Origin of the sequence: Agrococcus lahaulensis DSM 17612 (assembly GCF_000425105.1) — a bacterium.
Taxonomy (GTDB): domain Bacteria; phylum Actinomycetota; class Actinomycetes; order Actinomycetales; family Microbacteriaceae; genus Agrococcus; species Agrococcus lahaulensis.
In genome coordinates, this window is the sequence record NZ_AULD01000006.1 from 1 (window position 1) to 55,792 (window position 55,792).

The following is a 55,792-nucleotide window of genomic DNA, read 5'->3' on the forward strand; positions in this document are numbered from 1 at the left end:
CCGCGACCTTCCTCGAAGCACGCTACCGCGAACTCGCGCTGCTCCTCCGTCAGCGAACTTCGCTGATCCATATGACTGACCCCCGGGAGTCGGAACTGAATTTCTCAGTCCAACTCCCGGGGGTCAGTTCACTTCCGGGACGGCCCTCCGCTCACGCGTCGATCACTCGAGGTAGTCGCGCAGCTGCTGCGAGCGCGACGGGTGCCGCAGCTTCGCCATCGTCTTCGACTCGATCTGGCGGATGCGCTCGCGCGTCACGCCGAAGGTGTCGCCGATCTGGTCGAGCGTCTTCGGCATGCCGTCGCCGAGGCCGAAGCGCATGCGGATGACCCCCGCCTCGCGCTCCGAGAGGGAGTCGAGGAGCGACTCGAGCTGGCGCTGGAGCATCGTGAAGCCCACCGCGTCGGCCGGCACGACCGCCTCGGTGTCCTCGATGAGGTCGCCGAACTCGCTGTCGCCGTCCTCGCCCAGCGGCGTGTGCAGCGAGATGGGCTCGCGGCCGTACTTCTGCACCTCGATGACCTTCTCGGGGGTCATGTCGAGCTCGCGCGCGAGCTCCTCGGGGCTCGGCTCGCGACCGAGGTCCTGCAGCATCTGCCGCTGCACGCGGGCGAGCTTGTTGATGACCTCGACCATGTGCACGGGGATGCGGATCGTGCGGGCCTGGTCTGCCATCGCGCGCGTGATCGCCTGGCGGATCCACCACGTCGCGTAGGTCGAGAACTTGAAGCCCTTCGTGTAGTCGAACTTCTCGACCGCACGGATGAGGCCCAGGTTGCCCTCCTGGATGAGGTCGAGGAACTGCATGCCTCGGCCCGTGTAGCGCTTCGCGAGCGAGACCACGAGGCGCAGGTTCGCGCCCAGCAGGTGGCTCTTCGCGCGCTGCCCGTCGCGGGCGATGCGCGTGAGGTCGCGCTTGAGCTGCCAGTCGAGGTCGTCGCCCTCGAGCGAGAGCTTCTCCTCGGCGAACAGGCCCGCCTCGATGCGCATCGCGAGGTCGACCTCCTGCTCGGCGTTGAGCAGCGCGACCTTGCCGATCTGCTTGAGGTAGTCCTTGACCGGGTCGGCCGTCGCGCCCGTGATCTGGGTGGCGGCAGGCTCGTCGTCGTCGCCCGAGAGGCGCAGGGCGCCGGTCGGGAGCTTCTCGACGTGGACCTCCTCCTCGTCCTCCTCGGGCGCCTCGGTCGCGGTCTCCTCGGCCTCCATCACCTCGGCGACGGGGTCGGCGGCCTTGCGGCGGCCGCCGCGCGCGGCGGGCTTCGCCGGGCCGGTCGACGGCGAGGCGGCCTTCTTCGCGGCAGCGGTCTTCGCGGCAGCGGTCTTGGCGGCGGCGGTCTTGGCGGCGGTCGCCTTGGCGGGCGCCTTCGCGGCGGTCGACTTGGCAGCCGTGGTCTTCGCGGTCGACTTGGCGGCAGGCGCCTTCGCCGCCGTCGTCTTCGCGGTCGCCGACTTCGCGGCAGTGGTCTTCGCGGCGGTGGCCTTTGGCGCTGCGGCCGTCGTGGCGCTCTGCTCAGCGTCGGCGGCCGCCTTCATCGTTCGGCTCCGCGGGCTCGTGGTCTTGTCAGCTGGCATGCGTCCTCCGGTCGGTCAAGCGTCCAGACTCGGTCCAGTCGCGCTGAGGGCAGTCGAATGACCCATGTCAAGTCCGCGCGCTGGCACGATCTCGACTGGGTCGGTCTTGACAGTATAGCGCCGGATGTGGCATGGGCATTCCCAGGTCGCGGAATCCGCCGCTCAGTCGGGGCGGCGGCGCATCCGCCGGGCGATCGCCGCCCACAGCGGCCCCACCTCGATGCCCTCCTCCTCGCGCAGCCGCGAGCGGGTGATGCGACGCATCCGCACGACCATGAGGAACCCGAGCGCGAGCAGCACGAACTGGAACGAGAGGGCGGCGCGGAAGCCCTCCCAGTCGTAGAGGCCGACCGCCTCGCCGCCCGCGACGCGCGCCGAGTGGACGAGGTCGAGGATGATGCCGACCGCGGGCATGGCGGCGAACGTCGCGATGAAGCCGCCGACGTTGACGATGCCGTTCGCCGAGCCGAGCACGCGCAGCGGGTTCGACGTGCGGGCGAAGTCGAAGCCGACCGTCGAGCCCGGGCCTGCCGCGCCGAGCACGATGAGCAGCAGCACGACGAGCCAGGTCGGCGGATGCGTCGGCCACGCGAGCACGACGGCCCACGCGGCGACGACGAGCGTGACGAGCGCGAGCACGAGGGTCGAGCGCCGGAGCGGGAAGCGCGCGGTCGTGATGCCGACGATCGGGCCCACGATCATGCCGGTCACCACGACGACGCTCATGAGCGCCGCGGCCTCGGGCTGCGAGTAGCCGAGCCCGTCGACGAGCATCGGGAAGCCCCACAGCAGCAGGAAGAGGTTCGTCGAGCCGAGCAGCGAGAAGTGCGTCCAGAAGCCGAGCCGCGTGCCGGGCGTGCGGAAGGCGCTGCGGAGCCGCGGCAGCCAGCCCTCGGGCACGTCGATCGAGCCGGTCGGCGGGGCACCGCCCGGGGGCGCGTCGAAGACGATGAGGAGGACGAGCACGAAGGCGACGGCGCCGACGGCAGCGAGCGTGCCGAACGAGAGGGTCCAGCCGGCCGCCGAGAGCAGCCAGACGAACGGCACGGCCGAGAGCAGCTGCCCGACCTGGCCGCTGATGGCGGTGTACTGCGACATCTGCGCGAGGATCGGCCCGCGGAACCAGCCCGACTGGAGCCGGATGACCGAGATGAAGGTCGCCGCATCGCCGATGCCGACGAGCACGCGGCCGAGGATCGCGAGCGGCATGTCCTCGGCGATCGCGACGAGCAGCTGACCGCCCGCCATGACCGCCGCGCCCGAGGCGATGAGCACGCGCGGGCCGAGCCGGTCGAGCAGCACGCCGACGGGGATCTGCATCGCCGCGTAGACGCCGACCTGGACGGCGCCGAGCGTCGAGAGCTCGGTCGCGGCGACCTCGAAGCGCTCGGCGGCCGCGGGTCCGGCGACGCCGAGCGACGAGCGGTGGAGCACCGCCGCGATGTAGGCCAGTGCCGCCACGCCCCAGACGAGCCAGGAGCGGGCGCTGTTCATCCGAGCGGGTCCGAGCCCGGCTTCCGCCGCTCCTGCAGGTAGCGCTCGAGCTCCTCCGCGATCTCGTCGGCGCTCGGCAGCGAGCCGTCCTCATCGGTGAGCGGCGACTTGACGGACGACTGCGCCATGAAGGCGTCGTAGCGGGCCTCGAGCGTGCGCACGACGCGCTGCAGCTCCTCGTTCGACTCCATCTGCTGCGCGACGAGCTGCTGGAACTCGCGGTCGGCCTGGCGCAGCTCCTCGGTGCGGAACGCGAGCGACGTCGCGCTCGTGACGCCCTCGAGGGCGGCGAGCGCGGGGCCCGCGGAGCCCGACTCGCCGACGTAGTGCGGCACGAGCACGGTGAAGGATGCGACGGGCGACGTCGGGTGCAGGCGGTGCTCGATGCGGTGGATGACGGAGGCCGGCACCGAGGAGACGGGCCGCCAGGCCGAGTACTGCTCGATGAGCTCGGCGCGGTTGCCGGAGACGGTCGAGACGAGCGGCCGCGTGTGCGGCACGGGCATGCCGATCGAGCTGATGATCGTGGTCGAGGCGACCTCGAGCTCCTCGTGCAGCTCGAGCAGGGCATCCGTGAACCGCTCCCACATCCAGTCGGGCTCCGGCCCGGTGAGCAGCAGGAACGGCGCTCCCGCGTCGTCCTCCACCTGCAGGAGCGTGAGCGAGTGCGGCAGGTACTCCTCGACGTGGTCCTCGTTGAACAGCATGCGCGGCCGCCGCGAGCGGTGGTCGATGAGCACGTCGGTGTCGAACGCGACGACCGGGCGGTGCGGGAGCGTGTCGAGGATCGCGGCCGCGGCGGCCTCGGCTGCGGCGCCGGCGTCGACGAAGCCGTGGATCGCGATGACGAGGTCGAGCCCGCGCGGCACCGTCTCGAGGTCCTCGAGGTGCAGGGTCAGCGAGCGCGGATCGAACACGCTCCCAGCCTAGTGACCGCCGGCCCGCAGGTATCCTCGTGACCCATGCCCATCCCCGCACTCTCCATCATCGCCCGCCCCGAGGACGCCACAGCCGAGCTCATCGTGCACGGCGTGCACCCCGGCGAGCAGCCCTCCGCCGAGGGCTTCGACCCCGAGCTCCTCCGCGGCATCGGCGCGACGGGCGAGCGAGAGCAGGTCGTGCGGGCGGTCGTCGACGGTCGCCGCGTCGCCTTCGTCGGCCTCGGCGACGACACGGGCTCGGTGCGGCTGCGGGAGATCGCGGGTGCGGCGGTGCGCGCGCTGCGCGACGTCCCGACGCTCGCGCTCGCGCTGCCCGTGCGGACGACCGATGACGTGCTCGCGGTGCTCGAAGGCGCGGCGCTCGGCGCCTACCGCTTCGACGGGCTCAAGCGCGAGCCGAAGCCCGGCGTCGTCGAGATCGCGGTCGTCGCGGGCGAGGCGGAGGTGACCGAGACGGTCGTCGCGATGGCCAAGGCCGCCTCGACCGCCGTGTGGCTCACGCGCGACCTCGCGAACACGCCGCCGAACCTGCTGAGCCCCGTGCACTTCGCCGACCGCGTCGCCGCCGAGGCGCCGCACGCGGGGCTCAGCGTCGTCGTGCGCGACGAGGAGCGCCTGCGCCGCGAGGGCTTCGGCGGCATCGTCGGCGTCGGCCAGGGCTCGAGCCGTCCGCCGCGGCTCGTGACGGTCGAGCACGCGCCCGACAACGCGACGCGCCACGTCGTGCTCGTGGGCAAGGGCATCACCTTCGACTCGGGCGGCCTCTCGCTCAAGCCCGCCGGCTCGATGCAGCACATGAAGTACGACATGACCGGTGCCGCGACGGTCTACGCCGTGACCGCCGCCGCGGCCGCGCTCCAGCTGCCCATCCGCGTGACCGCCCACCTCGCGCTCGCCGAGAACATGGTCTCGTCGACGTCGACCAGGCCCGACGACGTCATCGTCATCCGTGGGGGCACGAGCGTCGAGGTGACGAACACCGACGCCGAGGGCCGGCTCGTGATGGCCGACGCGCTCGTGCTCGCCTCCGAGGCGCAGCCCGACGCGATCATCGACGTCGCGACCCTCACCGGCGCCCAGCAGGTCGCGCTCGGCGATCGCGTCAGCGGCGTGATGGGCAACGACGAGGCGTTCGTCGACGCGCTCGTGCGCGCCTCGCGGGAAGTCGGTGAGCTCGTCTGGCCCATGCCCATCCCGGAGGAGATGCGCTCGATGCTCGACTCGGAGGTCGCCGACCTCCAGAACGCGAAGGTCGGCAACCGCTCGGGCGGCATGCTGCTGGCCGCGGCGTTCCTCAACGAGTTCGTCGGCGAGCGCGACGGCTCCCCCATCCCGTGGGCGCACATCGACATCGCCGGCCCGTCGACGAACACCGGCAAGCCCTTCGGCCACACGCCGGTCGGCGCGACGGGCGTCGTCGTGCGCGGCGTGCTCCGCTTGATCTCGAAGATGTCGCGCTCAGCCGAGTGACACCGATCCGTCAGGGGTGAGCGACTAGGCTGGCTCGGGCAGGAACTGCCGTGCACCGCTGCGCCCACCGGCGCGGCACAAGAGACTCATGAGGAGCAAGTGCGTGTCCGATCAGAGCTTTGACATCGTCGTCCTGGGTGGAGGCAGTGCCGGCTACGCCGTCGCGCTGCGCGCCGTGCAGCTCGGCAAGACCGTCGCGATCGTCGAGAAGGACAAGCTCGGCGGCACGTGCCTCCACCGCGGCTGCGTGCCCACGAAGGCGATGCTGCACTCGGCCGAGGTCGCCGACGAGGTGCGCGACGCCGGCCACGCCGGGGTCGACGCCGAGCTCAAGGGCATCGACATCGAGCGCGTGACCGCCTTCCGCGAGGGCATCGTCTCGAAGAAGTACAAGGGCCTGCAGGGCCTCATCAAGGCCAAGGGCATCGAGGTCGTCGACGGCGAGGGCAAGCTCACCTCCCCCACGACCGTGCAGGTCGGCGACCGCACCCTGACCGGCAAGAACATCGTGCTCGCGACCGGCTCGTACGCGAAGACCCTGCCGGGCCTCGAGATCACCGGCAACGTCATCACGAGCGAGCAGGCGCTCCGCCTCGACTGGATCCCGCAGCGCGTGGCGATCCTCGGCGGCGGCGTCATCGGCGTCGAGTTCGCGAGCGTGTGGCGCGCCTTCGGCGCCGAGGTCACGATCATCGAGGGCCTGCCCCACCTCGTCGCGAACGAGGAGGAGTCGGTCTCGAAGCAGTTCGAGCGCGCGTACAAGAAGCGCGGCATCCAGTTCAAGCTCGGCGCGCGCTTCTCGGGCGTGACGCAGGACGACTCGGGCGTGCACGTCTCGCTCGAGACGGGCGAGACGATCGACGCCGACCTCCTGCTCGTCGCGGTCGGCCGCGGCCCGAACACCGCCGGCCTCGGCTATGAGGAGGTCGGCGTGCAGCTCGACCGCGGCTTCGTGACCGTCGACGAGCGCCTGCAGACCTCCGTCCCCGGCGTCTACGCCGTCGGCGACATCGTCCCCGGCCTCCAGCTCGCGCACCGCGGCTACCAGCAGGGCATCTTCGTCGCTGAGGAGATCGCCGGCCTCGAGCCGCGCATGGTGCAGGACATCAACATCCCGAAGGTCACCTACTCCGATCCCGAGGTCGCGTCGATCGGCTACTCCGAGGCCAAGGCCAAGGAGCAGTTCGGCGAGGACAGGATCGAGTCGTACGAGTACTCGCTCGGCGGCAACGCGAAGAGCGAGATCGTCGGCACGACCGGCTCGGTCAAGGCGGTGCGGGTCAAGGACGGCCCCGTCGTCGGCGTCCACATGATTGGCCGCCGCGTGAGCGAGCTCATCGGCGAGGCCCAGCTCATCGTGAACTGGGAGGCCTACCCCGAGGACGTCTCGCAGCTCGTCCACGCCCACCCGACGCAGCACGAGGCGCTCGGCGAGACCATGATGAAGCTCGCGGGCACCCCGCTCCACGCCATCTGATCGACAGCCACAGGAGATCCCAGAATGACTGACATCAAGCTCCCCGAGCTCGGCGAGAGCGTCACCGAGGGCACGATCACCCGCTGGCTGAAGGCCGTGGGCGACGAGATCGCCGTCGACGAGCCGCTCGTCGAGATCTCGACCGACAAGGTCGACACCGAGGTGCCGTCGCCGATCGCCGGCACGCTCACCGAGATCCTCGCCGACGAGGACGACACCGTCGAGGTCGGCGCCGTCATCGCGCGCGTGGGCGATGCGGGCGACGCGCCCGCAGAGCAGGCGCCCGAGACCGACGCCGAGGCGGCGACCGAGGGCACCGACGCCGAGCCCGAGCAGGAGGCCGACGACGAGTCGGCCGCCGAGGCGCAGGAGTCGCCCTCGAAGGAGGCCGACGAGGCGCAGCAGGAGGCGCCCGAGCCGGCTCCGCAGGCCGAGGCGCAGCCCTCGAGCGGCGGCGGCACCGACATCAAGCTCCCCGAGCTCGGCGAGAGCGTCACCGAGGGCACGATCATCCGCTGGCTCAAGGCCGTCGGCGACGAGATCGAGGTCGACGAGCCCATCGTCGAGATCTCGACCGACAAGGTCGACACCGAGGTGCCCTCCCCCGTGGCCGGCACGATCTCCGAGCTGCTCGTGGACGAGGACGACACCGTCGAGGTCGGCAGCGTCATCGCGCGCGTCGGCGGCTCGGCGAGCGCGCCCTCGGGCGGCGAGCCGACGACCGACGACGCCGAGACCGACGAGCCTGCCCCCTCATCGAGCTCCGCCGAGGAGCAGGACGCGACGCCGGCCGAGCAGCCCGAGCCCGCGAAGCCGTCGACCGAGCAGCCGGAGCCCGCGAAGGCCCCCGAGGCCGAGGAGCAGGAGGCGGCGCCCGCTCCCGAGGCGCCGAAGCAGGAGGCGCCGAAGGCCGAGGCGCCCAAGCAGCCGGCGCCGCCTGCCCCCTCGAAGCCCGCCCCGTCGGATTCCGCAGCGCAGGCAGCCGCGGCCCCCTCTGCGTCGGCGTCGCCCGCGCAGCCCGCCGCGCAGTCCGCGTCGGCCGGTGTCTACGTGACCCCGATCGTCCGCAAGCTCGCGAACGAGCGCGGCGTCGACCTCGGCTCGATCACGGGCACGGGCGTCGGCGGCCGCATCCGCAAGGAGGACGTGCTCGCGGCAGCCGAGGCGAAGCCCGCCGAGTCCGCGCAGGCCGCGCCCGCTGCCGCTGCCGCGCCGGCGCCCGTCGAGGTCTCGCCGCTGCGCGGCACGACCGCGAAGATGTCGCGCCTGCGGAAGGTCGTCGCGAAGCGCGCCGTCGAGTCGATGCAGGAGCTCGCGCAGCTCACGACGGTCGTCGAGGTCGACGTGACGAAGGTCGCGCAGCTCCGCGAGGCGAAGAAGGCCTCGTTCCAGCAGGAGACCGGCAACAAGCTCACCTTCCTGCCGTTCTTCACGCAGGCGGCGGTCGAGGCGCTCAAGGCGCACCCGCTCATCAACGCGACGGACGACGGCGAGACGATCACCTACCCGGAGACCGAGAACCTCGCGATGGCGGTCGACACCGAGCGCGGCCTGCTCACGCCGGTCATCCGCGACGCGTCGTCGAAGAGCATCCGCGAGCTGACCGCGGAGATCGCCGACCTCGCGCAGCGCACGCGCGACAACCAGCTCAAGCCCGACGAGCTGGCCGGGGGCACCTTCACGCTCACCAACACCGGCTCGCGCGGCGCGCTGTTCGACACCCCCGTGGTGTTCCAGCCCCAGCGCGCGATCCTGGGGGTCGGCACGGTCGTGAAGCGCCCGGTCGTCGTCTCGGTCGACGGCCAGGACTCGATCGCGATCCGCTCGATGGTCTACCTCGCCCTGTCGTACGACCACCGGATCATCGACGGCGCCGACGCCGCCCGCTACCTCGCGGCGGTCAAGCAGCGCCTCGAGTCGGGCGCGTTCGAGGTCTAGCCCGGCCACGCGTCCCGAAGGACCCAGCCTGCCTCGGTGCTCATGACGAGCACCGAGGCAGGCTCGTCTCCGGACACGACCCGCAGCAGCCAGGCGTCGCCGAGCTGCTGCACGACCTCGAGCACCCCGTCGTCGGGCATGCGCCACGGCGCGGCGGCGGTGAGCAGGGGGCTGTCGGGATCGTGCAGCCCGACGAGGCACGCCGCGTCGCCCGCGTCGAGGCACGCCTCGCGCTCGGCGAGCAGCGCTGCCGCGCCCGCGACCGGGTCGCCCGTCACGGCGCCCGGCGCTTCCGGCCGGACCGCCGCTGCCGCCGACGGCGTGTCCGCCGGCTCGGCAGCGCCGACGGGAGACGGCATCGTCGCGGGATCCGCGGCGCCTGCGCCGGGAGGCCCGCTCCCGCCGAGGAGCGCCGCCGTCATGACGAGCGCGATCCCGCCCGCGCACCCGAGGGCCCAGTAGCGTGGCCGCACGGCGCGCGCCGCCGCCACGAGTCGAGCGGCGGACGGCGTGCCTCGCGGGAGCCGCTCGAGCAGCCGCGCGACGCGAGCCCACACCGCGTCGAGCCCGCTCGCCCGCTCGCGCGGGCGCATCCGCACCGGTGCCGCCGCGGCCCCCACCACCGGAGGGTCGAGCGCGAGCGGCAGCGCGGGCCAGGCGGCGATGAGCGCCGATGCCGCGGCAGCGAGGTCGCGGCGCTCGAGCGCAGCCTCGACCGCCTCCGGCAGCGGTTGCCCGCATGCGTCCGCGAGCAGCAGGGCGAGCTCGCGCCAGCCGAGCGCGTCGGCCGCGACGCCGTCGCTCGACTCGCGCCACGCCTCAGTGGGCCGCTCGGTCTCGCGGTGCGCGCCCTCGGCGGCGAGCAGCGGCGCGCCATCGACATCGACGCGCACGTCGTGGGCTGTGACGGCGCCGGCGACGGCTCCGATCGCGTGCAGCGCGCCGAGCGCCGCCGCGATCGGTGCGAGCGCGGTGACGATCTCCCCCGGCTCCGGCTCGCCGCGCTCGAGCAGCCAGTCGGCGAGGTCGCGCGCCACGAGCTGCCGCACGATGACCACGCCCTCGTCGGTCGCGACGTCGATGACGGGCAGGAGGTGCTCGTGGTCGGCGAGCAGCAGGGCCTCCGCCTCGCGCGCGAGCGGCGCGTCACCGCCCGCGAGGGCGCGGTGCACCTCGACCCCGTGACCCGACGCATCCGCCACCCAGACCTCGCGGTCGGCCGTCCGCCGCACGGCGCGGACGAGCGGGTAGCCGGCGATCGACGCTGCCTCGACTTCCACGCCGCGACCATGCCACGACGGCCGGCGCGGGCGAGCGGGTCGCGCTCCCCGCTGTGGAGAGCGGAGGCCCCGCGCGCCGGTATCCTGGAGAGCATGGCGCGCGAGACCGAGAAGGAGCCCGGCAGGCTCAAGACGATGTGGTCCATCTTCCAGATGACCCGCAAGAACGACAAGGCGGCGCTGCCGCTGATGCTGCTGGCCTTCCTCGGGCCGATCGTCGTCGTCGTCGTGCTCGCGATCGTGACGCAGCAGGACGTGCTGTGGTTCGTCCTCTGGGTGATCTCGGGCGTGCTCATCGGCCTGATGCTCATGATGATGACGCTCACCTGGCGGGCCGAGAAGATCGCGTTCTCGCAGATCGAGGGCCGCCCCGGCGCCGTGGGCGCCGTGCTGAAGAGCGGCCTCCGCGGCAACTGGTCGACGAGCGAGATGCCCGTCGCCGTCAACCCGCGCACGCAGGACGCCGTCTACCGCGCGGTCGGCAAGCCCGGCGTCGTGCTGATCGCCGAGGGCCCGCGCGAGCGCGTCGCGCGGCTCGTCGGCGAGGAGCAGCGCAAGCTCAAGCGGATCGTGCCGAACGTGCCGGTCAACGTGCTCGAGATCGGCCCCGACTCCTCGCTCGAGCTGCGCAAGATGACGAAGTCGATGCGTCGGCTGAAGAAGGTGCTGAGCCGCGCCGAGGTGATGGCGGTCGCGAACCGGCTCACCTCGCTCGGGCAGTCGAACCTGCCCATCCCGAAGGGCATCGATCCCCGCCGGGTGCGCCCCGGCCGGCCGCGCTGACGTAACACCGCCGAAACATCGGCGTCACGGTCGGGCAACGGCTCCCGCGTAGCGTCGAGGCAAGGCATCCGCTCAACCGAAACGCCAAGTCAGGAGCACCATGTTCAAGGACCCGTCCGAGGCCCTCGCCTTCATCAAGGACGAGGAGGTGAAGTTCCTCGACATCCGGTTCACCGACCTGCCCGGCGTGCAGCAGCACTTCAACATCCCCGCGTCGACGGTGGACGAGGAGTTCTTCTCGGTCGGCCAGCTCTTCGACGGCTCCTCGATCCGCGGCTTCGCGACCATCAACGAGTCCGACATGCAGCTCATCCCTGACGTGTCGACCGCGTACCTCGACCCGTTCCGCGAGCAGAAGACGCTCGTGATGATCTTCGACATCTACAACCCGCGCACGGGCGAGATCTACCACCGCGACCCGCGCCAGGTCGCGCACAAGGCCGAGCAGTACCTCGCCTCGACCGGCATCGCCGACACCGCGTTCTTCGCGCCCGAGGCCGAGTTCTACATCTTCGACGACGTGCGCTACTCGGTCACGCCGAACCAGTCGTTCCACTCGGTCGACTCGGAGGAGGGCGCCTGGAACACCGGGCGCGTCGAGGAGGGCGGCAACCTCGCCTACAAGACGTCCTACAAGGGCGGCTACTTCCCCGTCTCCCCGGTCGACAAGCAGGCCGACCTGCGCGACGACATCTGCCTCAAGCTCGCGGGCATCGGCCTGCAGGTCGAGCGCAGCCACCACGAGGTCGGCACGGGCGGCCAGGCCGAGATCAACTACCGCTTCAACACGATGGTGAAGGCGGCCGACGAGATCCTCGCCTTCAAGTACATCGTCAAGAACACGGCGCTCGAGTGGGGCAAGACGGCGACCTTCATGCCGAAGCCCCTCTTCGGCGACAACGGCTCGGGCATGCACACGCACCAGTCGCTGTGGCTCGACGGCAAGCCGCTCTTCTTCGACGAGAACGGCTACGGCAACCTCTCCGACACGGCCCGCTGGTACATCGGCGGCCTGCTCGCGCACGCGCCGTCGGTGCTCGCGTTCACGAACCCGTCGATCAACTCCTACCGCCGCCTCGTGAAGGGCTTCGAGGCGCCGGTCAACCTCGTCTACTCGGCGGGCAACCGCTCGGCGGCGATCCGCATCCCGATCACGGGCTCGAACCCGAAGGCGAAGCGCATCGAGTTCCGCGCGCCCGACGCGGCGTCGAACCCGTACCTCGCGTTCGCGGCGCAGATGATGGCGGGCCTCGACGGCATCCGCAACCGCATCGAGCCGATGGACCCGATCGACAAGGACCTCTACGAGCTGCCGCCCGAGGAGGCCAAGGGCATCCCGCAGGTGCCGGGCACGCTCGAGGAGGCGCTCGTCGCGCTCGAGAACGACCACGAGTTCCTGCTCGAGGGCAACGTCTTCACGAAGGACCTCATCGACACGTGGATCTCGCTCAAGCGCGAGACCGAGATCCTGCCGATGGCCCTGCGCCCGCACCCGTACGAGTTCGAGCTCTACTACGGCGTCTGACGCACAGTGCTCGCGGCCCGGCTCTCCCGACCCTGGAGGAGCCGGGCCGCTCGCACGTGCAGCGTGCGCTGCCTATGCCTCGATGGCCGTGATCGTTGCTAGGAGCGCCGCGTAGAGCACGAGCGCGGTCACGAACCAGCCGAAGCTCGACCGGCGCGTGCTGGGGATCTCCTCCTTGAACACGTTGAGCAGCACGGAGCCGCCGAGCAGCGCGGTCAGCAGCGCCACGGCGACCGTGCTCACCGGGGCCGCGACGGCCGCAAGCACCCAGCCGACGAGCAGCGAAGCGGCGAGCAGGACGCGGCCGCTCGAGCGGAAGCGACGCGGGTAGTGCTCCGCGAGGCCTCGGTCCGTGAGCAGGAAGTGCAGGCCCATCGCGATCGCGAACAGGATCGCGAAGAGCAGGCCCGTCCGGACGCGCAGGATCATCGTGTAGGTGATCAGCGCGTTGTAGAGCATGAACGAGCCGAGGTGCAGCCAGTACACGCCAGCGGTGTCCCGGCCGTCGTCGCTGTGCCGCTCCGCGAGGCGCTCGAGCCCGTAGAACGCGGTGAACCCGGCGAGCGCGACGAGGAAGATGGCGAGCTCGAGCAGGGGTGTCGGCTCCACGACGTCCGAGAGCGCCTCGCCCACCGCTTCGTTGCCCGAGGCGAGCTCCGGCAGCAGGTGCAGGAAGACGTACGCGACCGCGAGTCCGCCGGCGAAGGACCCCATGGCGCGCTCGGGCACGAGCGGCAACGACCGGATGCGCGGAGCTGCGAGATGCAGGACGGCCAGCAGGACCGTGAGGGCGAACGCGATCCATGTGCTCTCAGCGACGCCGAGATCCATGGCAGCGCTCGCTCAGGCGGGGACGGCGTAGCCGCAGATCGGGCACGCCTCGAACTCGCGCTTGCCCCAGCGCGCGATGGGGATGAAGAAGAGCGTGAAGCGCTTCGACTCGCGGATGCGGCGCCACACCGCGGTGTTGTTGCAGTTGACGCACGTGCGGGTCAGCCCGGGGCCGACCTCCTCCTGCTTGGGGCCGAAGCCGAAGATGAAGAACATCGCGCCAGCGTAGGGACGGAGCCTGCGAGCTTCCCCTGGCCACCGGTCACGTTGGGTGGCACCGAATCGTCGCCTGGCCCCGACACGAGCGACGAATCGGTACCACCCCGCCGAGTGACACGCTCGGGGAGGTACCGGATGGTCGCCTCGGCTCGCGCCAGGCGACCAATCCGCACCACCCGCGAGAGCGCCGGTCAGGCGTCGTAGAAGAGGCGGTCGAAGACGCGGCGCGATCGCCGGGTGACCGCGAGGTAGTGCTCCTCGAGCGCGAGCGCCGACCGGGCCGGCATGCCGATGAGCCGGGCGACCGCCTCGAGCTCGGTGCGGTCGTTCGGCAGCACGTCGATCGTGCGCGCGCGGGCGAGCGCGAGCCCGTTGCGGATGCGGGTCGCGAGCGACCACGCCTCCCGCAGGATCTCCGCATCGCGATCGCTGATGAGGTCGGCGCGGGCAGCGGCAGCCAGGGCCTCGAGCGTCGACGGCGTCCGCAGGCTCGGCTCATGGCCCGCGTGCTGCAGCTGCAGCAGCTGCACGAGCCACTCGACGTCGCTGAGCGCCCCGTCGCCCAGCTTGAGGTGGCGGCGTCGGTCGGCGTTCTTCGGCAGCCGCTCCGACTCGACGCGCGCCTTGATGCGCCGCACCTCGCGGGCGGCCGCGGCGGGCAGCTCCTGCGGGTAGCGGCGCTCGTCGATGATCGCCATGAGCTCCGCCGCGAGCTCGGCGTCGCCCGCGAACGGCCGCGCACGCAGGAGCGCCTGCGCCTCCCACGGCTCCGACCAGCGCTCGTAGTAGGCGCGGTAGCTCTCGAGGGTGCGCACGATCGGGCCCTGGCGTCCTTCGGGCCGGAGCGCCGCATCCAGCTCGAACGGCAGCGTCGGGTCGGCGAGCGTCTCCTGCACCTTGCGGATGACGGTCGTCGCGACCGCGATCGGGTCGCCCTCGCCGACCGCGACGTGCATGACGTCGATGTCGCTGCCGAAGCCGATCTCGCGGCCGCCCGTGCGCCCGAGCGTGATGGTCGCGAGCCGGAGCCCCTCCGGCGTGTGGAGCGTCAGCGCCGCGTCGACGAGCGCCGCCGCGATCGCGGTGAGCGCGACGCCGACGGTCGACTCGTCGATGCGCTGGAGCGCGCTCGCCATCGCGACGCGCAGGTGCTCGCGGCGGCGGAGGGACCGCAGCGCCGTGCGCAGCGCCTCCCGGTCGTCGCGGTGCCGGGCGAGCACGGCGGCCGCCTCCTCGCGGAGCGACTCCTCCGAGCGCGGCCGCAGCTGCTCGTCGCCGTCGAGCCACGACGCGGCCTCGGGGATGCGCTCCATGAGGGAGCCGATGAGCCGCGACGACGAGAGCAGCCGCGTGAGCCGGCGGGCGGCGACCGGCGAGTCGCGCAGCATGCGGAGGAACCACGGGCTCTCGCCGAGCGCCTCGCTCAGCCGCCGGAACGCGAGCAGCCCCATGTCGGGGTCGACGCCCTCGGCGAACCAGCCGAGCAGCACCGGCAGCAGCAGCCGCTGGATCTGCGCGCGGCGCGTCACGCCGCCCGTGAGCTCGGCGATGTGGCCCAGCGCGCCGCGCGCGTCGGCGTAGCCGGAGGCCTCGAGCCGCTTCGCCGCGTGCTCGGGCGTGAGCCGCACGTCGTCGTGGCCGAGCGAGGCGACGGCGCCGAGCAGCGGCCGGTAGAAGAGCCGCTCGTGCAGCGACCGCACCGCCCGGCGCACCGCTTGCCAGCGCTCGGTGAGCGCGTCGGCGTCGGGCAGGCCCGCCGAGCGCGCGAGCCGTCGCAGCTCGTCGGGCTCGACCGGCATGAGGTGCGTGCGACGCATCCGCCAGAACTGGATGCGGTGCTCGAGCACGCGCAGGAACCGGTAGTGCGCGCTGAACTCGTCCCGGTCTGCGCGACCGATGATGCCGAGCTCGGCGAGCGCGTCGAGCGCCTCGAGCGTGCCGCGCTGCCGCACCGACTCGTCGTCGGCGCCGTGCACGAGCTGCAGCAGCTGCACGGTGAACTCGATGTCGCGCAGGCCCCCTGGCCCGAGCTTCAGCTGCCGCGCGACCTCATCGGCCGGGATGTGCTCGCTCACGCGTTCGCGCATCCGCTGCACCGACTCGACGAAGCCCTCGCGGCTCGACGACTCCCACACCTTCGATCGCACGGCGGCCTCGTAGGCGGTGCCGAGCTCCGCGTCGCCCGCGACCGCGCGCGCCTTGAGCAGCGCCTGGAACTCCCACGACTTGGCCCAGCGCTCGTAGTAGGCGACGTGCGAGGCGAGCGTGCGCGTGAGCGCGCCGTCCTTGCCCTCGGGCCGCAGGTTCGCGTCGACCTCCCACAGCGGCGGCGCCTTCTGGAACTGCGCGCACGCGGCGGTCGTCTCGCGTGCGAGCAGCGTCGCGATCTGCGTCGCCCTCGGGTCCTCGACGCCGTCGGCCTCGTGCACCCAGATGACGTCGACGTCGCTGAGGTAGTTGAGCTCGCGCGCGCCGGTCTTCCCCATCGCGACGACCGCGAGCCGCACGCGATCGGCGTCCTCGCCGTACCGCTCGCGCGCGGCGGCGCGGGCGATCGCGAGGCCCGCCTCGAGCGCGGCCGCAGCGAGGTCGGCGAGCGCGGCCGAGACGACATCGACCGAGGCAGCCGGGTCGTCGAGGCCGAGGTCCCACGCGACGAGCTCGGTGAGGTGGCGGCGGTAGCGGCCGCGCATCGCGGCGATCGCCTCATCCCTCGGCTTCCGCGCGATGCCGGCGGATGCGTCGACCGACTCGAGCAGGCTGTCGACGTAGCGCTCGGCGGGCGCGGGCGGCATCGGCCGGGCGGCGACGTCGAGGTCCTCGGCGTGCCGCTCGAGGTGCTCGGCGATCCCGATCGAGCCGCCGAGCACCCGCAGGAGCGACTCGAGCGAGCCCGCGTCGGCGAGCGCCTCGTCGAGCGAGACGCCGGCGCGCTCGAGCCGCACCGCCCACTCGATGGCCGTGTCGGGGTCGGCGGCGCGAGCCGCGGCCTCGACGAGGGCCGTCCTGCCCGTGCCCCGCCACGCATCCGGAAGCTCCTCGAGGCATGCCGCGGCTCGGCTCGGCTCGCGGAACCCGAGCTGCGCCAGTCGAGCGCGCGGCGACGGGATGCGCATGCGTTAGAGCGAGAGGAGGTTCGACTCGAGCTCGACGCGCGTCACCTGGGCGCGGTAGCGCTGCCAGTCCTCGCGCTTGTTGCGCAGGAAGTACTCGAAGACCTGCTCGCCGAGCGTCTCGGCGACGAGCTCCGACTCCTCCATGTGCTGCAGCGCCCGGTCGAGGCTCGCCGGCAGCGGCGTGAAGCCGAGCGCGCGCCGCTCGCGGTCGGAGAGCGCCCACACGTCGTCGGTCGCCTCCTCGGGCAGCTCGTAGCCCTCCTCGATGCCCTTGAGCCCCGCCGCGAGCAGCACCGAGAACGCGAGGTAGGGGTTGGCCGCCGAGTCGAGCCCGCGGTACTCGACGCGCGCCGACTGGGCCTTGTTGGGCTTCGAGAGCGGCACGCGCACGAGCGCGGAGCGGTTGTTGTGGCCCCACGAGACGTAGCTCGGCGCCTCGTCGCCCGACCACATGCGCTTGTAGGAGTTGACGAACTGGTTCGTCACCGCCGTGAACTCCGGCGCGTGGTGCAGGAGGCCCGCGACGAACTGCCGGCCGACCTTCGAGAGCTGGTACTGCCCGGCGGGGTCGTGGAAGGCGTTCCGCTCCCCCTCGAACAGCGACATGTGGGTGTGCATGCCGCTGCCGGGCTGTCCCTCGAAGGGCTTCGGCATGAAGGTCGCGTAGACGCCCTCCTGGATCGCGACCTCCTTGACGACCGTGCGGAAGGTCATGATGTTGTCGGCGGTCGAGAGTGCATCGGCGTAGCGCAGGTCGATCTCGTTCTGGCCGGGGCCCGCCTCGTGGTGGCTGAACTCGACCGAGATGCCGATGTCCTCGAGCATGCGCACGCTCGCGCGGCGGAAGTCGTGGGCGGTGCCGCCGGGCACGTTGTCGAAGTAGCCGGCGCGGTCGACGGGCTCGGGGTGATGCACGTCGGCCGACTTGAGCAGGTAGAACTCGCACTCGGGATGCGTGTAGAAGCTGAACCCGAGGTCGGCGGCCTTCGCGAGCGTGCGCTTGAGCACGTGCCGCGGGTCGGCGGCGGCCGGCTGCCCGTCGGGCGTCGCGATGTCGCAGAACATGCGCGCGGTCGGGTCGATCTCGCCGCGCCACGGCAGCACCTGGAACGTCGACGGGTCGGCCTTCGCGATGACGTCGGCCTCGGAGGAGCGCGAGAGCCCCTCGATCGACGAGCCGTCGATGCCGAGCCCCTCGGTGAAGGCGCCCTCGACCTCGGCAGGCGCGATCGCCACCGACTTCAGCGTGCCCAGCACATCCGTGAACCACAGCCGCACGAACTTGACGCCGCGCTCCTCGATCGTCCGGAGCACGAAGTCCCGCTGCTTGTCCATCCGAGTCCCCTTCTGAAGGCCTGCCCTCAGGCTAGTGGGCGCGCGGCTGTCGATAGGCTCGGCCGCATGGCATTCAGCGAGAGCGCCCAGGAGCCCGCAGCGCCCTACGGCGGCGCGGCCTCGAGCCCCAAGCGCGTCAGGATCCGGCACTTCCAGCAGGCGAAGCGCGACGGGGTGAAGATCGTCGGGCTCACGAGCTACGACTACCTCTCCGCCGGCATCTTCGACCGCGCCGGGATCGACTTCCTGCTCGTGGGCGACTCGGCCGGCAACACCGTCTTCGGCTACGACACGACACTGCCGGTGACGGTCGACGAGCTCATCCCCCTCACCCGCGCCGTCGCGCGCGGCGCGAAGCGGGCGCTCGTCGTCGCCGACCTGCCCTTCGGCTCCTACGAGACGAACCCGCGCGAGGCGGTGCACACCGCGATCCGCTTCATGAAGGAGACCGGCGCGCACGCCGTCAAGCTCGAGGGCGGCGAGCGCTCGGCCGAGCAGATCCGCCACATCGTCGAGGCCGGCATCCCCGTCATGGCGCACGTCGGCTTCACCCCCCAGGCCGAGCACGGCCTCGGCGGCCACGTCATCCAGGGCCGCGGCGAGGAGGGCGCCGAGAAGCTGCTGCGCGACGCGAAGGCCGTCGAGGCGGCGGGCGCGTTCGCGGTCGTGCTCGAGATGGTGCCGTCGGAGTCGGCCCGCGCGGTGACCGAGGCGCTCACGATCCCGACGATCTCGGTCGGCGCCGGCCCGCACTGCGACGGGCAGCTGCTCGTCTGGACCGACTGGGCGGGCTTCACGACCGGGCGCATCCCGCGCTTCGTGAAGCAGTACGCGCAGATCGGCAAGGACCTCGAGGATGCGGCGAACGCGTTCCGCGAGGACGTCTCCTCGGGCGCCTATCCGGCGCCGGAGCACGAGTACGAGTAGCCGAGCGAGCACCGTGCGCATCGCCCTGCTCCTCCGCGGCGTGAACGTCGGCGGTGTGACCGTGCGATCGGCCGACCTCAAGGCGCTGCTCGAGGATGCGGGGCTCGACGACGTCGTGACCGTGCTCGCGAGCGGCAACGCCGTGGTCACGGCGGCGGATGCGTCGGCCGCGGCTCGTGCGGCGGAGGCCGCGCTCGAGGCGCGGTACGGCCGGCGCATCCGCGTGCTGGGCGTCGAGATCGATGACCTCGAGCGCATCATCGCCGACTACCCGCACGAGGAGGACGACGAGCACACGCCCTACGTCGTGTTCGAGCTCGAGCCGGGGATCGCCGCCGAGCTCGCGGCGCTCGAGCCGGGCGAGGGCGAGGCGATCGCCGCGGGCGACGGTGTCGTCCACTGGTCGAACCCGAAGGGCACGACGCTGTCGAGCCCCTTCGGCAAGGCGCTCGAGCGACAGGCGAAGGACCGCGTCACGACCCGCAACCTCCGCACGCTGCGCCGCATCGTCGCGGTCGCCTGATCGAGCCGTTCGTCGAGCAGCGGCCGCAGCACGCCCGTTCGTCGAGTAGCGGCCGCAGGCCGCGTATCGAGACGTGAGCGCTTCGATCTCGATACGCGGTCGGCTGCGCCGACCGCTACTCGATCAACGGAAGGGGCCGCAGCACCCGCTCGTCGAGTAGCGGCCGCCCCACCCGCTCGTCGAGTAGCGGCCGCAGGCCCCGTATCGAGACGTGAGCGCTCTGATCTCGATACGCGGTCGGCTGCGCCGACCGCTGCTCGATCAACGGGAGGGGCCCAGCACCGCCGCTCGTCGAGCAGCGGCCGCAGGCCGCGTCTCGAGACGTGAGCGCTCTGATCTCGATACGCGGTCGGCTGCGCCGACCGCTACTCGATCAACGGGGGGCGCCGACTGCTGCTCGATCAACGGGACGAGGAGGCGCTGCCCCAGTCGTCCTCGGCCGCCTCCTCGGCGGCCCACTTCCGCGAGCGCTCCTTGATGATCTCGGGCGCGCGCGCCGCCTCCTCGCGAGTGGCGAAGGGCCCCGCGCGGTCGTAGCCCGGGGAGACCATGCCCTCCTCGACGACGCCGGTCTCCAGGTTGTACCAGTACTCGGTCATGCGCGCCTCCTCGGGAGCTGCCGCGGGTCGGTCTGCCTCGGCCGTCTGCCTAGGATGGAGCCTATGCCGAAGGACGTGAGAGGTCACCTGATCCCCGGTCGCATCTCTCCCCCGAGGCCCGTGGCCGCATCCATCGCCCGCCCGGAGTACGTCGGCAAGCCGCGCCCCGCGAAGCACGTCGGCGGCGACGTCTACGACGAGGCGACGATCGACCGGATCCGCGCGGCGGGCACGATCGCCGCCGACGCGATCGCCGCGGTCGGCGCCGCCGTGCAGCCCGGCATCACGACCGACGAGCTCGACCGGATCGGCCACGACTTCGTCACGAGGCACGGCGCCTACCCGTCGACGCTCGGCTACCGCGGCTTCCCGAAGTCGGTGTGCTCGAGCGTCAACGAGGTCGTCTGCCACGGCATCCCCGACGACACCGTGCTCGAGGCGGGCGACATCGTCAACATCGACATCACGGCGTTCAAGGACGGCGTGCACGGCGACTCGAACCGCACCTTCATCGTCGGGCAGGCGAGCGACGAGGTGACGCAGCTCGTCGAGCGCACCGAGGAGGCGCTGCGGCGCGCGATCAAGGTCGCGATGCCCGGCCGCCGCGTCAACGTCATCGGCCGCACGATCGAGCAGTACGCGAAGCGCTTCGGCTACGGCGTCGTGCGCGACTTCACCGGCCACGGCGTCGGCACGTCGTTCCACTCGGGCCTCATCATCCCCCACTACGACACCGAGCAGTACGACACCGAGATGGTGCCGGGCATGGTCTTCACGATCGAGCCGATGCTGACGCTCGGCACGCACGAGTGGGACGGCTGGGACGACGGCTGGACGATCGTCACGCGCGACCGCTCGATCACAGCGCAGTTCGAGCACACCATCGTCGTGCGCGAGGGCGGTGCCGAGATCCTGACCCTGCCGTCGGCGTGATCCGATCCATGGCAGGATCGGCAAGCGTGACCAGCTCCAGCGATCAGGCAGTCGGCGTCGACATCGGCGGCACGGGTGTGAAGGCGGCGCTCGTCGACGTGCGCACCGGCGCCCTGCTGAGCGATCGCGTGAAGGTGCCGACGCCGGCGGGCGGCGAGCCCGACGCGATCCGCGACGCGGTCGTGAGCCTCGTCGGCATGCTCGAGATCGACGACGAGACCCCCATCGGCGTCACCTTCCCCGCGATCGTCCGCCACGGTCGCACGATGAGCGCCGCGAACGTCTCGAAGTCGTGGATCGGGCTCGAGGCCGAGCAGCTGTTCGAGCGCGCGCTCGGGCGCGACATCCACTTCGTCAACGACGCGGACGCCGCGGGCTTCGCCGAGGACCACTACGGTGCGGCGAGGGATGCCTCGGGGCTCGTGATCCTGACGACGCTCGGCACGGGCATCGGCGGCGCCCTCATCTACAACGGCACCCTCATCCCCAACGCCGAGCTCGGCCACCTCGAGCTCGACGGCGTCGCTGCGGAGACGCGGGCATCCAACAAGGCGCGCGAGCGCGAGGAGCTGAGCTGGGAGGACTGGGCGGCGCGGCTGCAGCGCTACTACAGCCACCTCGAGTTCATCTTCTCCCCCGACCTCTTCGTCGTCGGCGGCGGGGTCTCGAAGTCGTCGGAGAAGTTCCTGCCGCTCCTGCGGCTCGCGACGCCGATCGTGCCGGCCGCGCTGCGCAACAACGCGGGCATCATCGGCGCCGCGGCGCTCGCGCGCGGGGTGTGAACCGGCCGGCCGATACGCCGGGTTCTGTCGTGGACGGTCATCTCTCTCGGGGATGCATTGCTGCAGCCCTCCAGCGACCTACCCGCGGACGGGACGAGCAGCCCCATGGTCCGCTGTCTGGTCTTGCTCCGGGCGAGGTTTGCCTAGCCGCCGCGCTCGCACGCGACGCTGGTGGGCTCTTGCCCCACCGTTTCACTCCTGGCCGGTCGGTCGCCCGACCGGTGGACCTGCTCTCTGTTGCACTTTCTCGCGGGTTGCCCCGGGTGGACGTTATCCACCGCCCTGCTCTGCGGAGCCCGGACGTTCCTCGGCACCGCTCCCGAGGGAGCGGCGACGCGACCGCCTAGCCGACCGGTTCACGCCCTCAGGGTACCGCCCGAGCCGGCCCGAGGCATCCGCTCGTCACCGCTCGAGCGCCTTGCGGTAGTAGGCGGTCGCGTGCAGCGGGCGGCCGCCGAAGCGGGTGAACTGCCGCACCGATCCCGGGTTCATGCGGCCGACGAGCGTCGAGCGCAGCGTCGTGCAGCCGAGCTCGGCGAGGTTCGCGTGCAGCCGCCGGCTCAAGAGCGTCACGATGCCCTTGCCCTGCGCGTGCGGCCGGGCGCCCTGCATGACGAGCACCGCCTCGCGCCGGAGCGCGCCGCGGCGGGTGACGAGCTCCCAGCGCTCGCGCGCGCCGATCCGGCCGCCCGAGCGCTGCAGCACGCGCGAGGGGTCGAGCACGGCGAGCACGAATGCGACGGGCTCCTCCTGCTCGTCGCGCGCGATGAGGAAGAGCCCCTCCTCGTGGAGCCACCAGAGCCCGTCGGTCTGCGCGCGCAGCTCCTCGCGCGAGTAGGGGGTGAAGGTCGGCAGCAGGGCGAACGAGTCGTTGAGGAGCGGCAGCAGCGCCCGCAGGCCGCGGCCGAGCCCGAAGCGGGTCACCTCGTCGATGCGGATGCCGGCTCGGTCGAGCTCCGCCTCGGTCGGCCCGTCGTCGTCGACGACCTCGACGATCCACGTGTCGGCCTCGTACCAGCGCTCGAAGCCGCGCGCCTCGAGCGCGTCCGGCAGCCACGGCGGGTTCCACGCCGAGTCGAGGAAGCCGCGCTCCTCGAAGCCGCCGGTGATGACGCCGCCCGACTGGTTCGGCAGCAGCTGCGCGGGCCCGAAGAGCTCGGTCGCGCCGGCACCGGCGGCGCGCGCCTCGAACTCGTCGACGAGGGCGTCGACGACGGATGCGTCGGGTGCGACGAGCGCGCCGAACACGAGCGCGCGCGTGCCGAGCCGGGCGTCGAGCCGATCGTCGCGGTGCACGACCGCACGGCCGACGGGCTCGTCGCCGCGGCGCGCGACGAGCAGCGCGATCGGATGCGGGTGCGGGTGCCAGCCCTTGAACCAGCTCCGCACCGTGCGCTCGGGGAGCGGCACCGCGAGCCCGCCGTGGGTGTCGTGCCCGAGGCGCAGGAACGCATCCAGGCCCGCCTCGTCGGCGACCTGCTCGACGCGGAGGCCGCTGCCCATGCCCCGCATCGTACGGGGGCCGGTGCGCGGCCCGCGCTAGATGCCGCTCTCCTCCGTGCGCACGAGGATCGCGGACGAGTTCGGGTCGAGCAGCACGTCGTCCTCGGCCGCCGACTGGATCGTGTAGAGCTCTGCGGCGGTGAGCTCGACGCCCGAAGCCACCGAGGTGCGGCGCTGCAGGAGCGTCGCGCCGATGCCGTAGCGGGCGCGCTGCCGCTCGTAGAGCGCGAGCAGCTCGGGCGAGATGACGGCGGTGCGCTGCTCGCGCTCCGCTCGGGCCTCCTCGAGCTCGCGCTCGATGCCGGCCGCCTCCGCGGCGCGCTCGGCCTCGAGGCGCTCGCGCTCGGCACGCGCCTCACCGGCGGCGGCGCGAGCCGCCTCGAGCGCGGCCGCGGCGTCCTCCTGCGCCTGCATGGCCTCGAGCTCGAGGTCCTCGAGGTCGCTGCGCCGGCGCTCGAGCGTCACGATCTCGTGCTCGGTCGCGGTGGCGACCTTCGCGTCGGTGATCGACGGCAGCCGCTCGCGGTTGCGCTGCAGCCGCGCCTCGACGACCTTGACGTCGCTCTCGGTCCGGGCGACCTCGGCGGCCGCGTCGTCGTGCGCGCCGAGCCGGTCGAGCACCTCGCGATCGAGCTCGGCGAGCTTCGCGTCGAGCTCGGCGATGCGCTTGGCCTGCGGCAGCGCCTTCGCCTTCGCGGTCAACCGCACGATGCGGGTGTCGACGTCCTGCAGCTCGAGCAGGCGACGCTGCTCGTGGTTCGAAGCCTTCAGTGCCATGCGTGCTCCTCCTGCGGGACGGCGAAGTCCCATGGGTCGGTCCTGATCTCGCTCACCTCGACGGCGACGCCCGGGAGCGCCGCGCGCAGCTGCTCGGCCGCGGGCCGCAGCCACAGCGACTCGCTCGCCCAGTGGGAGACGTCGATGAGCGCGGGGCCCTCGCCAGCGATGTGCCGCTCTCGGGCATCGGAGGCCGGGTGGTGGCGCAGGTCGCTCGTGATGTAGACATCCGCGCCGAGCACCGCGGACTCGCGCAGCAGCGAATCGCCCGCGCCGCCGCAGATCGCGACGCGGCGCACCGAGCGCTCGGGATCGCCCGCGACGCGCACGCCCCCCGCGACGGCGGGCAGCAGCTGCGCGAGGGTGCGCGCGAGGCCCGAGAGCGCGACCGGCTCGGGCAGGTCGCCCACGCGGCCGAGCCCCTTGGCGTCGTCGACGCGGTTGACGACGATGGGCTCGGCGCCTGTGAGTCTCAGCATCGAGGCGAGCTCGCCGCTCGTGCCACGATCGACGGCGTCGGCGTTCGTGTGGGCGGCGAGCAGCGCGACCCGCTCGCGCACGAGCCGGGTGATGACGCGGCCGGCTGGCGTGGTCGCCGCGACGCTCGAGACGCCGCGGAGCAGCAGCGGGTGGTGCACGAGCAGCAGGTCGACACCGCGCTCGACCGCTTCGGCGGCAGTCGCCTCGGTCGCGTCGACGGCGAGCAGGATGCGCGACACCTCGTCGACGGGATCGCCCGCGACGAGCCCGACGGCGTCCCAGTCCTCGGCGGTCGCGGCGGGCCAGAGTGCCTCGACGGCGCGCTGCACATCCTCGACGGTCGTCATGGCCCCATCCTAGGGAGCGGTGCGGAGTCGGATGCCGACCGCGACGGTGCGATGATGGTCGCGGGCGGTTGGCGCAGCTGGTAGCGCACTTCGTTTACACCGAAGGGGTCGCCGGTTCGAGCCCGGCACCGCCCACGCTGCTGCTCGCGCGACGATGGTGAGCATGTCCTGGAAGTCCGGCACGCATCGCCCGCCGTATCAGGACGACGGCGCAGTTGTTCGCGTTCGACGAGCCCCTTGCGTTGTCGCCCGGCCGAGTTGAACGCCTCCGGAATGCCTTCGTCGACTCGCGCGTGACGGGGACATACGGTGCTACGACAGATTCGCCTCGAGGGGGAGACCGCGATGCCTGCTAGACGATTCACTCCGATTGCGGCCGCGGCTTGTCCCATCGCCTTGAGCGTAGTTGCCGGCGCCGCGCCCGCTAACGCTGCGATCCGCGAGGCTGCTGGCAGCCGGACGTGCCTGGCTGGCCAGCACGTCTACGTCGGAGTCGAGCTCCACGGTTCAGCGGACATCGTCTTCTATCGCGGCACGTCGGTCGTGCAACAGCGGATCAAGGGCTTGAGCGGTTTCATAGAGCACTACTCCGGCTATCGCAGCACGGCGTGGCGGGTCACCACCACTGGAAGCATCTCAGGAGTGTGGGACGGCTGCGCAGCCGACCCTGCGAGGGTCGCTCCGTGACAGGTCCGGAGTGGCACCTCGCCTTCGAAGCGACCCTGGCCGACGCCGCAATACCCCCGGTTCGGACCGGCTCAAGGCTTGAGCGACACGAGCGGGTCGCGAACGTGCTTCAATCGCTCGACATCGATGCCACCGCTCACGAGGCGGGCGTTCGATTCGGGTCAGCCACAACGGAAGAGCAACAGGCACTGATCTTCGCTGCCCTCGCCCTAGCGGAACGTCGCTTCCCCGCGTAGACCCTTGTCCGAGCAATAGCGCGAGCGCAGGCGCACGTGCAAGCGTCGAATTCTCGGCCGGCGAGCCGCTTCCGCGAGGTCAGGCGACCTTCGCGAGCGCCTCGCGGTAGGCGTCGAGGTCGCGCGACTCCGAGGTGGAGACCCGGAAGTGGTCGGCGATCCGGCCCTCGCGGTCGATGACGTACGTCGCGCGCGTCGCGACGCCGCGCTCCGGCAGGAAGGCGTCGTACGCCTGCGCGACCGCACCGTGCGGCCAGAAGTCGCTCAGCAGGCGGAACGAGAAGCCCTCCTGCTCGGCGAAGACCCCGAGCGACGCGGCGGTGTCGACCGAGATCGCGAGCACTTCCGCCTCAGAGCCCTCGAAGTCGCCGATCTCATCGCGGATCGAGCACAGCTCCCCCGTGCACCGGCCGGTGAAGGCCGCCGGGTAGAAGACGAGCACCACGGGGCGGCCTCGCAGCTCCGAGAGCGTCACCGCTTCCCCGGTGTGGTCCGTGAGCGTGAAGTCCGGTGCCTCGTCGCCGATCTGCAGTGCCATGCGGGCCTCCTCAGGTCTCCTCGCGCATCCGCTCGACCATCGTGCCAGAGCGCTCCCGCGCGCGCTCGTCGAGGACCGCCCGGTGGATAGAGTGGAGGGGCTGCGCCCGCCACCCAGGAGCGCACGCGCCCAATCGACGTCAGGAGCTTCGGTGCTGAACGACCAGGACCCGTACTCGGCCCACGTGAACGACCCCGACCCGAGCGAGACCGCCGAGTGGCAGGAGTCGCTCACGCAGCTCGTCGAGGCGAACGGCCACCAGCGCGGGCGCGAGATCATGCTGAGCCTGCTCAAGCGCTCGAAGGAGCTGCACCTCGGCGTGCCGATGGTCCCGACGACGGACTACCTCAACACCATCGCGCCCGACGCGGAGGCCGAGTTCCCCGGCGACGAGGCGCTCGAGCGCACGTACCGCCGCTGGATCCGCTGGAACGCGGCCGTCATGGTGCACCGCGCGCAGGCGCCCGGCATCGGCGTCGGCGGCCACATCTCGACCTATGCCTCGTCGGCGTCGCTCTACGAGGTCGGTCTCAACCACTTCTTCCGCGGCCAGGACGCCCCCGGCGGCGGCGACCAGATCTTCTACCAGGGCCACGCCTCCCCCGGCATGTACGCTCGCGCGTTCCTCGAGGGCCGGCTGAGCGAGGCGCAGATGGACGCCTTCCGCCAGGAGAAGTCGAAGGCGCCCAACGGCATCCCCTCCTACCCGCACCCGCGGATGATGCCCGAGTTCTGGCAGTTCCCGACGGTGTCGATGGGCCTCGGCCCCATCAACGCGATCTACCAGGCGCAGGCCAACCGCTACCTCGTCAACCGCGGCATCAAGAGCGAGCTCGACTCGCAGGTGTGGGCGTTCCTCGGCGACGGCGAGATGGACGAGGTCGAGTCGCGCGGCGCGCTGCAGCTCGCCGCGAACGACGGCCTCGACAACCTCAACTTCGTCATCAACGCCAACCTCCAGCGCCTCGACGGCCCGGTCCGCGGCAACGGCAAGATCATCCAGGAGCTCGAGTCGTTCTTCCGCGGGGCGGGCTGGAACGTCATCAAGGTCATCTGGGGCCGTGAGTGGGATGCGCTGCTCGAGCAGGACCACGAGGGCGCCCTCCGCGACCTCATGAACGCGACGCCGGATGGCGACTACCAGACGTACAAGGCGGAGTCGGGGCTGTTCGTGCGCGAGCACTTCTTCGGCCGCGACCCCCGCACGCTCGAGATGGTCAAGCACCTCACCGACGACGAGATCTGGGCGCTCAAGCGCGGCGGCCACGACTACCGGAAGGTCTACGCGGCCTACAAGGCGGCGACCGAGCACAAGGGCCAGCCGACCGTCATCATCGCGAAGACGATCAAGGGCTACGGCCTCGGCAAGAGCTTCGAGGGCCGCAACGCGACCCACCAGATGAAGAAGCTCACGCTCGACGACCTCAAGTCGTTCCGCGACGCGATGCAGATCGACATCTCCGACAAGCAGCTCGAGAGCGACCCGTACCACCCGCCGTACTGGAACCCCGGCATGGACTCCCCCGAGATCCAGTACATGCTCGAGCGCCGGCGCGAGCTCGGCGGCTTCACGCCCGAGCGCCGCTCGAAGCACACGATCATCCCGCTGCCCGAGGACAAGACCTACGACATGCCCAAGAAGGGCTCGGGCAAGCAGCAGGTCGCCACGACGATGGCCTTCGTGCGCCTGCTGAAGGACCTGCTGCGCGACAAGGGCTGGGGCGACCGCTTCGTGCCGATCATCCCCGACGAGGCCCGCACGTTCGGCATCGACGCGTTCTTCCCGACCGCGAAGATCTACAACCCGCAGGGCCAGAACTACACGTCGGTCGACCGCGACCTGCTGCTGAAGTACCGCGAAGCGCCCGACGGGCAGATCGTGCACGTCGGCATCAACGAGGCCGGCGCGATGGCCGCGTTCACCGCCGCCGCGACGTCGTACTCGACGCACGGCGAGCCGCTCATCCCTATCTACGTCTTCTACTCGATGTTCGGGTTCCAGCGCACCGGCGACTCGATCTGGGCCGCCGCCGACCAGATGGCGCGCGGCTTCCTCATCGGCGCGACCGCCGGCCGCACGACGCTCGCGGGCGAGGGCACGCAGCACGCCGACGGCCACTCGCCGCTCCTCGCGTCGACGAACCCCGCGGTGCTCGCCTACGACCCCGCCTACGGCTACGAGATCGCCCACATCACGCAGATGGGCATCGAGCGGATGTACGGCGAGGCTCCCGAGGACGTCATCGTCTACCTGACGGTCTACAACGAGCCGATGGTGCAGCCCGCCGAGCCCGAGGGCGTCGACGTCGAGGGCATCCGCCGCGGCATCCACCGCGTCTCGACGAGCGACCACCACCCGATCAAGGTGCAGCTGCTCGGCTCGGGCGTCGCCCTGCCGTGGCTCCACCACGCGCAGGAGATCCTCGGCACCGACTGGGGCATCTCGGCCGACATCTGGTCGGTCACGTCGTGGAGCGAGCTGCGCCGCGACGGCCTCGAGGCCGACGAGCACAACCTCCTGCACCCGCAGGAGCCCGCGAAGGTGCCATACGTCACGCAGCGCCTGTCGGAGGCCGACGGCCCGTTCGTCGCGACGAGCGACTACATGCGCGCGGTGCCCGACCAGATCCGCGAGTGGGTCCCGGGCGACTACGCGACGCTCGGCGCCGACGGCTTCGGCTTCGCCGACACCCGCGCCGCGGCTCGCCGCTTCTTCAAGATCGACAGCCACTCCGTGGTCGTGCGCGCGCTCGACGCGCTCGCGAAGCAGGGCAAGGTGCCGCTCGGCATGGTGCAGCAGGCGATCGCGAAGTACAGCATCCACGACGTGAACGCGGGCATGTCCGGCACCGTCGGCGGCGACTCCTAGGCGGCCGCCGCTGACCGCTGACGCCGAGCTGAAGGCGCAGCAGCTCGCGTGGCTGCGCCGCACCTCCGGCGACCTCGCGACGCAAGTGATGCGCGCGCTCGACGACCGGCTGCCGTGGTACCGGACGATGCCGCCCTCCCGGCGGAGCGCCGTCGGCCTCGTCGCGCAATCGGGCATCACGTCGTTCATCGCGTGGCACGAGGACCCGGAGGCGCAGCCGTGGATCGCGGCTGACGTCTTCGCGGCCGCGCCGCGCGAGCTGCTGCGCAGCGTGAGCCTGCAGCAGACGCTGCAGCTCATCCGCACCGTCGTGTCGGTCTTCGAGGAGCGCATCGGCGACGCCGACCCGGCGATGCGCGAGCCGATCCTGCGCTACTCGCGCGAGATCGCGTTCGCGGCCGCCGACGTCTACGCGCGCGCCGCGGAGTCGCGCGGGCTGTGGGACGCGCGCCTCGAGGCGCTCGTGGTCGACTCGATCCTCACGGGCGAGCACGACGACGAGCTCCCGAGCCGCTCGGCCGCGCTCGGCTGGCACGGCCGGGGCGAGTGCGCCGTGCTCGTGGGCGTCGCCCCGCGCATCCTCGACGTCGACGTCGTGCGCCGGAAGGCGAGGCATGCCGGATGCGACGTGCTGGTCGGGGTGCAGGGCACCCGGCTGGTCGTCGTCATCGGCCGCGAGGCCGCGAGCGAGGACGAGCGCGAGCCGGAGCCGATCGAGTTCCTCGCGATCGCCGCGCAGCTCGCGGAGGGCTTCGGCGAGGGGCACCTCGTGCTCGGCCCCGCGGTGCCGGGCATCACCGACGCGGCGAGGAGCGCGAAGGCCGCACTGGCGGGCTTCGCGGTCGCCGACGCGTGGCGGCGCACGCCGCGGCCGGTACGCGCCGACGACCTGCTGCCCGAGCGCGCGCTCGCCGGCGATCCGCTCGCCCGCCAACAGCTCGTGCGCACCGTCTACCAGCCGCTGCGCGACCACTCCTCCGACCTGCTCGCGACGCTCGCGTGCTACCTCGACACCGGCCGCTCGCTCGAGGCGACAGCGCGAGAGCTCTTCGTGCACCCCAACACCGTGCGCTATCGGCTGAAGCGCATCAGCGAGATCATCGGCTGGGACGCGACGGGTGCTCGCGAGGCGCTCGCCCTGCACACCGCGATCATCCTCGGCGCGATCCACGACGCCTCGCGCGAGCGCGCCCAGCGGCCGCCGCAGCCGAGCCGCCATGCCTCCTCGGGCAAGGGGACGGTGGGAGGATGAACGACGTGATCGTCATCGTCGCTCCCGGGCAGGGCTCCCAGAAGCCCGGCTTCCTCTCCCCCTGGCTCGAGCTGCCCGGCGCGAGGGCGCGGCTCGCCGCGCTCGGCGAGGCCGCGGGCATCGACCTCATCGAGCACGGCACCGTGAGCGACGCCGACACGATCCGCGACACGCGCGTCGCCCAGCCGCTCATCGTCGCCGCGGGCATCCTCGCGCTCGACGCCCTCGGCGAGCGCGCGAGCCTCGCGAGCGGCGTCGCGGGCCACTCCGTGGGCGAGATCACCGCCGCGGTCGCCGCGGGCGTGCTCGAGGCCGAGGATGCGATGGCGCTCGTCGGCGAGCGCTCGCGCGCGATGGCGGATGCGGCCGCGCAGACCCCCACGGGCATGGCGGCCGTGATCGGCGCCGATGAGATGGAGCTCGAGACGCGGCTCGCCGAGCTCGGCCTCCAGCCGGCGAACTACAACGGCGGCGGCCAGATCGTCGTCGCCGGCCCGCTCGACGCGCTCGAGGCGCTCGGCGAGGCGCCGCCCGCGCGCGCTCGCGTCATCCCGCTCCAGACCGCCGGCGCCTTCCACACGAGCTTCATGGAGCCCGCCGTCGAGCGCTTCCGCGCGAAGGCCGCATCCACGCCGACCGCCGACCCGACCACGACGCTGTGGACGAATCGCGACGGCAGCGCCGTCGAGCGCGGCGCGGAGTTCCTCGAGCTCATCGTCGGGCAGCTCTCGAGCCCCGTGCGCTGGGACCTGTGCATGGCCGCCTTCCAGGAGGCGGGCGTGACCGGCATCATCGAGCTCGCGCCCGCGGGGGCCCTCGTCGGCCTCGCGAAGCGCGGCCTGCGCGGCGTGCCCGCGGTCGGCGTGAGCTCCCCCGACGACCTGGAGGCAGCCGCCCGGCTGCTGGAGAGCGGAGCCGCAGCATGACGAGCACCACGGGCAAGCCCAACCTGTCGAGCCTTCCCACCCGCGCCGGGGCACGCATCCTCTCCGTCGGCGCCGCGCGCGGTGACCGCGAGGTGCCCAACGACGACCTCGTCGGCCCGATCGACTCCTCCGACGAGTGGATCCGGCAGCGCACCGGCATCATCAGCCGCGTGCGCGCATCCGAGGGCATCGAGGCCGTCGACCTCGCCGAGACGGCCGCGAAGGAGGCGCTCGAGCGCGCCGGCATCGACGGCGCGAAGATCGACGCGGTGATCGTCTCGACCATCAGCAACACGGTCCAGACGCCCTCGATGGCGGCGCTCCTCACCGAGCGCATCGGCGCGACCCCGGCACCCGCGTTCGACATCTCGGCCGCGTGCGCCGGCTATGCCTACGGCGTCGCCCAGGCCGACGCGCTCGTGCGCAGCGGCATGGCCGAGCACGTGCTCGTCGTCGGCGTCGAGAAGCTCTCCGAGATCGTCGACCCGACCGACCGCTCCATCAGCTTCCTGCTCGGCGACGGCGCGGGCGCCGTCGTCATCGGCCCCTCCGACGAGCCCGGCATCAGCCCCTCCGTGTGGGGCTCCGACGGCGGCCAGTGGGACACCATCCGCATGACCAACACGCTCGGCTCGATGCGCGAGGGCGCCGCGTGGCCGACGCTCCGCCAGGACGGCCAGAAGGTCTTCCGCTGGGCCGTGTGGGAGATGGCGAAGAAGGCGCGCGAGGCGCTCGACGCCGCCGGCATCGAGCCCGGCGACCTCGCCGCGTTCATCCCCCACCAGGCGAACATGCGCATCATCGACGAGTTCGCGAAGCAGCTGAAGCTGCCCGAGTCGGTCGTGATCGCCCGCGACATCGCGACGACCGGCAACACCTCGGCGGCATCCATCCCGCTCGCGATGCACCGCATCCTCGAGGAGCACCCCGAGCTCTCGGGCGGCCTGGCGCTGCAGATCGGCTTCGGCGCCGGTCTCGTGTACGGCGCCCAGGTCGTGGTCCTCCCCTAGACTTCAACCCGTCCGACCGACAGAAGGAGACATCCCGTGGCCTACACCAAGGACGAGGTCCTCGCAGGGCTCGCCGACCTCGTGAACGACGAGACCGGCATCGCTACCGAGAACGTCCAGCTCGAGAAGTCGTTCACCGACGACCTCGACATCGACTCGATCTCGATGATGACCATCGTCGTGAACGCCGAGGAGAAGTTCGACGTCAAGATCCCGGACGACGAGGTCAAGAACCTCAAGACCGTCCAGGACGCGGTCGACTACATCACGAACGCCCAGGCTGCCTGAGGCCTGTTCGACTGCGCGTGCGGCCGGGTCGACCGGCCGCACGCGCGATCTGTGAGGAGAGGCATGACGAAGAAGATCGTCATCACCGGCATCGGCGCCACGTCGCCCATCGGCGGCACCGCTCGCGAGAGCTGGCAGGCGCTGCTCGCCGGCGAGTCCGGCGCGCGCTCGCTCGAGCACGAGTGGGTCCAGGAGCTGCAGCTGCCCGTCACGTTCGCCGCCGAGGCGAAGGTGCGCCCTGACACGGTGCTCGAGCGCCCGGTCGCGAAGCGCCTCGACCCCTCGAGCCAGCTCGCGCTCGTCGCCGCGAAGGAGGCGTTCGCAGACGCCGGCTCTCCTGAGATCGACCCCGAGCGCCTCGGCGTCGACTTCTCGACCGGCATCGGCGGCCTCTGGACGCTGCTCGACGCCTGGGACACGCTGCGCGAGCGCGGCCCCCGGCGAGTGCTGCCCATGACGGTGCCGATGCTCATGCCCAACGCGCCGTCGGCCGCGATCTCGATGCACTTCCAGGCGCGCGCCTACGCGCGGACCGTCGCCGCCGCGTGCGCCTCGAGCACCGAGGCGCTCGTGAACGCCTACGAGCACCTGCAGGCGGGCCTCGCCGACGTCGTGCTCGCCGGCGGCAGCGAGTCGGCGATCCACCCGCTGACGCTCGCCGCGTTCTCGTCGATGCAGGCGCTCTCGCGCCGCAACGACGACCCGGCCACCGCCTCCCGCCCCTACGACATCGCCCGCGACGGGTTCGTCATGGGCGAGGGCGCCGCCGTGCTCGTCGTCGAGACCGAGGAGCACGCGCTCGCACGCGGCGCGAAGATCTACGCCGAGCTCGCCGGCGGCGGCGTCACGGCCGATTCGTACCACATCACCGCGCCCGAGCCCGAGGGCCTCGGCGCAAGCCGTGCGGTGCACATGGCGCTCGAGGCCGCGGGTGCGACGCCCGACGAGGTCACGCACATCAACGCGCACGCGACGTCGACCCCCGTCGGCGACGTCGCCGAGGTGCGCGCGCTCGAGCGCGTGTTCGGCGAGCGCGTGCGCGAGATCCCCGTCTCGGCGACGAAGGCGGCCCACGGCCACCTGCTCGGCGGCACGGGCGCGCTCGAGGCGATCTTCACCGCGCTCGCGGTGCAGGAGCGCCAGGCACCGCCGACGATCAACGTCACGGAGCAGGACCCCGACGCGCCGCTGCGCATCTCGGGCGCCCCGATGCCGCTCGGCGACGAGCCGCAGCTCGCGGTGTCGAACTCGTTCGGCTTCGGCGGCCACAACGCCGTCATCGCGATCCGCTCGGTCTGAGCCCGCGAAGCGCCGAGGCCCCCGCTGCTCGCAACGGGGGCCTCATCGTGCTGGGCGCGTCAGCCGACGCGGTGCAGCCACGCGACGGGCGATGCGTCGGAGGCGTGGCGGTAGCCCTCGAGGTCGCGGTCCCACGGGCCGGCCATCGCCTCGTCGAGCTCGGCGAGGAGCGCGCGCGAGTCGGGGCCGGCGGCCTCGATCGCGCTGCGGATGCGGTCCTCCGGCACAAGCAGGGAACCGGCGGCGTCGATGCGGCGCGCGGCGATGCCGAGCTGCGGCGTGTGCATCCAGCGCATGCCGTCGCTGCCCGGCGTGGGGTCCTCCGTCACCTCGAAGCGCACGTCGCGCCAGCCGGCGAGGGCGCTCGCGATCGACGCGCCGGTGCCGACCGGGCCCGTCCAGTGCACCTCGGTGCGCTCGGCGCCGGGCTCGGCGGGCTGCGGCTGCCACACGAAGCGCAGCGCGTCGCCCACGGCCTGGCCGATCGCCCACTCGAGGTGGGTGCGCATGGCGCGCTGGGACGCGTGGATCCAGACGACCCCCGCGGTGGTCGCGGGACGTCGCCTGAGCATGTTCGCAGCAGTCATCGTCTCTCCCTCGTTCGATGCGACTTCCCCATCGGTCGAACGAGCCCGAGTCGATGCCTCGAGTGTGGCACACGCGGGCTGCGAACTCCAAGCGTGTCATTCGTCGCGGATCGTCGAGCACCGCGCGTGGCGTCACCCATCGACCGCTCGTCGAGCACCGCGCGAAGCGTCGCCCAGCCACCCGTTCGTCGAGCACCGCGCGAAGCGTCGCCCAGCCACCCGTTCGTCGAGTAGCGCGCGAAGCGTCGCCCAGCCACCCGTTCGTCGAGTAGCTCGCGAAGCGCGCGTATCGAGACGGGCGCGATCGGTCTCGATACGCCGCCTGCGGCGGCTACTCGACCGACGAGGGGGCGGCGGCTACTCGACCGACGAGGGGGCGGCGGCTACTCGACCACCGAGGGTGCGGCGGCTACTCGACCACCGAGGGTGCGGCGGCTACTCGACCGACGGATGGTGCCGGCGGCGGCTACTCGGCCGGCGCGGACTCCGCGAAGATCGGCCGCTGCTCGCCCGCCTCGATCGGGAAGGCGAGGCGGTTGCCCGCCGGCGGCAGCGGGCAGTTGAACTGGTCGCTCATCGCGCACGGCGGCACGATCGCGCGGTTGAAGTCGAGCTCGACGGTGCCGTCCTGCCGCGGCTTGACGAACAGGAAGCGGCCGACGTCGTAGGTCGCCTGCCCCGTCGTCGCGTCGGCGAAGACGATCTGCAGGCTGTCGCCGTCCGGGAGCGCGACGAGCTCGACCTCGGCGCCCTCGTGCTCGAAGCGGATCGTGCCGGGCGAGACGCCCTGCCGCATCGAGCCGCCCTGCGACTTGCCGTACTCGAAGGCGACGCCGCCCTCGACGGGCTCGAACGTGCCCTGCTTGACCCACGCGGGGTCGTAGTCGTAGGTCGAGATACCGTCGAAGCCGCGCTCCTCGGCCGCCTCGGCATCCCACACGCGCAGCGCGAACCGGCCGTGGAAGTCGGGACCGATCACGAACGCGGTCCGGCGGTCGTCGAAGCGCACGGAGCTCGGCGTCATCGAGTCGTGGCTGTAGACGATCGCCGCCCCGTCGACGAGCTGGCCGTCCACGACGATCTCGGCCGACGCATCCGCCGTCACCTGCAGCCCGTCACCCGCGGGCGAGGGCGCCCACGTGCCCGGCACGCCCTCGATCTCGGTCGACTCCGCGACCCACGCGGTGGCGACGAGGGCGACGGCGCCCTGCGGGCCGCGCACGCTCGCGTCGCGCTTGCGGCGGAAGGCGAGGTGCGACTCGGGCACGGTGGTGTCGGGGCTCGTGACGGCGGCGTCGGTCATGCCTCAAGCCTATCGATCCCTATGCTCGCGGCATGGCGCAGCGCATCTGGATCGTCCAGCACGACGAGTCACCCGACAACACGGTGCTCGGCGTCTTCGACGACGAGACGGCAGCCGACCGGTTCGCGAAGGAGGTCCAGGATCGCTGGACCAACGGCGTGCTCATCGCGTCTCACGAGATCGGGTACCGCTACGACGCTGGCAGCTACCGCTTCGGTCCCTGAGCGGAAGCCCATCGCTCGCGTGTCGGCGCGACCGCCTAGCGTGAGGCCATGGACCCGATGCCGCAGCTGAGCCTCATCATCCCTCCCGACGTCGCGCCCGAGCGCTTCGTCCCGATCGCCCGCGCCGCGGAGGGGGCCGGCGTCGACGAGGTGTGGGTGTGGGAGGACTGCTTCGCCGAGTCGGGCTCGGCGACCGCGGCGGCGCTCCTCGCGGCGACCGAGCGGCTGCGCGTCGGCATCGGGCTCATGCCCGTGCCGCTCCGCGCGGTCGCGCTCACGGCCATGGAGGTCGCGACGCTCGAGCGCATGGCGCCCGGCCGCGTGCTGCCGGGTGTCGGCCACGGGGTGCTCGAGTGGATGGGGCAGGCGGGCGTGCGCGCCGAGTCGCCCCTCACGCTCCTGCGCGAGCACACGGAGGCGCTCCGGCAGCTGCTCGCCGGCGACGAGGTGAGCATGCGCGGCCGCTACGTGCAGCTCGACCGCGTGCAGCTGCGCTGGCCGCCCGCGGCTCGGCCGCCCCTCTACCTCGGCGCGCAGCGGCCGAAGACGCTCGCGCTCGCGGCCGAGCTCGGCGACGGCGTCATCCTCGCGGGCGATGCGACGCCCGAGTCGGCCCGCGCCGCGGTCGGGACGGTCCTGGCCGTGCGGGCCGAGCGCGCGCTCGACGCGCCGTTCGAAGTCGTGCAGTTCCGCGGCGTGCGAGCGGATGCGTCGGCGGCCGAGGTTACGGACGTCGTGGCCGCGCTCGCCGACGCGGGCGCGACGAGCGTGCCGGTCTTCGCGCTCGATCAGGGCGGCCGCATCGACGCGGGCGACGGCATCCTCCGGCTCGCCGAGACGATCGGCTCGCTCGGCGCCTGAGCGATCTACCTGAGCGGTCAGTCGTTGCGGCCGCGGGCCGCGACGCGCCAGCGGGTCGACGGCAGCTCGTCATCGCCGCGGTCGAAGACGTGAAGGTCATCGACGAGGTTGACGGCCATGCAGACGTGGTTCGGCACGACGCGCACGCGGCTGCCGAGCGGCGGCAGCTCACCCGGCAGCTCGACCACGGCGTGGTGCTCGCTCAGCTGCACGATCCGCGCATCCGGATCGTCCAGGAGGCGACCGTGACCGCTCGCCCACGCCGCGCGATCCGGGCCGAGCACCTTCGAGCCGGCGTCGAGCACCATCCGGCCGCCCGCGTGCGAGACGACCGTGGCATGCGCCGTGAGCGCGATGGCGGTCGGCGGGATCGTGCCGAGCTCCCACTGCTGCGCGTCGCCGAAGACGCTGACGCCCGGTCGCAGCTCAGTGATGGGCGAATCCGTCTCGAGCGCCGCCTCGAAGCTCGGCGTCGAGCCGCCGGACACGACCCCCGGGTGGATGCCCGCCGCTCGCATCGCCTCCGCCGCGACGCCGAGCCCCGATGCCTCGTGCCGCGCCGCCACCGCTCGCGCGTCGGGCGCGTACGCGTGCCCGGGGAAGGCGAAGACGCCCTCCACGTCGATGCCGGCCCGCGCCGCCGCGAGGGCGACCTCGCCCGCGCGCTCGGGCGCGCATCCGGAGCGGTGATGGCCGACGTCGACCTCGACGCGCGCCGCGACGCGGCCCGCGAGCCCGGCGCGCGCCATGCGCTCGGCGCCCTCGACGGAGTCGACGCCGATCGAGATCGCGGCGCCCGCGGCGACGAGATGGCTCAGCCGCGCCGCGCGCTCGCCGTCGATCCAGAGCGGGAACGCGATGAAGAGGTCGTCGAGCCCGGCGGCGGCGAAGACCTCGGCCTCCCCGATCGTCGCGACCGTGAGCCCGTGCGCTCCGGCCGCCACCTGCATCCGACCGATCTCGATCGTCTTGTGCGTCTTCGCGTGCGGCCGCAGGGCGATGCCGCGCGCCGTCGCCGCCTCCGCCGCGCGCGCGATGTTCGCCTGCATCCGCTCGAGGTCGACCGCCAGATAGGGCGTCGAGGGTGCCATGCCTCGGAGCGTATCGGCCGCCGCTCCCGGCGTTCCCGCAGGGGCTCCGACCTAGGCTTCGGCTATGAGCTTGGACGAGCAGACAGCGGCGAGGAACGGCGAGATCAGCACGAAGCTGAAGCGAGGCATCACGGGACCGCTGCTGTTCCTGTTCATCCTCGGCGACGTGCTCGGCGCCGGGGTCTACGCCCTCACCGGCACGATGGCCGCCGAGGTCGGCGGGGCCCTGTGGGTGCCGCTCATCGTCGCGCTGTTCCTCGCCCTGCTGACGGCCGGCTCCTACGCCGAGCTCGTCACGAAGTACCCGCGGGCGGGCGGCGCGGCGGTCTTCGCGCAGCGCGCGTTCAAGAGCCCGATCGTGTCGTTCCTCGTCGGCTTCAGCATGATGGCCGCGGGCGTCGTGAGCGCCGCGGGCCTCGCGCTCGCGTTCGCGGGCGACTACCTCGCCGAGTTCGTGCCGGTGCCAGCGGTCGTGGCCGCGCCGATCTTCCTGCTGCTCGTCGCGGCGCTCAACGCGCGCGGCATCCGCGAGTCGATGGCGAGCAACGTCGTCATGACGGTCATCGAGCTCTCAGGCCTCCTGATCATCATCATCGCGGTCGGGCTCATGATGGGCGGCGGGGGTGGCGACGTCTCGCGAATCGGCGAGTTCCCCGAGGGCGTGAACCCGGCGCTCGCGACCCTGTCGGCCGCGATCATCGCCTACTACTCCTTCGTCGGCTTCGAGACCTCCGCGAACGTCATCGAGGAGGTGCGGAACCCCCGCCGGGTCTACCCGCGCGCGCTCTTCGGCTCGCTCATCGTCGCCGGCGTCGTGTACGTGCTCGTCGGGCTCGCGAGCTCGATCGCGATGCCGGCGGAGGAGCTCGCCGACTCGAGCGCGCCGCTGCTCGAGGTCTTCGAGGCGACGGGCCTCGCCGTGCCGGGCTGGGTCTTCAGCGCCATCGCGCTGATCGCCGTCGCGAACGGCGCGCTGCTCACGATGATCATGGCGAGCCGGCTCGCGTACGGCATGGCCGAGCAGGGGCTCCTGCCCTCGGTGCTCGGCCGCGTGCTGCCGAAGCGCCGCACGCCGTGGGTCGCGATCCTCGTGACGACCGCGATCGCGATCGGCCTCACCTTCATCGGCGACCTCGGCACGCTCGCCGAGACGGTCGTGCTGCTGCTGCTGTTCGTCTTCCTGAGCACGAACGTCGCCGTGCTCGTGCTGCGCCGGGAGCACGTCGAGCGCGAGCACTTCCGGGTCTGGACCTTCGTGCCGGTGCTCGGGATCGCCTCGTGCGTCCTGCTGCTCACGCAGCAGGAGCCGCACGTGTGGCTCCTCGGCGCGATCGCGATCGCGGTCGGCCTCGTCGCCTACGCGGCGACGCGGTTCGGCATCACGACGCCGCAGCCCGCTCCCGCTGCTGATCGTGTCGGAGACGAGTGAGCAGGTAGAGCCGATGGGCGGTGATGACGATCGCGAGCCACGCAGCGCCGAGCAGCCATCCCGCCACCACGTCGGTCACCCAGTGGTGCCCGAGGTAGACGCGGCTCGCCGCGACGAGCAGTGACGCGACCACCGCGATCACGACGATGCCGGCGCGCGCCCATCCGGAGCGGCGCCGCAGGATGAGCAGGTAGGCGATGACGCCGAGGATCGCGACCGCGTTGAGCGTGTGCCCGCTCGGGAACGACGCCGAGACCTCGTAGGGCGGCACGGCGTCGGTGAGCGGCGGGCGGTCGCGGCCGATGAGCACCTTGCCCGCGACCGTCATGAGCAGCGAGCCCGCCCCCGCCGCGACGACGAGCACGAGCGGCGTCCACGAGCGGCGGCGGAGGCTCAGGATCGCGAGCGACGCGATCGCGATGAGGGGCATGCCGATCGTGCCCGCGAGGTCCGTGAACCCCGTGATGAGCGCATCCGCCTGTGGATCCCGGATGGTGAGGATGGCGTCGAGCAGCGGGCGGTCGATGCCCGCGACGCCGTCCTCGTCGGTGACCGCGTCGTAGACGCCGACGGCGCCGAGGGCGAGCGCGAACGCGATCACCGCGCCGATCGCGAGCGTGAGGATGAGCGTGCCGTAGGGGCCGACGAGCTCGCCGAGCCTCGCCGCGAGGCCCGAGATCCCACGCGCGATCGGCGAGCTCGAGCGCGCGACCGCGACCTCCGGCTGGCCGGCGTCGTGGACCCTCTCCCCCGTGGTGCCATGCTCGTCCGCCGTGCCCTGCGCTCGCATCGTCGTCTCCTCGCCGTCGCCCGCTCGTGTGCGTCGACGCTAGCGCGCGGGTCCTCCCGAGCCGCTGTGCGCCGGAGCTGGGCGGCGCGCCACCCCGAGGAGCGACGCGCCGAGCGTCGCGGCGGCCGCGAGCGCGAACGCGGGCAGGTGGCCGAGCACGCCGATGAGCGCACCGGCGAGCGCGGCACCGATCGCCTGCCCGAGCACGAGCACGATGAACAGGAGCGCCGTGCCCGTCGGCGCTCGCTCCGGCTCGAGCTCTCCCGTCCACGCGATGAGCGCGCCGCTGCCAGCGACGTAGCCCCAGCCGAACGCGGCGCTCGCCGCGAGCGCCACGCCCTGCGAGCCGGGCGCGAGCGCGATCGCGAGCGTGGCGGCCGCCGCGACGGCGGTCGTGAGCGACCACGCCGTCCGCGGTGCGCGGCGGCTCAGCCAGCCCGCGGTCGCGATCGTCGCCGCGCCGCCCGCGCCGAGCGCGATCCACGCCGCGACGGTGACGGATGGCTCCAGCCCGGCGTCCACGAGCAGCACGCGCGCGTAGTTCCACATCGCCGCGGAGCCGATGCCGAGCAGCGCCGCACCGGCGATGAGGCGGCGGTGGCCGGCGAACCACTCGCGCGAGGGGACCGCGCTCGGCGCACCCTCCGCGGCCGGGCGCCGACGATCGGCGGCGAGCACCGCGATCGCGGACGCGACCGTCACGCCGGCGGCGACCCACCACGCGAGGCGCCAGTCGGGCAGCACGACGAGCGCCAGCGCGCCGGCGGCCACGATCCCTGGGCCCGTGCCCGCGTTCACGATCGTCTGCGCCCAGCTCCGACCGTCGCGCGGCACGTTGCGCCGCACGGCGTCGACGAGCGCGGGCGACGCGAGCCCCGCCGCGGCGGAGCTCACGATCGCGGCGATGGCGAGCATCGCGACGTCGGTCGCGATCGCCATCCCTGCCCCGCCGAGGCCTGCCGCTGCCGCCGCGGCCACGACGAGCGAGCGGGCGTGGCGCGAGGCGAGCACGAACCCCGCGGCCGCGCCGCCGCAGTACACGAGGGAGGCGCCGGCGGAGACGACGCCGGCGGTCGCGTCGTCGAGGCCGAGCTCGGCCTGCATCTCGGGCAGAAGCAGCCCGAAGCCGAAGCGCACGAGCCCGTACGAGCCCGCGATGAGCACGACCCCCGCGGGGATGAGAGCGGTCGGCGAGCTGGTCCCAATCGACAACGCACGTTTCACTTCGGCAGTCTAGGGTGACGACATGGGGATGCGCGAGAGCACTCGGGATCGGATGCTCGACGCCGCGGAGGAGCTGTTCTTCTCGCGCGGCATCGCGGCGACGCCGGTGGACGCCGTGATCGCGCGCGCCGGCGTGTCGACCGCGACGATGTACCGCGGCTTCCCGAGCAAGGAGGCGCTCGTCGCCGCGGCGCTCGAGCGCCGCGAGCGCGCGTGGATCGTGACGTGGGACGCAGCGGTCGACGCCGCCGGCTCGGAGGCCGAACGCCTGCTCGCCGTCTTCGACGCGCTCGACGACTTCCGCGCCGAGCGCGACTCCGCGCGCTGGTGCGCGTTCCTCGGGGCCGCCGCCGAGCACGTGGATGCCGACGAGGAGGTCGCGGCGGCCGTCCGCGCCGACACGGAGGCCTTCCGCATCCGCCTCGAGCGCCTCGCGGCCGACGTCGCCCCCGGGCTCGAGCACGAGCTCGCCGAGTCGCTGCTGCTCGTCATCAGCGGGCACCTCGCGATGCGCCTGCGCGACCCGTCGCAGTCGAGCGCGACAGCCCGCCGCGTCGCGCACGCGGTCATCGCGGCCATTGCGCAGGCTCCCGCGCTCTGAGAGCGTTGCCGCTGACCGAGGGAGGTCGCATGGACATGCTGTCGGGAGAGCAGATCGCGGCGGCGGAGCTGGCCGATTGGCGCAAGCTCGCGCAGGGCCTGCACGCTCGCTACCTCGTCGACGGCTTCGCCGCCGGCGCGCGGTTCGTCGGCGAGGTCGCCGAGGCGGCCGACGCGCTCGGGCACCATCCGAGCGCGACGATCGGCGACGGGCACGTCGACCTGAAGCTCATCAGCGACGACGCGATCTACCGCGACGACACGGGCGCCGAGCACGTCGTGCAGTGGGTGACGCAGCAGGACCTCGATCTCGCGCAGCGGATCACCGAGATCGGCGCCGAGCGGGGGCTCCGAGCCGAGCCGGCTGCGGTGACGGCGATCGAGCTCGGCCTCGACGCCGCGGCGTCGGCGACGGTCGCCCCGGTGTGGGCGGCGCTGCTGACCGGCGACCCCGGCTCCCAGGGGCTCGGCTCACCGAGCGACGAGATCCGCGACCGCACGGGCCGCGTCCCGAACCTCTGGTTCGGGGACGCCGCGGACGGCGGCCAGCGCTTCCACATCGAGGTCTACGTCGCGCCCGAAGTCGGCCCCGAGCGCATCGCCGCCGCGGTCGCGGCCGGCGGCACGGTCGTCGACGACAGCAAGGCGCCGTGGCTCACGGTCATCGCCGATCCCGAGGGCAATCGCGGCGTGGTCTGCGTCGACCCCTCGGCCGTCAAGCGATAGCGAGGAGCAGCCATGCGGTCTGTCGCCGATCAGAGCGTCGCCGAGCTGGGCGGGCGCATTAGCGTCCTCTCGCGCCAGAAGAGCGATCACGTGCGGCTCGACCAGCTGCTGCACCGCTTGCGCGAGTCGTCGCACGAGGAGCAGCTGCCCGCGCTGCTCGAGCTCTACCGGCTCGTCTTCCCGCACGCGTTCGCCGAGGAGTCGGTGCTGTGGCCCGTCATGCGCCGCGTGCTGCCCGACGGCGAGGAACTGACCCTGCAGGTCGAGCAGGAGCACCAGGAGGTCAACGAGCTCGTCACTCGGCTCGAGGACCTCGAGCTCGGCTCGCCCGAGCGGCAGGCCGCGCTCGAGCGGCTCGACGAGGTGCTGCGCGAGGACGTGCGCGACGAGGAGGACGAGCTGTTCCCGCGCCTGCAGGAGCGGGTCTCCGAGCGCGAGCTCCGACTGCTCGGCATCGCGTGGGAGGTCGTGAGCCGAGTGGCTCCGACGAGGGCGCATCCGATCGTCGCGCGACGTCCGCCGGGAAACGTGATCGCCGCGCTGCCGCTCTCGGTGCTCGACCGCTCGCGCGACCGCCTCGACGCGATCCGCCTGCGCGGCGCCGGCTCCGCCGAGGGAGCGCTCCATGCCGTGACGGACGCCCTGACGCGCGCGGCGCATGCCATCGAGCACTCCCCCGCGATGCGGCACGGCGAGGATCCGTCGACGCGCGTCGACGGGAAGCCCGGTGTGCCCTGGGGGCTCCTCGGCGGGGCGCTCGTGGCCGCCGTCGCGGTGCCGATCGTGCTCAGCCGTCGGCGCGGACGACGCCGCCGGGCGTCGTAGCGCTCTCGGTCAGCGCAGGTCGCCAGAGACCGCGATGAGCACCTTACCCGTGACGCCGCCCTCGACGGCGTCGTGCGCGGCTGCCGTCTCCTCGAGCGGGAACCACGTCAGCGGCAGCCCGGCGGCCTCGCCCACGGGCAGGGCGCCCGCTTCGAGCGCGGCCGTGATGTCCTCCGCGGCTGCGGCGAGCGCTTCGCGCCCCACGGTGTAGAGCAGCAGCCCCTGCCAGCGCGCGTTCTTCGCGAAGCTCGCCGCGATCGGGACGGTGAAGTCATCGCCGTTGTTGTTCGCGTAGTACGCGATGCTGCCGTGGTTGGCGAGCACCTCGACGTCGAGCTCGGCGTTCTGCGCCAGCGCGACCTCGACGATGTGGTCGACGCCGCGCTGCGCGATGGCGCGCACCTTGGCCGCGAGCTCGGCATCCGGGTACTGGAGGACGTGATGGGCACCCGCCGCACGAGCGAGCGCTGCCTTCTCGTCGCTGCTGACCGTGGCGATCACGGTCGCACCGGCCCACACCGCCAGCTGGATCGCGGCATGGCCGACGGCTCCTGCCCCGCCCTGCACGAGCACCATGCGCCCGTCGAGCGAGCCCGGTGCTAGCCGTGCAGGCCCGCGCTCGTGCACGGTCAGCGCGCGGTGGGCGGTCATCGCGGGAACGCCCAAGCTGGCCGCGACATCGAAGTCGATGCCGTCGGGCAGGCGGACGACGCGGTCTGCCGGCACCACCGTGAGGTCCTGCGCGGTCCCCGTCGGTCGCTGGTGGGCGGCGAGGTGGATCCACACGCGATCGCCGACCCGCAGCCCCACGACGCCCGAGCCGACGGCATCGACGACGCCGGCGCCGTCCTGGTTCGGGACGACCTCTGCGAACTCGAGCGGCCTGCTGCCCGCGCGCGCCTTCCAGTCGGTCGGATTGACGCCCGACACGGCGACACGGACTCGCACCTCATCCGGGCCCGGCACACCGGGCTCGCGGTCGTTGAGCTCGAGGACCGACGAGGGTCCGGGGCGGGAGTAGACGATGGCTCGCATGAGGGGTGCAAGGTGCGAGCGGCCGCGAGCATTCCCCTGGCCAGTGCCAGGTCGCCGTGGGAGAGGTCCGCCGCTCAGTGCCCGCGCTTCTGGCAGAGGTGCGCGAATGAGGCGCGACGACAGCGATCGCGGCGCCGACCCCGGATCACATGCCGCACAGCTCGGCCTCCGCAGCCTCGGCGATGACGCGGTACTCGTCGGCAGTCCAGCCGTAGAGCTCAGCCTGCTCGGCGTGCTCGTCGGCGTCGCCCCTTCGCTCCTCGTCGATGTAGAGGCGGTCGCACCACTGGTAGCCGGCGCCGATGACGACGTGCCGGAACGCTTCCATCGGCTCGCCCTCGGCGGGCGGCAGCTCCGAGCCGATCAGGCGGAGCTCTTCGCCGACGGAGGCGGCGAAGTCCCGCTCCCACGTGCGGTGCTCCTCCTGATACATCTCCTCCTCGGCCGGGGCAAACTCTTCGTCGCTCGACGGGTCGTAGGGGCCGTAGCCGCCGACGAAGCCGTAGCTGAACGGGTCGGCGAACGGCGGGATGATGACGCAGCCGGTGAGTCCGACCGCTGCGGCGGCGCTGATGGTGAGCGCAGCGAGCGTGCGTCGCATAGACGAGCCTCTCGAGAGGGACGATCGGGCGGCCGCGCTGGGGTGCTCGTCGCTCCGAGGAGAGTGTTGCACGAGGGGCCGCCCATCGCGGGCTCTGCCCGAATGCTCCTCGTAGGGCGGACGGGACTTGAACCCGTGACCGAGGGATTATGAGTCCCCTGCTCTGACCAGCTGAGCTACCGCCCCTCGGGCGCGAGGCCCGACCGGTCGAGCCTAGTCGCTGAGCTCGACGCGGGTGTCGGGGTCGCGGATGTCCTCGCCGCGGTAGAGGCGCTCGAACGCCGTGATGGTCCGCTCGATGTCGTGCGGCGCCACCATCTCGAGGCTGTGCTGGCGATACTTGCCGTACTCCTCGTCGCTCAGCCGCAGGATGCGCTCGAGCTTCTCGGCGAGGTCGGCCGCGTCATCGGGTCGGAAGAGCCAGCCGTTCGCGCCGTCGCGCACGAGGTGCGGGAGCGCCATGGCGTCGGCGGCGACGACCGGCAGCCCCGTCGCCATCGCCTCCATCGTCGCGATCGACTGCAGCTCGGCCGTCGACGGCATCGCGAAGACCTCCGCGCCGCGCAGGCGCTCGCGCAGCTCCTCGTCGCTCACGTAGCCCGTGAGCGTCACGCGGTCGGCGACGTGCAGGTCGCGCGCGAGCGCGGCGAGCTCGTCGATCTGGTCGCCGCCGCCGACGACGTCGAGGTGCCAGTCGAGGTCGCCCGGCAGCTGCGCCACGGCGCGCACGAGCGTCTCGAGCCGCTTCTCGCTCGTGACGCGGCCGACGAACACGATCCGGCCGCGCTGCCGCTCGGGGTTCGGCCGGTACTCGTCGCCCGGCAGGCCGCACGAGATGGCGTGCACGCCCGTGAGCCCGGTCATCTTCTCGAGGTAGTCGGCGCTCCGCCGCGTCGGCGTCGTCACGACGTCGCAGCGGCCGAGCACCTTCGCCGCGTCGCGCCACGCGAACTCGACGGTCTTGCCCTGCAGCGCCTGCGGGATGTTCGAGTGGTCCATGAGGTTCTCGAACATGAGGTGGTTCGTGCCGATGACGCGGATGCCGCGCTTCTTCGCCTCGATCGAGAACGCCCGACCGAGCACGATGTGCGACTGGAAGTGCACGACGTCCGGCCGCAGCGCATCCAGCAGCGATGCCGCGTTCGAGAACATGCGCCACGGCTCCGCGAACCGCAGCCACTCGTGCCCCGGGTAGAGCAGCGAGCGCAGCCGGTGCACGGTGAACCGCTCCCCCTCGTGCTCCTCGACGTGCGTCCCGTGGCGGCCGCGGCCGAGCGACGAGGCGACGACGTGCACCTCGTGCCCGCGCTTCGTGAGCCGGGCGGCGAGCCGGGTGGTGAACTTGGCGGCCCCGTTCACGTCGGGCGCGAAGGTATCCGTCGCGATCAGGACGCGAAGCGGTCGGTCGGTCATGGGGTCTCCTCGGGCGCCTGGGCGAGCGGGCGGATCTGGGGATGGTGCCGCGCGAGCTGCAGCACGCCGGTGACGGCGATCGCTCCCGCGGCGGCGAAGACGATGATGGCCCACGGCGGCGTCGCGGCCGCCTCGCCGAGCACCGTGACGCCGATGAGCACGGCGACGAGCGGGTCGACGACCGTGAGCCCGGCGATCACGAGGTCGGGCGGGCCGGATGCGTGGGCGAGCTGCACGGCGTAGCTGCCGGCCACGAGCGCGATCACGACGCCGATGCCGCACACGATCGTGAGCCACTCGAACTGACCCGAGATGATGCGGTTGATGACGATCTTCGAGAGCGTGACGACGAATCCGTAGAGCACGCCCGCCGTGACGATGTAGAAGATCGCGTTCGCGCGCTTGCGGTAGAACCACCACGCGATGCCGACGCCCGCGAGCCCGACGACGAGCAGCGCGAGCACCGTGAGCAGCTGCCGGTCGCTTATCGGCCGCTCGACAGCGAAGATCGCGGCGACGCCGACGAAGATGCCGATGCCGAGCAGGCACAGCCCGATCGCCCGGATCGTGCGGTGATCGAGCTTGATCTTCGCGAGCCGCGCGTTGAGGATCGCGGTGACGACGAGCGCGACCGCGCCGAGGGGCTGCACCACGATGAGCGGCGCGAGCGCGAGCGCCCCGAGCTGCATCGCGACGGCGAGGCCGAGCAGCAGCGTGCCGCCGACCCACGCTGGGTTCCGCAGCAGTCGCAGGACGGCCGAACCGCCGAGGTGCGCGCCGCGCTGGTCGCCGCCCTCGAACTGGTCGACACCGCGGTGCTGGAACTGCGTGCCGACCGACAGGAAGACGGCGCCGACGATCGCCACCGGGATCCCGAGAGCCTGCATCGGCGTGAGCGAGATCTCAGCCGCCAGGTCGTCGAGGGAGGTGAACAGCACCTAGCGAACCTACCGTTCAGCCCGCCGATACTCTGGAGGACATGACCGTTCTGCCCATCCGCATCACGGGCGATCCCGTGCTGCACACCGTCGCCGAGCCCGTGACCGACTTCGACGAGGAGCTCCGCACGCTCGTCGCCGACATGTTCGAGACGATGGAGGCGGCACCCGGCGTCGGCCTCGCGGCCCCGCAGATCGGCATCGGCAAGCGGCTCTTCGTCTACGACTGGACCGACTCGGAGGGCGTCCGCACGCGCGGCGTCGCCGCGAACCCGGAGCTGTGGATCTCGCCGCTCCCGATCGGCGTGCCCGAGGAGCACGAGGAGGAGGGCTGCCTCTCCATCCCCGGCGAGCGCTTCGCCCTCAAGCGCGCCGAGCGCGCGATCCTGCGCGCGCAGGACGAGACGGGTGAGCGCTACGAGCTCGAGGCAACCGGTTGGCTCGCTCGCATCCTGCAGCACGAGTACGACCACCTCGACGGCATCCTCTATGCCGACCGGTTGGATGCGTTCGGCACGAAGGGCGTGCAGAAGGCGATCAAGCGCAACAAGTGGGGCGTCGACGGCCTCAGCTGGATGCCCGGGGTCGACGACCTCGACGCCTGAGCGGGAACGCGTCTGCCCGGCGATCCTCCAGGAGGGGGCGCTACGTTCCGTGCACCGACACGAAGGAGCGTGCACGATGAACTTCCTCTCCCAGCTGCGCAACGCCGTCTCCGGACGCCGCTCGAGCGGCTCTGCCCGCGGCAGGCGCTCGACCGGCATGGGCGGCGCGGGCGGCGCTCGCGGACGCGGCTCCCTCCTGAGCTCGGCGCTCGGGTGGATCAGCGGCCGCAACCGGCGCCGCTGAGTGCCTCCGGCGCGCACGAAGGAGGCCCTCACCCCGAAGGGTGAGGGCCTGTCGCTCCCCGAGATGGACTCGAACCATCAACCTGCCGGTTAACAGCCGGCTGCTCTGCCAATTGAGCTATCGAGGATCGCTGTGGGAGCGACGACCATCGTAGCATCCCGCGCGGGTCGGGGTCACATCGGCCGACCCCGACCGGAAGGAGGGCACCGTGACCGTCAAGCAGATCTCGCCCAAGCTCTACAACTGGGCATCGATCATCGACGACGAGACGCTCGAGCAGGCGAAGCGCACCTCGGAGATGCCGTTCGTCCAGCCGCACCTCGCGCTCATGCCGGACGCGCACCTCGGGAAGGGCGCGACCGTCGGCTCGGTCATCCCCACGCGCGGCGCCATCATGCCCGCCGCGGTCGGCGTCGACATCGGCTGCGGCATGATCGCCGTGCTCACCTCGCACACCGCCGAAGCGCTGCCGGCCGACCGATCGACCGTGCGGACGGCGATCGAGCGCGCCGTGCCGCTCTCGGCGGGCCACTACAACAAGCGCCTCACGACGAGCGCCGCGCGTCGCGTCGCCGAGCTCGAAGCACTCGCGGAGCGCGCCGGCTTCGACCCGGCCGACTACGCCAAGAACTGGCGCCTGCAGCTCGGCTCGCTCGGCTCGGGCAACCACTTCATCGAGATCAGCCTCGACGAGCAGGGCCGCGTCTGGCTGTTCCTGCACTCGGGCTCTCGCGGGGTCGGCAACAAGATCGCGCAGCGGCACATCGCCGCGGCGCAGGCCTACGCCAAGGCGAAGCGGATCGCGCTGCCGGACCGCGACCTCGCCTACCTCGAGGAGGGCACGCGGGAGTTCGATCGCTACATCGCCGAGCTCGAGTGGGCGCAGCACTTCGCGCTCCTCAACCGCGAGGAGATGATGGACCGCGTCGTCGACGCCTTCGAGGCGTGGACGGGCGCCCCGGCGGGCGAGACCGAGCGCATCAACTGCCACCACAACTACACGGCGCGCGAGCACCGCTTCGGCCAGGACGTCTGGCTCTCGCGGAAGGGCGCGATCGACGCCGCCGAGGGCGTGCTCGGGCTCATCCCCGGATCGATGGGCACCCGCTCGTACGTCGTCGAGGGGCTCGGGAACCGCACGGCGCTCGACTCGTCGCCGCACGGCGCGGGCCGCGAGTACTCGCGATCCCGGGCGCGCCGCACCTTCACGCGAGCGCAGCTCGAGGAGGCGATGCGGGGCATCGAGTGGCGACGCACGGATGCCTTCCTCGACGAGATCCCGCAGGCCTACAAGGACATCGACACCGTGATGGCCGACGCGGCCGATCTCGTGCGCATCCGGCACACGCTCCGGCAGATCGTCAACGTGAAGGGCGACTGAGCGACCTCAGGATCGGTTGCGGATTGCGGCAATCCACCGCCGCTCCCCATCGGCTCACGAGACCATGGCACACGCGCAGAACGGGGGCGGTCCGATGAGCGAGCAAGACACCGGTTGTCCGGACCTCGAGCCCGGCGAGCTCGAGGCGATCGAAGCCGAGGACCGCCGGAACGAGCGCGCGGTCGCAGCCGGCGACGACCACCGCTGACCGCGGCCGGGCCGCCGCTCGCTCTCGGGCGCGCCGCTGGACGGCCCCGGCCGCACGGACGAGGCTGGAGCCATGTGGTTCGACTCCTGGTCCGATGTCTTCCGGGTGCTGCTCGTCGGCACGGCCTCCTACGCCGCGCTCATCGTCGTGCTCCGCGTCTACGGCAAGCGCACGCTCTCGCAGCTGAACGCGTTCGACTTCGTCGTGACCGTCGCGCTCGGGTCGACGCTCGCCACGATCCTGCTCTCGAGCGACGTCTCCTTCCTCGAGGGCCTGACGGCATTCGTGCTGCTGGCGACGCTGCAGCTCATGATCGCGGTCGTGACCTCGCGCGTCGCATGGGCTCGGCGGGCGACGACGGCTCGGCCGGTGCTGCTCGTGCGCGACGGACGGCTCGACGAGGAGGCGCTGCGCCGCAACCGCATGAGCGAGACCGACGTTCTGCAGGCGGTCCGCTCGGCCGGCAAGGGCGACCTCGGCGCGATCGCCGCCGTCGTGCTCGAGGCGACGGGAGCGCTGAGCGTCGTGGCGACGAGCGATCTCGGCGATGGCTCCGCCCTGGCCGACGTCGAAGGGCGCTGAGCGCGCTACAGCTCCTCGCGCAGCGACCGCCGCTCGCGCTCGAGCTCGAGCAGCTGCTCCTGCAGCCGCTTCGAGCCTTCCGGGTCGCTCGCGCCGAGCCGCTGCAGGCTGCCGAGCATCTCGGCCTTCCGCCGCAGGATGTCGCGGTCGACGAGCGAGCCGACGATGCCCTGCACGTAGGCGCGCACGCCCTCGCGCGACGACTGCGGGATCGGCGCCATCGCGAGCGTGCGCACGAGCGGCACGATCTCGGCCGGCACCGCCCCGGCGACGTGCTCCGAGAAGTCGGGCGCCTCGATGCGGTCGAGCGAGGCGAGGATCCCGTCGCGCACGACCGCGAGCGAGGGGTTCGCGACGTACGCCGACGCGCCGCGCGCGGCGAGGTCGCGCCCGACGACCGCCGGCTGCTGCAGGAGCGCTGCGATCGCGTCGCGCTCGAGCCGCGACGCCGGGTCGCGCTCGAGCTGCTGGAGGGCGACGTCGGGGGGCGGATGCGCGGGGCCGACCTCGGCGGGCCGGTCGCCCGGCGTCGGCGCGGGCCGGGGCGCCGCTTGCCGCACCGCGCGCCGCACCTCGTCGGGGCTCACGCCGAGCCAGCCGGCGACCGTGCGCACGTAGCCGTCGGCGAGCGCGCGGTCGCGGATCGACAGCAGCACCGGAGCGGCCCGGCGCATCGCCGCGACCCGGCCCTCGACCGTCTCGAGGTCGTGCTCGGCGACGATGCGGCGGAGCATGAACTCGAACAGCGGCCGTCGCTGCTGCACGAGCTTGCGCACGGCGTCGTCGCCGCGCTCGAGGCGCAGGTCGCACGGGTCGAGCCCCTGCGGCGGCACCGCGACGAAGGTCTGGGCGGCGAAGCGCTGCTCCTCGGCGAAGGTGCGCGCGGCGGCCTGCTGGCCGGCCTCGTCGGGGTCGAACGTGAAGATGACGCGGCCGAGCGAGCGGGTGTCGGTCGTCGAGACGTCGCCGAGCACGCGCCGCAGCACCTTGATGTGGTCGACGCCGAAGGCGGTGCCGCACGTCGCGACCGCGGTCGTGACGCCCGCGAGGTGGCACGCCATCACATCCGTGTAGCCCTCGACGACGACCGCCTCGTGGCCGCGGGCGATGTCGCGCTTCGCGAGGTCGAGCCCGTAGAGCACCTGGCTCTTGCGGAAGATCGGGGTCTCGGGCGAGTTGAGGTACTTCGGGCCCTTGTCGTCGTCGGAGAGGCGGCGAGCGCCGAAGCCGACCGTCGCGCCCGTGACGTCGCGGATGGGCCACACGAGCCGGCCGCGGAAGCGGTCGTAGCTGCCGCGCTGCCCCTCGCTCAGCAGGCCCGCGCCGAGCAGCTCGGCCTCGGTGTAGCCCTTGCCGCGGAGGTGCTGCTTCAGCGCGTCGAACGACTGCGGCGCGAAGCCGACGCCGAAGCGCTCGGCGGCCGCGAGGTCGAAGCCGCGCTCGCCGAGGAATCGCTGCCCGAGCGCCGCGGCGGGCGTGAGCAGCTGCTCGCGGAAGAACGCCTCCGCCTCGCGGCTCGCGGCGAGCAGCCGCACGCGACCGCTCGTCTCCTCCTGGGGCTTGCCGTCCTCGTAGTGGAGCGTGTAGCCGAGCTGCGCGGCGAAGCGCTCGACCGTCTCCTGGAACGACGTGTGATCCATCGCCATGACGAACTGGAAGACGTCGCCGTCCTCGCCGCAGCCGAAGCAGTGGTAGCGGCCGACCGCGGGCCGGACGTGGAAGGACGGCGTGCGCTCGTCGTGGAACGGGCACAGGCCCTTCATGCTGCCGACGCCCGCCGACTTCAGCGTGACGTGCTCGCCGACGACGTCGACGATCGAGATGCGCGATCGCAGCTCGTCGATGTCGCTGCGCCGGATCCTGCCCGCCATGGCCGCTTCAGTCCCCCACGTAGCGCTCGTGCCACGCGAACGCGCCGCGATCGGTGAGGCTCGCGACCTGGTCGACGACCACGCGAGCGCGAGCGGCGTCGTCCGGCGCCGCCGCCCAGTCGTCGGCGTAGGCGCGGTCGAGCGCGGAGGGCCCGAGCCGCACGAGCGCGTCGCACAGCTCCTGCAGGATGCGCCGCTGGCTCGCGTAGATGGGCTGACGCCGCTCGGCCAGGATGAAGCTCGCCGCCGTGCCCTTGAGCACCGCGATCTCGGCGCGCACCTCGCGCGGCACCTCGATCGTGCCGCCGAAGCGCGCGAGCGGCCCCTCGTGGGTCTCGCGCGTGAGCCGGATGGCGGCGTTCGCGAACCGCCCGATGAGCTTCGACGTGAGGTTCTTGAGCCGCGCGTGGTCGGCGCGCGAGCCGTCGAACGAGCGCAGCCACGTCTCGAGGTCGTCGAGCCGGTCGAACGCGGCGAGCAGCTCGTCGCGCGTGTACTCGGGGCCCACCCACGTCAGCATCGTCGAGACGAGCTCGTCGTGCCCGACCCGGCTCTGCAGCTTCGCGACGTCGACGTAGCCGCCCACCACCGCATCCTCGAAGTCGTGCACCGAGTATGCGATGTCGTCGGCGAGGTCCATCGCTTGCGCCTCGATGCTCGGGCGTCCCTCGGGCGCGCCCTCGCGCATCCACTCGAACGCCTCGCGGTCGTCGTCGTAGTAGCCGAACTTGATGCGGCCGGATGCGTCGTGGACGTCGGATGCGGCGGCCCACGGATACTTGCAGGCCGCGTCGACGCTCGCGCGCGTGAGGTTGAGCCCGTACGGCTGCTCGCGGATCACCTTGGGCTCGAGCCGCGTGATGACCCGGAGCGTCTGCGCGTTGCCCTCGAAGCCGCCGATGCCGAGCGCCCACTCGTTGAGCCCCTTCTCGCCGTTGTGGCCGAAGGGCGGGTGGCCGATGTCGTGGGCGAGGCACGCGGTGTCGACGACGTCGGGGTCGAGGCCGAGCTCGCCCGCGATCTCGCGGCCGATCTGCGCGACCTCGAGCGAGTGGGTCAAGCGCGTGCGCGAGTCGTCGAAGCCCATCGTGGGCGAGAGCACCTGCGTCTTCTGCCCGAGCCGGCGGAAGGCGCTCGAGTGCGTGAGCCGCGCGCGGTCGCGCGAGAAGTCGGTGCGCGACGAGGAGTGCGTCTCGGGCAGCCGGCGCTCGACGTCGTGGGCGCCGTAGCCGCGCGCGTCAGCCGCCACGGGTGTCGCTCTCGTCCTCGATGAGCGCCTCGCGCTGGGCGGGCGTCAGCTCGGGGCTGTCGAGCCAGCCGTCGGGCAGCGCGGGCGTGCGCGGGCTGCCCGCTCGGCCGCGCTGGCCCTCGATGCCCTCGGCGACGTAGGGGATGTCGCGATCGAGCCTGCCGAGCAGCTCGTCCATGTGCGCGAGCGACTCGACCGCCGCGAGCTCGCGGCGCGCGTCGCCGCCCACGGGGTAGCCCTTGAAGTACCACGCGACGTGCTTGCGGATGTCGCGGCACGCGCGGTCCTCCTCGCCGAAGAACTCGACGAGCAGCTCGGCGTGGCGACGGAACGCATCCGCGACCTGCCCGAGACCCGGGCGGAACCGCGTGTCGGAGCCCGCGAACGCCGCCGCGAGGTCGCCGAAGAGCCACGGCCGGCCGAGGCAGCCGCGGCCGACCACGACGCCGTCGACGCCGGTCTCGTCGACCATGCGCAGCGCATCCTCGGCCTGCCAGATGTCGCCGTTGCCGAGCACCGGGATGGAGGTGACGGCCTCCTTGAGCTTCGCGATCGCCGTCCAGTCGGCCTTGCCCGAGTAGTGCTGCGCGGCCGTGCGGCCGTGCAGCGCGACCGCGGCGACGCCGGCGTCCTCGGCGATGCGGCCCGCGTCGAGGTAGGTGACGTGGCTCTCGTCGATGCCGATGCGCATCTTCACCGTGACGGGGATGTCGCCCGCGCGCCGCGCCGCGCGGCGCACGATCGCGCCGAACAGGTCGCGCTTCCACGGCAGCGCGCTGCCGCCGCCGCGACGCGTCACCTTCGGCACCGGGCAGCCGAAGTTGAGGTCGATGTGGTCGGCGCGGTCCTCGTCGACGAGAATGCCGACGGCCGCCTCGACCGTCTTCGGGTCGACGCCGTAGAGCTGCACCGAGCGCAGCGACTCCGAGGGGTGGTGGCTGATGAGCCGCATCGTCTCGGGCGTGCGCTCGACGAGCGCGCGCGAGGTGATCATCTCGCTCACGTACAGCCCCGCGCCGTACTCGCGGCACAGCCGTCGGAACGCGGTGTTCGTGATGCCCGCCATGGGCGCGAGCACGACCGGCGAGTCGAGGGCGATGGGCCCGATCGACAGCGCCGGCGTGCTCACGGTGGTCGTCACGCTCCGACGAGCCCCTGCGCGAGGTGCGCCTCGAGGTCGTCGATCTTCACGCGCTGCTGCTGCATCGAGTCGCGCTCGCGCACGGTGACGGCGCCGTCCTCGAGCGAGTCGAAGTCGACGGTGACGCAGTAGGGCGTGCCGACCTCGTCCTGGCGGCGGTAGCGGCGGCCGATCGCGCCGGCGTCGTCGAAGTCGATCGCCCAGTGCTTGCGGAGGCGCGCCGCGATGTCGCGCGCGAGCGGCGAGAGCCGCTCGTTCCGCGACAGCGGCAGCACCGCGACCTTGACGGGCGCGAGGCGCGGGTCGAGGCGCAGCACCGTGCGGGTGTCGGTGCCGCCCTTCGCGTTCGGCACCTCCTCCTCGACGTACGCGTCGACGAGGAACGCCATGAGGCTGCGCGTGAGGCCGAACGACGGCTCGATGACGTAGGGCGTGTAGCGCTCCCCCGTCGCCTGGTCGAAGTAGACGAGGTCCTTGCCCGACGCCTCGGAGTGCGACGAGAGGTCGAAGTCGGTGCGGTTCGCGATGCCCATGAGCTCGCCCCACTCGGAGCCCTGGAAGCCGAAGCGGTACTCCACGTCGATCGTGCCGGCCGAGTAGTGCGCGCGCTCCTCCTCGGGCACGTCGAAGCGGCGCATGTTCGCCGGGTCGACGCCGAGGTCGACGAACCAGTCCCAGCACGCCTCGACCCAGCGGTCGAACCACGCGGCGGCCTCGTCGGGGTGCGTGAAGAACTCGATCTCCATCTGCTCGAACTCACGCGTGCGGAAGATGAAGTTGCCGGGCGTGATCTCGTTGCGGAAGGCCTTGCCGACCTGGCCGATGCCGAACGGCGGCTTCTTGCGCGAGACGGTGAGCACGTTCGCGAAGTTCACGAAGATGCCCTGCGCCGTCTCGGGGCGCAGGT

51 protein-coding genes, 3 tRNA genes and 1 other RNA gene (1 of these 55 cut by a window edge) are annotated in these 55,792 nt (G+C 72.3%); 26 read left to right on the forward strand and 29 right to left on the reverse strand.

All coding sequences use genetic code 11. The features are described from left to right. Positions 1–162: 162 nt before the first annotated feature. The 3 genes from H508_RS0104715 to H508_RS0104725 all read right to left on the reverse strand — a co-directional run bounded on the left by H508_RS0104715 (position 163) and on the right by H508_RS0104725 (position 3,983). On the reverse strand, positions 163–1,572 hold the full coding sequence (locus tag H508_RS0104715) for an RNA polymerase sigma factor (RefSeq protein WP_026373219.1): 1,410 nt from the start codon (positions 1,570–1,572) through the stop codon (positions 163–165). Positions 1,573–1,734: 162 nt separating this feature from the next. Continuing rightward, positions 1,735–3,066, reverse strand: a complete 1,332-nt coding sequence (locus H508_RS0104720; RefSeq protein WP_026373220.1) for an MFS transporter — start codon at positions 3,064–3,066, stop codon at positions 1,735–1,737. Beyond that, positions 3,063–3,983, reverse strand: coding sequence for a PAC2 family protein (locus H508_RS0104725; RefSeq protein ID WP_051222754.1), 921 nt, complete (start codon positions 3,981–3,983; stop codon positions 3,063–3,065). The genes H508_RS0104720 and H508_RS0104725 overlap by 4 nt, the downstream gene beginning before the upstream one ends. 45 nt (positions 3,984–4,028) lie before the next feature. Between H508_RS0104725 and H508_RS0104730 the strand changes: the two genes are divergently transcribed. The 3 genes from H508_RS0104730 (at position 4,029) to sucB (ending at position 8,892) form a co-directional block, all read left to right on the forward strand. Beyond that, a complete protein-coding gene (locus tag H508_RS0104730; protein WP_026373222.1) occupies positions 4,029–5,477 on the forward strand; it encodes a leucyl aminopeptidase in 1,449 nt (482 codons plus the stop codon). A gap of 88 nt (positions 5,478–5,565) precedes the next feature. Further along, positions 5,566–6,954, forward strand: a complete 1,389-nt coding sequence (gene lpdA / locus H508_RS0104735) for a dihydrolipoyl dehydrogenase (RefSeq protein WP_425393449.1) — start codon at positions 5,566–5,568, stop codon at positions 6,952–6,954. A gap of 24 nt (positions 6,955–6,978) precedes the next feature. Next, the gene (sucB, locus tag H508_RS0104740; RefSeq protein WP_026373224.1) at positions 6,979–8,892 is read left to right on the forward strand and encodes a 2-oxoglutarate dehydrogenase, E2 component, dihydrolipoamide succinyltransferase; all 1,914 of its coding nucleotides are present in this window, start codon (positions 6,979–6,981) and stop codon (positions 8,890–8,892) included. Here sucB and H508_RS0104745 read toward each other — a convergent pair. Beyond that, positions 8,889–10,172 carry a protein kinase family protein gene (locus H508_RS0104745; RefSeq protein ID WP_026373225.1) on the reverse strand — a complete coding sequence of 428 codons (1,284 nt, stop codon included), beginning with the start codon at positions 10,170–10,172 and terminating at the stop codon, positions 8,889–8,891. The genes sucB and H508_RS0104745 overlap by 4 nt on opposite strands. Before the next feature lie 93 nt (positions 10,173–10,265). Here H508_RS0104745 and H508_RS0104750 point away from each other — a divergent pair, with 93 nt between their 5' ends. Then, positions 10,266–10,955 carry a DUF4191 domain-containing protein gene (locus tag H508_RS0104750; protein WP_026373226.1) on the forward strand — a complete coding sequence of 230 codons (690 nt, stop codon included), beginning with the start codon at positions 10,266–10,268 and terminating at the stop codon, positions 10,953–10,955. Positions 10,956–11,055: 100 nt separating this feature from the next. After that, complete coding sequence (glnA, locus tag H508_RS0104755) at positions 11,056–12,480, forward strand: type I glutamate--ammonia ligase (protein ID WP_026373227.1); 1,425 nt, start codon at positions 11,056–11,058, stop codon at positions 12,478–12,480. 72 nt (positions 12,481–12,552) lie between these two features. On the opposite strand, the gene H508_RS0104760 is transcribed toward glnA, so the two are convergent. The 4 genes from H508_RS0104760 to H508_RS0104775 all read right to left on the reverse strand — a co-directional run bounded on the left by H508_RS0104760 (position 12,553) and on the right by H508_RS0104775 (position 17,981). Then, positions 12,553–13,311: a hypothetical protein gene (locus H508_RS0104760; RefSeq protein ID WP_051222756.1), complete on the reverse strand. Its 759-nt coding sequence runs from the start codon at positions 13,309–13,311 to the stop codon at positions 12,553–12,555. Between the two features lie 12 nt (positions 13,312–13,323). After that, positions 13,324–13,527 (reverse strand): zinc-ribbon domain-containing protein, encoded by a 204-nt coding sequence (locus H508_RS0104765; protein WP_026373229.1) that lies wholly within the window; start codon positions 13,525–13,527, stop codon positions 13,324–13,326. Positions 13,528–13,721: 194 nt separating this feature from the next. Next, the gene (locus tag H508_RS0104770) at positions 13,722–16,646 is read right to left on the reverse strand and encodes a bifunctional [glutamine synthetase] adenylyltransferase/[glutamine synthetase]-adenylyl-L-tyrosine phosphorylase (protein ID WP_026373230.1); all 2,925 of its coding nucleotides are present in this window, start codon (positions 16,644–16,646) and stop codon (positions 13,722–13,724) included. Positions 16,647–16,649: 3 nt separating this feature from the next. Continuing rightward, positions 16,650–17,981 (reverse strand): glutamine synthetase family protein, encoded by a 1,332-nt coding sequence (locus H508_RS0104775; protein ID WP_021011736.1) that lies wholly within the window; start codon positions 17,979–17,981, stop codon positions 16,650–16,652. 66 nt (positions 17,982–18,047) lie between these two features. Here H508_RS0104775 and panB point away from each other — a divergent pair, with 66 nt between their 5' ends. Together panB and H508_RS0104785 are read left to right on the forward strand one after the other, a co-directional pair. Next, a complete protein-coding gene (gene panB / locus H508_RS0104780) occupies positions 18,048–18,908 on the forward strand; it encodes a 3-methyl-2-oxobutanoate hydroxymethyltransferase (RefSeq protein WP_026373231.1) in 861 nt (286 codons plus the stop codon). Between the two features lie 13 nt (positions 18,909–18,921). Further along, complete coding sequence (locus H508_RS0104785; RefSeq protein ID WP_026373232.1) at positions 18,922–19,431, forward strand: DUF1697 domain-containing protein; 510 nt, start codon at positions 18,922–18,924, stop codon at positions 19,429–19,431. Positions 19,432–19,832: 401 nt separating this feature from the next. Here the strand turns inward: H508_RS0104785 and H508_RS0104790 are convergent, their stop codons facing one another. Then, entirely contained in the window at positions 19,833–20,030 is a 198-nt protein-coding gene (locus tag H508_RS0104790) for a hypothetical protein (RefSeq protein ID WP_026373233.1), read from the reverse strand. 63 nt (positions 20,031–20,093) lie between these two features. Between H508_RS0104790 and map the strand changes: the two genes are divergently transcribed. Both map and ppgK read left to right on the forward strand, forming a co-directional pair. Further along, complete coding sequence (gene map, locus H508_RS0104795; RefSeq protein ID WP_026373234.1) at positions 20,094–20,963, forward strand: type I methionyl aminopeptidase; 870 nt, start codon at positions 20,094–20,096, stop codon at positions 20,961–20,963. 26 nt (positions 20,964–20,989) lie between these two features. Further along, positions 20,990–21,745, forward strand: coding sequence for a polyphosphate--glucose phosphotransferase (ppgK, locus tag H508_RS0104800; RefSeq protein ID WP_026373235.1), 756 nt, complete (start codon positions 20,990–20,992; stop codon positions 21,743–21,745). On the opposite strand, the gene rnpB is transcribed toward ppgK, so the two are convergent. From rnpB to H508_RS0104815, 4 genes are all read right to left on the reverse strand, one after another. Then, positions 21,743–22,100: RNase P RNA component class A (rnpB, locus tag H508_RS16775), an RNA gene on the reverse strand. The genes ppgK and rnpB overlap by 3 nt on opposite strands. Positions 22,101–22,147: 47 nt before the next feature. Further along, positions 22,148–23,248 (reverse strand): hypothetical protein, encoded by a 1,101-nt coding sequence (locus tag H508_RS0104805; RefSeq protein ID WP_026373236.1) that lies wholly within the window; start codon positions 23,246–23,248, stop codon positions 22,148–22,150. 36 nt (positions 23,249–23,284) lie between these two features. Further along, positions 23,285–24,025, reverse strand: coding sequence for a zinc ribbon domain-containing protein (locus H508_RS17350; protein ID WP_051222757.1), 741 nt, complete (start codon positions 24,023–24,025; stop codon positions 23,285–23,287). Next, positions 24,016–24,852 carry a Nif3-like dinuclear metal center hexameric protein gene (locus H508_RS0104815; protein ID WP_026373238.1) on the reverse strand — a complete coding sequence of 279 codons (837 nt, stop codon included), beginning with the start codon at positions 24,850–24,852 and terminating at the stop codon, positions 24,016–24,018. Before H508_RS0104815 ends, H508_RS17350 begins: the two co-directional genes overlap by 10 nt. 62 nt (positions 24,853–24,914) lie before the next feature. On the opposite strand from H508_RS0104815, the gene H508_RS0104820 reads away from it, so the two are divergent. Further along, positions 24,915–24,987: transfer RNA gene (locus H508_RS0104820), tRNA-Val, on the forward strand. Positions 24,988–25,854: 867 nt separating this feature from the next. On the opposite strand, the gene H508_RS0104825 is transcribed toward H508_RS0104820, so the two are convergent. After that, positions 25,855–26,313 (reverse strand): peroxiredoxin, encoded by a 459-nt coding sequence (locus H508_RS0104825; RefSeq protein WP_026373239.1) that lies wholly within the window; start codon positions 26,311–26,313, stop codon positions 25,855–25,857. 151 nt (positions 26,314–26,464) lie between these two features. Between H508_RS0104825 and aceE the strand changes: the two genes are divergently transcribed. The 6 genes from aceE (at position 26,465) to H508_RS0104855 (ending at position 33,957) form a co-directional block, all read left to right on the forward strand. Continuing rightward, positions 26,465–29,182: a pyruvate dehydrogenase (acetyl-transferring), homodimeric type gene (aceE, locus tag H508_RS0104830; RefSeq protein WP_026373240.1), complete on the forward strand. Its 2,718-nt coding sequence runs from the start codon at positions 26,465–26,467 to the stop codon at positions 29,180–29,182. An 88-nt stretch (positions 29,183–29,270) separates the two neighbouring features. Next, positions 29,271–30,434, forward strand: a complete 1,164-nt coding sequence (locus H508_RS0104835) for a PucR family transcriptional regulator (protein WP_084155207.1) — start codon at positions 29,271–29,273, stop codon at positions 30,432–30,434. Between the two features lie 5 nt (positions 30,435–30,439). Beyond that, positions 30,440–31,360 carry an ACP S-malonyltransferase gene (locus H508_RS0104840; RefSeq protein ID WP_026373242.1) on the forward strand — a complete coding sequence of 307 codons (921 nt, stop codon included), beginning with the start codon at positions 30,440–30,442 and terminating at the stop codon, positions 31,358–31,360. After that, positions 31,357–32,370: a beta-ketoacyl-ACP synthase III gene (locus H508_RS0104845; protein WP_035254137.1), complete on the forward strand. Its 1,014-nt coding sequence runs from the start codon at positions 31,357–31,359 to the stop codon at positions 32,368–32,370. The genes H508_RS0104840 and H508_RS0104845 overlap by 4 nt, the downstream gene beginning before the upstream one ends. Before the next feature lie 36 nt (positions 32,371–32,406). Beyond that, positions 32,407–32,658, forward strand: a complete 252-nt coding sequence (locus tag H508_RS0104850) for an acyl carrier protein (protein WP_021011716.1) — start codon at positions 32,407–32,409, stop codon at positions 32,656–32,658. A gap of 63 nt (positions 32,659–32,721) precedes the next feature. Next, positions 32,722–33,957 (forward strand): beta-ketoacyl-[acyl-carrier-protein] synthase family protein, encoded by a 1,236-nt coding sequence (locus tag H508_RS0104855; protein WP_026373244.1) that lies wholly within the window; start codon positions 32,722–32,724, stop codon positions 33,955–33,957. A gap of 59 nt (positions 33,958–34,016) precedes the next feature. Here the strand turns inward: H508_RS0104855 and H508_RS0104860 are convergent, their stop codons facing one another. Together H508_RS0104860 and H508_RS14590 are read right to left on the reverse strand one after the other, a co-directional pair. Beyond that, positions 34,017–34,544 (reverse strand): DUF3145 family protein, encoded by a 528-nt coding sequence (locus tag H508_RS0104860; protein WP_245569456.1) that lies wholly within the window; start codon positions 34,542–34,544, stop codon positions 34,017–34,019. A 466-nt stretch (positions 34,545–35,010) separates the two neighbouring features. Then, the gene (locus H508_RS14590) at positions 35,011–35,847 is read right to left on the reverse strand and encodes a DUF1684 domain-containing protein (protein WP_051222759.1); all 837 of its coding nucleotides are present in this window, start codon (positions 35,845–35,847) and stop codon (positions 35,011–35,013) included. 32 nt (positions 35,848–35,879) lie between these two features. On the opposite strand from H508_RS14590, the gene H508_RS0104870 reads away from it, so the two are divergent. Together H508_RS0104870 and H508_RS16610 are read left to right on the forward strand one after the other, a co-directional pair. Next, positions 35,880–36,071 (forward strand): hypothetical protein, encoded by a 192-nt coding sequence (locus H508_RS0104870; protein ID WP_035254139.1) that lies wholly within the window; start codon positions 35,880–35,882, stop codon positions 36,069–36,071. Positions 36,072–36,119: 48 nt separating this feature from the next. Next, a complete protein-coding gene (locus H508_RS16610) occupies positions 36,120–36,932 on the forward strand; it encodes an LLM class flavin-dependent oxidoreductase (RefSeq protein ID WP_051222761.1) in 813 nt (270 codons plus the stop codon). Positions 36,933–36,949: 17 nt separating this feature from the next. On the opposite strand, the gene H508_RS0104880 is transcribed toward H508_RS16610, so the two are convergent. Further along, positions 36,950–38,023: an alanine racemase gene (locus H508_RS0104880; RefSeq protein ID WP_026373247.1), complete on the reverse strand. Its 1,074-nt coding sequence runs from the start codon at positions 38,021–38,023 to the stop codon at positions 36,950–36,952. Positions 38,024–38,087: 64 nt separating this feature from the next. On the opposite strand from H508_RS0104880, the gene H508_RS14600 reads away from it, so the two are divergent. After that, a complete protein-coding gene (locus H508_RS14600; protein ID WP_051222763.1) occupies positions 38,088–39,452 on the forward strand; it encodes an APC family permease in 1,365 nt (454 codons plus the stop codon). Here the strand turns inward: H508_RS14600 and H508_RS0104890 are convergent. Together H508_RS0104890 and H508_RS0104895 are read right to left on the reverse strand one after the other, a co-directional pair. Then, positions 39,403–40,242: a phosphatase PAP2 family protein gene (locus tag H508_RS0104890; RefSeq protein ID WP_051222765.1), complete on the reverse strand. Its 840-nt coding sequence runs from the start codon at positions 40,240–40,242 to the stop codon at positions 39,403–39,405. The two genes, H508_RS14600 and H508_RS0104890, sit on opposite strands and share 50 nt — an antisense overlap. A 39-nt stretch (positions 40,243–40,281) precedes the next feature. Next, the gene (locus H508_RS0104895; protein WP_084155127.1) at positions 40,282–41,466 is read right to left on the reverse strand and encodes an MFS transporter; all 1,185 of its coding nucleotides are present in this window, start codon (positions 41,464–41,466) and stop codon (positions 40,282–40,284) included. A 28-nt stretch (positions 41,467–41,494) separates the two neighbouring features. Between H508_RS0104895 and H508_RS0104900 the strand changes: the two genes are divergently transcribed. Genes H508_RS0104900 through H508_RS14605 form a run of 3 tightly spaced genes read left to right on the forward strand, consistent with a single transcriptional unit; the run spans position 41,495 to position 43,617 of the window. Continuing rightward, positions 41,495–42,067, forward strand: coding sequence for a TetR/AcrR family transcriptional regulator (locus H508_RS0104900; protein ID WP_245569457.1), 573 nt, complete (start codon positions 41,495–41,497; stop codon positions 42,065–42,067). Positions 42,068–42,096: 29 nt separating this feature from the next. Beyond that, positions 42,097–42,792, forward strand: coding sequence for a 4a-hydroxytetrahydrobiopterin dehydratase (locus H508_RS0104905; RefSeq protein ID WP_026373251.1), 696 nt, complete (start codon positions 42,097–42,099; stop codon positions 42,790–42,792). 12 nt (positions 42,793–42,804) lie between these two features. After that, positions 42,805–43,617: a hemerythrin domain-containing protein gene (locus H508_RS14605; protein ID WP_084155129.1), complete on the forward strand. Its 813-nt coding sequence runs from the start codon at positions 42,805–42,807 to the stop codon at positions 43,615–43,617. Between the two features lie 9 nt (positions 43,618–43,626). On the opposite strand, the gene H508_RS0104915 is transcribed toward H508_RS14605, so the two are convergent. The 5 genes from H508_RS0104915 to H508_RS14610 all read right to left on the reverse strand — a co-directional run bounded on the left by H508_RS0104915 (position 43,627) and on the right by H508_RS14610 (position 47,604). Continuing rightward, positions 43,627–44,652, reverse strand: coding sequence for an NADPH:quinone reductase (locus H508_RS0104915; RefSeq protein ID WP_026373252.1), 1,026 nt, complete (start codon positions 44,650–44,652; stop codon positions 43,627–43,629). Positions 44,653–44,797: 145 nt separating this feature from the next. After that, a complete protein-coding gene (locus H508_RS0104920; RefSeq protein WP_026373253.1) occupies positions 44,798–45,253 on the reverse strand; it encodes a hypothetical protein in 456 nt (151 codons plus the stop codon). Positions 45,254–45,365: 112 nt separating this feature from the next. Beyond that, positions 45,366–45,439 (reverse strand) — tRNA-Ile (locus H508_RS0104925). A 27-nt stretch (positions 45,440–45,466) separates the two neighbouring features. Beyond that, complete coding sequence (locus tag H508_RS0104930) at positions 45,467–46,666, reverse strand: glycosyltransferase (protein WP_026373254.1); 1,200 nt, start codon at positions 46,664–46,666, stop codon at positions 45,467–45,469. Next, positions 46,663–47,604, reverse strand: coding sequence for a DMT family transporter (locus H508_RS14610; RefSeq protein WP_035254142.1), 942 nt, complete (start codon positions 47,602–47,604; stop codon positions 46,663–46,665). The genes H508_RS0104930 and H508_RS14610 overlap by 4 nt, the downstream gene beginning before the upstream one ends. Before the next feature lie 41 nt (positions 47,605–47,645). Between H508_RS14610 and def the strand changes: the two genes are divergently transcribed. Both def and H508_RS17355 read left to right on the forward strand, forming a co-directional pair. Further along, positions 47,646–48,209, forward strand: a complete 564-nt coding sequence (gene def, locus H508_RS0104940; RefSeq protein ID WP_026373255.1) for a peptide deformylase — start codon at positions 47,646–47,648, stop codon at positions 48,207–48,209. A 76-nt stretch (positions 48,210–48,285) separates the two neighbouring features. Next, positions 48,286–48,453: a hypothetical protein gene (locus H508_RS17355; RefSeq protein ID WP_156905998.1), complete on the forward strand. Its 168-nt coding sequence runs from the start codon at positions 48,286–48,288 to the stop codon at positions 48,451–48,453. Between the two features lie 54 nt (positions 48,454–48,507). Here the strand turns inward: H508_RS17355 and H508_RS0104950 are convergent. Further along, positions 48,508–48,580, reverse strand: a tRNA-Asn gene (locus H508_RS0104950). Between the two features lie 81 nt (positions 48,581–48,661). Between H508_RS0104950 and H508_RS0104955 the strand changes: the two genes are divergently transcribed. Both H508_RS0104955 and H508_RS0104965 read left to right on the forward strand, forming a co-directional pair. After that, positions 48,662–49,834 (forward strand): RtcB family protein, encoded by a 1,173-nt coding sequence (locus H508_RS0104955; protein WP_026373256.1) that lies wholly within the window; start codon positions 48,662–48,664, stop codon positions 49,832–49,834. A gap of 280 nt (positions 49,835–50,114) precedes the next feature. After that, positions 50,115–50,624: a DUF421 domain-containing protein gene (locus H508_RS0104965; protein WP_026373257.1), complete on the forward strand. Its 510-nt coding sequence runs from the start codon at positions 50,115–50,117 to the stop codon at positions 50,622–50,624. A 5-nt stretch (positions 50,625–50,629) separates the two neighbouring features. On the opposite strand, the gene dnaG is transcribed toward H508_RS0104965, so the two are convergent. The 4 genes in view from dnaG to H508_RS0104985 are tightly spaced (at most 7 nt apart) and all read right to left on the reverse strand, a layout consistent with a single transcriptional unit that may run on beyond the window. Then, positions 50,630–52,495, reverse strand: coding sequence for a DNA primase (gene dnaG / locus H508_RS0104970; RefSeq protein ID WP_026373258.1), 1,866 nt, complete (start codon positions 52,493–52,495; stop codon positions 50,630–50,632). Positions 52,496–52,502: 7 nt separating this feature from the next. Further along, a complete protein-coding gene (locus H508_RS0104975; protein WP_026373259.1) occupies positions 52,503–53,744 on the reverse strand; it encodes a deoxyguanosinetriphosphate triphosphohydrolase in 1,242 nt (413 codons plus the stop codon). Continuing rightward, positions 53,734–54,885 (reverse strand): tRNA dihydrouridine synthase DusB, encoded by a 1,152-nt coding sequence (gene dusB, locus H508_RS0104980; RefSeq protein WP_026373260.1) that lies wholly within the window; start codon positions 54,883–54,885, stop codon positions 53,734–53,736. Before dusB ends, H508_RS0104975 begins: the two co-directional genes overlap by 11 nt. Continuing rightward, a protein-coding gene (locus H508_RS0104985) for a glycine--tRNA ligase (protein ID WP_026373261.1) crosses the window boundary here: on the reverse strand, positions 54,882–55,792 show its 3' portion. It continues 469 nt past the right edge of the window; only the last 911 of its 1,380 coding nucleotides appear in the window; its start codon lies beyond the right edge, outside the window — the gene reads right to left on this strand; its stop codon occupies positions 54,882–54,884. The genes dusB and H508_RS0104985 overlap by 4 nt, the downstream gene beginning before the upstream one ends.

Bases quoted from the DNA above. Each gene is read 5' to 3' on its own strand.
- H508_RS0104890 (WP_051222765.1), bottom strand. From the start codon at position 40,242: ATGCGAGCGCAGGGCACGGCGGACGAGCATGGCACCACGGGGGAGAGG.
- panB (WP_026373231.1), top strand. From the start codon at position 18,048: ATGGCATTCAGCGAGAGCGCCCAGGAGCCCGCAGCGCCCTACGGCGGC.
- map (WP_026373234.1), top strand. From the start codon at position 20,094: ATGCCGAAGGACGTGAGAGGTCACCTGATCCCCGGTCGCATCTCTCCC.
- H508_RS17350 (WP_051222757.1), bottom strand. From the start codon at position 24,025: ATGGCACTGAAGGCTTCGAACCACGAGCAGCGTCGCCTGCTCGAGCTG.
- H508_RS0104855 (WP_026373244.1), top strand. From the start codon at position 32,722: ATGACGAAGAAGATCGTCATCACCGGCATCGGCGCCACGTCGCCCATC.
- H508_RS0104760 (WP_051222756.1), bottom strand. From the start codon at position 13,311: ATGGATCTCGGCGTCGCTGAGAGCACATGGATCGCGTTCGCCCTCACG.
- def (WP_026373255.1), top strand. From the start codon at position 47,646: ATGACCGTTCTGCCCATCCGCATCACGGGCGATCCCGTGCTGCACACC.
- H508_RS0104930 (WP_026373254.1), bottom strand. From the start codon at position 46,666: ATGACCGACCGACCGCTTCGCGTCCTGATCGCGACGGATACCTTCGCG.
- sucB (WP_026373224.1), top strand. From the start codon at position 6,979: ATGACTGACATCAAGCTCCCCGAGCTCGGCGAGAGCGTCACCGAGGGC.
- H508_RS0104715 (WP_026373219.1), bottom strand. From the start codon at position 1,572: ATGCCAGCTGACAAGACCACGAGCCCGCGGAGCCGAACGATGAAGGCG.
- H508_RS0104905 (WP_026373251.1), top strand. From the start codon at position 42,097: ATGGACATGCTGTCGGGAGAGCAGATCGCGGCGGCGGAGCTGGCCGAT.
- H508_RS0104730 (WP_026373222.1), top strand. From the start codon at position 4,029: ATGCCCATCCCCGCACTCTCCATCATCGCCCGCCCCGAGGACGCCACA.
- H508_RS0104860 (WP_245569456.1), bottom strand. From the start codon at position 34,544: ATGACTGCTGCGAACATGCTCAGGCGACGTCCCGCGACCACCGCGGGG.
- H508_RS16610 (WP_051222761.1), top strand. From the start codon at position 36,120: ATGGACCCGATGCCGCAGCTGAGCCTCATCATCCCTCCCGACGTCGCG.
- H508_RS0104770 (WP_026373230.1), bottom strand. From the start codon at position 16,646: ATGCGCATCCCGTCGCCGCGCGCTCGACTGGCGCAGCTCGGGTTCCGC.
- H508_RS0104915 (WP_026373252.1), bottom strand. From the start codon at position 44,652: ATGCGAGCCATCGTCTACTCCCGCCCCGGACCCTCGTCGGTCCTCGAG.
- dnaG (WP_026373258.1), bottom strand. From the start codon at position 52,495: ATGGCGGGCAGGATCCGGCGCAGCGACATCGACGAGCTGCGATCGCGC.
- H508_RS14605 (WP_084155129.1), top strand. From the start codon at position 42,805: ATGCGGTCTGTCGCCGATCAGAGCGTCGCCGAGCTGGGCGGGCGCATT.
- H508_RS14600 (WP_051222763.1), top strand. From the start codon at position 38,088: ATGAGCTTGGACGAGCAGACAGCGGCGAGGAACGGCGAGATCAGCACG.
- H508_RS0104825 (WP_026373239.1), bottom strand. From the start codon at position 26,313: ATGGCACTGCAGATCGGCGACGAGGCACCGGACTTCACGCTCACGGAC.
- H508_RS0104790 (WP_026373233.1), bottom strand. From the start codon at position 20,030: ATGACCGAGTACTGGTACAACCTGGAGACCGGCGTCGTCGAGGAGGGC.
- H508_RS0104765 (WP_026373229.1), bottom strand. From the start codon at position 13,527: ATGTTCTTCATCTTCGGCTTCGGCCCCAAGCAGGAGGAGGTCGGCCCC.
- H508_RS0104815 (WP_026373238.1), bottom strand. From the start codon at position 24,852: ATGACGACCGTCGAGGATGTGCAGCGCGCCGTCGAGGCACTCTGGCCC.
- H508_RS0104775 (WP_021011736.1), bottom strand. From the start codon at position 17,981: ATGGACAAGCAGCGGGACTTCGTGCTCCGGACGATCGAGGAGCGCGGC.
- H508_RS0104845 (WP_035254137.1), top strand. From the start codon at position 31,357: ATGACGAGCACCACGGGCAAGCCCAACCTGTCGAGCCTTCCCACCCGC.
- H508_RS0104870 (WP_035254139.1), top strand. From the start codon at position 35,880: ATGGCGCAGCGCATCTGGATCGTCCAGCACGACGAGTCACCCGACAAC.
- glnA (WP_026373227.1), top strand. From the start codon at position 11,056: ATGTTCAAGGACCCGTCCGAGGCCCTCGCCTTCATCAAGGACGAGGAG.
- H508_RS0104720 (WP_026373220.1), bottom strand. From the start codon at position 3,066: ATGAACAGCGCCCGCTCCTGGCTCGTCTGGGGCGTGGCGGCACTGGCC.
- H508_RS14590 (WP_051222759.1), bottom strand. From the start codon at position 35,847: ATGACCGACGCCGCCGTCACGAGCCCCGACACCACCGTGCCCGAGTCG.
- H508_RS0104805 (WP_026373236.1), bottom strand. From the start codon at position 23,248: ATGGGCAGCGGCCTCCGCGTCGAGCAGGTCGCCGACGAGGCGGGCCTG.
- H508_RS0104900 (WP_245569457.1), top strand. From the start codon at position 41,495: ATGCGCGAGAGCACTCGGGATCGGATGCTCGACGCCGCGGAGGAGCTG.
- H508_RS0104880 (WP_026373247.1), bottom strand. From the start codon at position 38,023: ATGGCACCCTCGACGCCCTATCTGGCGGTCGACCTCGAGCGGATGCAG.
- H508_RS17355 (WP_156905998.1), top strand. From the start codon at position 48,286: ATGAACTTCCTCTCCCAGCTGCGCAACGCCGTCTCCGGACGCCGCTCG.
- H508_RS0104965 (WP_026373257.1), top strand. From the start codon at position 50,115: ATGTGGTTCGACTCCTGGTCCGATGTCTTCCGGGTGCTGCTCGTCGGC.
- H508_RS0104750 (WP_026373226.1), top strand. From the start codon at position 10,266: ATGGCGCGCGAGACCGAGAAGGAGCCCGGCAGGCTCAAGACGATGTGG.
- lpdA (WP_425393449.1), top strand. From the start codon at position 5,566: ATGAGGAGCAAGTGCGTGTCCGATCAGAGCTTTGACATCGTCGTCCTG.
- H508_RS0104835 (WP_084155207.1), top strand. From the start codon at position 29,271: ATGCGCGCGCTCGACGACCGGCTGCCGTGGTACCGGACGATGCCGCCC.
- H508_RS0104920 (WP_026373253.1), bottom strand. From the start codon at position 45,253: ATGCGACGCACGCTCGCTGCGCTCACCATCAGCGCCGCCGCAGCGGTC.